The following is a 57,671-nucleotide window of genomic DNA, read 5'->3' as shown; positions in this document are numbered from 1 at the left end:
GGCGGTGGAGATCAGGCCCATCTGGTCGCGCATCCACTGCACCAGGGAGCCGGTGACGGCGATCGAGCCCTCCAGCGCGTACACGGTCGGCTGGTCGCCGATCTTGTAGCCGACCGTGGTCAGCAGGCCCGCGTAGGAGTTGATGATCTTGTCACCGGTGTTCATCACCATGAAGGTGCCGGTGCCGTAGGTCGACTTGGTCTCGCCCTCGGAGAAGCAGGTCTGGCCGAACAGGGCCGCCTGCTGGTCGCCGAGCGCCGAGGCGACCGGGATGCCGCCGAGGACGTCGCCCAGCTTGCCGCCGGTGACCTCGCCGTAGACCTCGGCGGAGGAGCGGATCTCCGGCAGGATCGCCAGCGGGACGCCGATGGACTCGGCGATCTTGTCGTCCCACTCCATGGTGTGCAGGTTCATCAGCAGGGTGCGGGAGGCGTTGGTGACGTCGGTGACGTGCTTGCCGCCGTTGACACCGCCGGTCAGGTTCCAGATGACCCAGGTGTCCATGGTGCCGAAGAGGATGTCGCCGGCCTCGGCGCGCTCGCGCAGGCCCTCGACGTTGTCCAGCAGCCAGCGGGCCTTGGGGCCGGAGAAGTAGGACGCCAGCGGCAGGCCCGTCTCGCGGCGGAAGCGGTCCTGGCCGACGTTGCGGCCGAGCTCCTTGCAGAGCCCGTCGGTGCGGGTGTCCTGCCAGACGAGGGCGTTGTGGACGGGCTCACCGGTGTTCTTGTCCCACAGCACGGTCGTCTCGCGCTGGTTGGTGATGCCGATGGCCTTGATGTCGTCACGGGTGATGCCGGCCTTCTCGATGGCCCCGGCGACCACTTCCTGGACGTTGTTCCAGATCTCGGTGGCGTTGTGCTCGACCCAGCCCGGCTTGGGGAAGATCTGCTCGTGCTCCTTCTGGTCGACGGAGACGATGCGGCCGTCGCGGTCGAAGACGATGCAGCGGGAGGACGTGGTGCCCTGGTCGATCGCGGCGATGAAGGGGCCGGCGGTGTGGGCGTCGGTCACTGTGTGCTCCTGAAGGTCCGTGGATGTAAGAGACGTGTCTACTGGTGCTTCGGGAAAGCAGCGTGCTTGGGGAAGCTGCCCGCTTTAGACGAAAGCGACGTTGTAGAGACCGGCGGCGATCGCCGCGCCGAGCAGCGGGCCGACCACCGGCACCCACGCGTAGCCCCAGTCGGAACCGCCCTTGTTGGGCAGCGGCAGGAGGGCGTGCACGATACGCGGACCGAGGTCACGGGCCGGGTTGATGGCGTACCCGGTCGGGCCGCCCAGGGAGAGGCCGATACCGACCACCACGAGGGCGGTGATGAGACCGCCGAGGATGCCGAGGCCGTCGCCGCCCGCGTTCAGGCCCTGCGTGAGGACGGCAAGGATCAGCACGATGGTGCCGATGACCTCGGTGGCGACGTTCTGCCAGGCGACCCGGATCTCCGGACCGGTGGAGAAGACGCCGAGGACGGGGCCCGCGCCCTTCTCCTGGGCCTCCACGGCCTTGGCGGTGGTGGCCTGGGCGCCCGGACCGCCCACGATCTCCTTGTCGGTGAGGTGGGCGTGGAACTGGCCGTAGTACGCGATCCAGACCAGGGCCGCACCGATCATGGCGCCGAGCAGTTCACCGGCGAAGTAGACGGGGACGTCGCCCCACTCGATGCCGTTGTCCTTGATCGCCAGCGCGAGGGTGACGGCCGGGTTCAGGTGGGCGCCGGACAGCGGCGCCGAGATGTAGACGGCGGTGAGGACCGCGAAGCCCCACCCGAAGGTGATGGCGAGCCAGCCGGCGTTACGGGCCTTGGAAGCCTTCAGTGTGACGGCGGCGCAGACGCCACCGCCCAGCAGGATGAGCATGGCGGTACCGATGGTCTCGCCGAGGAAGATGTCGGAGCTGGACACCCGCGACTCCTTTGTCATTCGTCCAGGGGAAGCCGAACCCCGGGTCCCACCGGTGGTTCGCGCCCTCGGGGGTGAGAGCGTTACCGGCCCTTGGCGTTGCCACACTCTAGCGTGTATTGCCGGTAGGTGTTCGACAATGCCGACCGATGGACGGGAGTCTTGCTCCGGCGTAAGGCGTGCGTCAAGGGTTCTGTTATCGAAAGTGCGATCGTTATTGATCGTCGTCGGTTATCGGTGTGACCAGGGATGTGTTATGGATCATCCCCGTTTGTCCGTCTCAGGGTAGGCCGAAGACCGGAACGCCGTACGGCGTCCCGGTCCCAGTGGTCCGTGTTCAGAAGCGCCCGGCGCCCAGATCCCGCGACACCGCGCGGGCGCAGTCCCGTACCGCGGCGATCACCTCGGGGCGCACCTCCCCGTCCTGGCACAGGCGCTCCACGGCACCCGTGACACCCACCGCGCCGACCGGCATCCGGCGCCGGTCGTGGATGGGGGCCGCCAGCGAGGCCACGCCCTCCCAGGTCTCCTCCACGTCGGCCGCGTAACCGCGGGCCCGCGTGATGTCGAGGATGTGCTCGAAGTCCTCCAGCTCGACCACCGTCCTGTCGGTGAACGGCTTGCGGTCGGCCTCCAGCGCCTCGCTGTGCGCGACCGGGTCGTAGGCGGAGAGCACCTTGCCCAGCGCGGTGGAGTGCAGCGGCTGCATGGCCCCGATCTCCAGCACTTGACGGCTGTCGTCCGGCCGGAAGACGTGGTGCACGATCAGCACGCCCTGCTGATGGAGAACGCCCAGGTAGACGCTCTCCCCGCTGGAGCGGGCCAGGTCGTCGGTCCACACCAGGGCGCGCGCCCGCAGTTCGTGCACGTCCAGATAGGTCGTGCCCAGGCGCAGCAGCTCCGCGCCCAGCTGATAGCGCCCGGAGGCGTCGTCCTGCTCGACGAATCCCTCCTGCTGGAGCGTGCGCAGTATCCCGTGCGCGGTGCCCTTGGCCAGCCCCAGCGAGGAGGCGATGTCGGACAGGCCGAGCCGACGCTCGCCGCCCGCGAGCAGCCGCAGCATCGCGGCCGCCCGTTCGAGCGACTGGATGTTCCGTGCCATCGCCGTCCCTGCCTCCGTCCCCATCGACCGCCGACCTCGACGATGTCGCTGCCGTTGTTCGGCAATGTCGAACACTACCGGTCCATGACGACCAATCGCCAATGGTCCGCAGGGATCCGCGGCGATCTGTTGCGTCACTGGTATCCCGAACGTGGCCCGCCCGTCATCCTCGTCCGCCCCGTGGACGCCCTGACCATCAGGTCCCGGTCCCGGCTACGCTGGCGGCGTGCGCCCACCGCGGGAACCGTCCGCCCGGGCGCAAAGCCGACAGCCGTCGCACCCCAGGGAGCCCTTTCATGGCCTCGTTGCCGCAGACCCCTTCCGCCGACAGCCGGACCCGTGTGTCCGCCCTCCGCGAGGCGCTCGCCACCCGTGTGGTCGTCGCCGACGGAGCCATGGGCACCATGCTCCAGGCCCAGGACCCCACTCTTGAGGACTTCGAGAACCTTGAGGGCTGCAACGAGATCCTGAACCTGACCCGGCCCGATATCGTCCGCTCCGTGCACGAGGCGTACTTCGACGCCGGCGTGGACTGCGTCGAGACGAACACCTTCGGCGCCAACTACGCGGCGATGGCCGAGTACGACATCCCCGAGCGCGTCTTCGAACTGTCCGAGGCAGGCGCCCGTATCGCCCGCGAGACCGCCGACACCTACACCGCCCGCGACGGCCGCACCCGCTGGGTCCTCGGCTCCATCGGCCCCGGCACCAAGCTGCCCACCCTCGGCCACATCGGCTACACCACGATCCGCGACGCCTTCCAGCAGAACGCCGAGGGCCTGATCACCGGCGGCGCCGACGCGCTGATCGTGGAGACCACCCAGGACCTGCTGCAGACCAAGGCCGCCGTGATCGGCGCCCAGCGCGCCCGCGAGCTCTCCGGCCTGGACCTGCCCATCATCGTCTCCGTCACCGTCGAGACCACCGGCACCATGCTGCTGGGCTCCGAGATCGGCGCCGCGCTCACCGCGCTGGAACCGCTCGGCATCGACATGATCGGCATGAACTGCGCCACCGGCCCCGCCGAGATGAGCGAGCACCTGCGCTACCTCTCCAGGCACTCGCGCATCCCGCTGTCCTGCATGCCCAACGCCGGTCTGCCCGTCCTCGGCAAGGACGGCGCCACCTACCCGCTCACCCCCGCCGAGCTGGCCGACGCCCACGAGAACTTCGTCCGCGACTACGGCCTGTCCCTCGTCGGCGGCTGCTGCGGCACCACCCCCGAACACCTGCGCCAACTCGTCGAGCGGGTCCGCGACGTCACCCCCACCGAGCGCGACCCGCGCCCCGAGCCCGGCGCCGCCTCCCTCTACCAGACCGTGCCCTTCCGTCAGGACACCTCCTACCTGGCGATCGGCGAGCGCACCAACGCCAACGGCTCCAAGAAGTTCCGTGAGGCCATGCTGGAGGGCCGCTGGGACGACTGTGTGGAGATGGCCCGCGAGCAGATCCGCGAGGGCGCGCACATGCTCGACCTGTGCGTGGACTACGTGGGCCGCGACGGCGTCGCCGACATGGAGGAGCTGGCCGGCCGGTTCGCCACCGCCTCCACCCTGCCGATCGTGCTGGACTCCACCGAGGTCGACGTCATCCGGGCCGGCCTGGAGAAGCTCGGCGGACGCGCGGTCATCAACTCCGTCAACTACGAGGACGGCGACGGCCCCGAGTCCCGCTTCGCGAAGGTCACCCAGCTGGCGAAGGAGCACGGCGCCGCGCTGATCGCGCTCACCATCGACGAGGAGGGCCAGGCCCGCACCCCGGAGAAGAAGGTCGAGATCGCCGAGCGGCTGATCGCCGATCTGACCGGGAACTGGGGCATCCAGGAGTCCGACATCCTCATCGACACCCTGACCTTCACCATCTGCACCGGCCAGGAGGAGTCCCGCAAGGACGGCATCGCCACCATCGAGGCGATTCGCGAGCTCAAGCGCCGCCACCCCGACGTGCAGACCACGCTCGGCCTGTCCAACATCTCCTTCGGCCTCAACCCGGCCGCGCGCATCCTGCTCAACTCCGTCTTCCTCGACGAATGCGTCAAGGCGGGCCTGGACTCGGCGATCGTGCACGCCAGCAAGATCCTGCCGATCGCCCGCTTCAGCGAGGAAGAGGTGCAGACCGCCCTCGACCTCATTCACGACCGCCGCCGCGAGGGCTACGACCCCCTGCAGAAGCTGATGCAGCTCTTCGAGGGCGCCACCGCCAAGTCCCTCAAGGCAGGCAAGGCCGAGGAACTGGCCGCACTGCCCCTGGAGGAGCGCCTCAAGCGGCGCATCATCGACGGCGAGCGCAACGGCCTGGAGGCCGACCTCGACGAGGCCCTGCAGGACACCCCCGCCCTCGACATCGTCAACAACACCCTGCTCGACGGCATGAAGGTGGTCGGCGAACTGTTCGGCTCCGGCCAGATGCAGCTGCCGTTCGTCCTGCAGTCCGCCGAGGTGATGAAGGCCGCCGTCGCCTACCTCGAACCGCACATGGAGAAGACCGACGCCGACGGCAAGGGCACCATCGTGCTGGCCACCGTCCGCGGCGACGTCCACGACATCGGCAAGAACCTCGTCGACATCATCCTGTCCAACAACGGCTACAACGTCGTCAACCTGGGCATCAAGCAGCCGGTCTCCGCGATCCTGGACGCCGCCGCGGAGCACAAGGCCGACGTCATCGGCATGTCCGGGCTCCTGGTCAAGTCCACGGTGATCATGAAGGAGAACCTGGAGGAGCTCAACCAGCGCGGCCTGGCCGCCGACTACCCGGTCATCCTCGGCGGCGCCGCCCTGACCCGCGCCTACGTCGAGCAGGACCTGCACGAGATCTACGAGGGCGAAGTCCGCTACGCCCGCGACGCGTTCGAGGGCCTGCGTCTGATGGACGCCCTCATCGGCGTCAAGCGCGGCGTGCCCGGCGCCAAGCTGCCCGAGCTCAAGCAGCGCCGGGTCCGCGCCACGGCGGCCACCGTCGTCGAGGAGCGCCCGGAGGAGGGGCACGTCCGCTCCGACGTCGCCACCGACAACCCCGTGCCCACGCCGCCGTTCTGGGGCACCCGCGTCATCAAGGGCATCCAGCTCAAGGAGTACGCCTCCTGGCTGGACGAGGGCGCGCTGTTCAAGGGCCAGTGGGGCCTGAAGCAGGCCCGCACCGGCGACGGCCCCACCTACGAGGAGCTCGTCGAGACCGAGGGCCGCCCCCGGCTGCGCGGACTGCTGGACCGGCTCCAGACGGAGAACCTCCTCGAAGCGGCCGTCGTCTACGGCTACTTCCCCTGCGTCTCCAAGGACGACGACCTGATCATCCTGGACGAGCAGGGCAACGAGCGCACCCGCTTCACCTTCCCGCGCCAGCGCCGCGGCCGCCGCCTGTGCCTCGCGGACTTCTTCCGCCCGGAGGAGTCGGGGGAGACGGACGTCGTCGGTCTCCAGGTCGTCACCGTCGGCTCCCGCATCGGCGAGGAGACCGCGAAGCTGTTCGCCTCCAACGCCTACCGCGACTACCTCGAACTGCACGGACTGTCCGTGCAGTTGGCGGAGGCGCTGGCCGAGTACTGGCACGCGCGCGTGCGTTCGGAGCTGGGCTTCGCCGGGGAGGACCCGAGCGCCATCGAGGACATGTTCGCGCTGAAGTACCGGGGCGCCCGCTTCTCCCTCGGCTACGGCGCCTGCCCCGACCTGGAGGACCGCGCCAAGATCGCCGAACTGCTGCGGCCCGAGCGCATCGGCGTCCACCTCTCCGAGGAGTTCCAGCTGCACCCCGAGCAGTCCACGGACGCCATCGTGATCCACCACCCGGAGGCCAAGTACTTCAACGCCCGCTGAGGCATGGGCCCTCGTCCGGGGCCTTTCCTCAGGTGGGCCGGGCCGTCGACAGGGGCCGTTTCCCCAGGTGGGCCCGGCTTTCGAGGCGTGCCTCGGCGCCCCTCGACCGTGTCTGTGGTGTTCCCCGGGCCACACCGGATAAACAGAGCGCCCCGGCGACGCACGACGTACACTGGTCGGTCCACTGCAGGCCGGTTCCCCGTGTGGGAACCGGCCTGATCGTCCCTCAAGGAGGTGCGCCAGGATGACCACCACGGTCCCCGCGCTCGGAACCCGTTCGGCCGAAGGCTCCGCCCTGCAGGCCGTACTCCTCGACATGGACGGCACCCTCGTGGACACCGAGGGGTTCTGGTGGGACGTGGAGGTCGAGATCTTCGCCCGGCTCGGCCACACCCTCGACGACTCCTGGCGCCATGTCGTGGTCGGCGGCCCGATGAGCCGCAGCGCGGGCTTCCTGATCGAGGCCACCGGCGCCGACATCACCCTGCCCGAGCTGAGCATCCTGCTCAACGAGGGGTTCGAGGAGCGCATCGCCGACGCCCTGCCGCTGATGCCGGGCGCCGGCCGGCTGCTGGCCGAACTCACCGAGTACGAGATCCCCACGGCCCTGGTCTCCGCCTCCCACCGGCGCATCATCGACCGGGTCCTGGCCTCGCTCGGCCCGCAGCACTTCGCGCTCACCGTGGCCGGCGACGAGGTCCCGCGCACCAAGCCGCACCCCGACCCGTATCTGGCCGCGGCCACCGGACTCGGCGTCGACCCGGCCAGATGCGCGGTCGTCGAGGACACCGCGACCGGGGTGGCCGCGGCCGAGGCGGCGGGCTGCCACGTGGTGGCGGTGCCCTCGGTCGCCCCCATCGCCCCGGCCCACCGCAGGACCGTGGTGAACTCCCTGGAAGAAGTGAACCTGACATTTCTGCACGGCCTGATGACGGAAATGCGCTAGCCGCTCACCGAGCGTGCAACCGCGAAACCAAGGAATTCCGACCCTCCGTCAGGACCGCGAGAACGGGGCGCACGGCCGGAATTCCGGCCCCGCGGACCGCCTAATTCCGCTGGTTCTCCACTTGTTCTGAATGTGACGTTCCCCACCTCGGGCGACCTCGACAGGGCGCACGCCATGTGCTGTTCACCCCCTTTGGGGCCCCGCCCGTTCTCCCTTGTGTCCTGATTGGGGGGAGCGTGCACGAATCCTTCCGCTGTCGGTTTTTCGGTGTGTCCACGACCGGTTTCGCTCCGTGATGGCGGCCCGGCTCCGGGGCCCGCGAAAGGTCTCGCGAACGACGACTAATCTCACTACTTGAACCCTCACCCCCTGTCGTCGTGAGCCGCCGTGTCACCCCATGTATGGGGAGTACACGGACTGACCGTTGGAGAAACTCGCCCATGAACCGCAAGTCTTTGGTGCTGCCGGCCGTCATTGGTCTGCTCGCCCCGGTTCTCGCTGCCTGCGGCGGATCCGAGGGCGGCGGTGCCGGCGGGGACGCGATCGTCGTCGGCACCACGGACGTGTTCTCCACCACCGAGGACGACCCGGCACCGCTCGACCCGGCGTCCGCGTACGACGTCGGCACCTGGAACATCCTGCGCCAGACCGTGCAGACCCTGATGATCCAGCCGCGCGGCGAGGGCGACCCGGTCCCCGAGGCCGCCGAGAGCTGCGAGTTCACCGACGCCGGCAACGAGCGCTACGCCTGCACCCTGCGCGAGGGCCTCACCTTCGCCAACGGCGACGCCGTCACCGCCGAGGACGTGAAGTACTCCATCGACCGCGCCATGCGCATCGAGGCGCCCAGCGGCGTGGTCGGCCTCCTCTCCACCATCGACACCGTCGAGACCAAGGGCGAACGCGAGGTGATCTTCCACCTGAAGACCGCCGACGCCACCTTCCCCTACAAGCTGTCCACGCCCGTCGCCGGCATCGTCGACCCCGACGACTACGCCAAGAACGACCTGCGCGACGGCTTCGAGGTCGACGGCTCCGGCCCCTACACCTTCAGCGCCGAGACCGACGACAACAAGCTCGTCAAGGCCGTGTTCACCAAGAACCCCAACTACAAGGGGACCCTCAAGGTGAACAACGACAAGGTCGAGCTGCGCTCCTTCGCCGACGCCGACGCCATGAGCGAGGCAATTGAGGACGGCGACATCGACCTGATGACCCGCACCATGTCGCCCGAGCAGATCCAGCGCCTGTCCACGGCCGCCGACAGCGAGGTCGACCTCGTCGAGAAGTCCGGCCTGGAGATCCGCTACCTCGGCTTCAACACCGACGACCCGACCGTCAAGAGCAAGGCCGTCCGCCAGGCCATGGCCCAGGTCATCAACCGCAGCGAACTGGTCTCCAAGGTCTACGGCACCCAGGCCGAGCCGCTGTACTCGCTCGTCCCGGCGAGCCTGGCCGGCCACTCCAACTCGTTCTTCAACAAGTACGGCGAGCCCAGCGCGGGCAAGGCCCGCAGCCTGCTGGAGAGGGCCGGCATCAGCACCCCGGTGAAGCTGACCCTGCACTACACCACCGACCACTACGGCGCGGCCACCAAGAAGGAGTTCGAGGTGCTCAAGGAGCAGCTCAACGACAGTGGCCTGTTCGACGTCACCACCAAGGGCATCGCCTGGGACACCTTCCGCCCCGCCGAGCAGAAGGGCCAGTACGAGGTCTACGGCATGGGCTGGTTCCCCGACTTCCCCGACGCCGACAACTACGTCGCCCCCTTCCTGGACAAGGACAACTTCCTCGGCTCGCCGTACGCCAACAGCCAGATCCGCAACTCCCTGATCCCGCAGTCCCGGCGCGAGGCCGACCGGCAGTCCGCCGTGGGCAGCCTGGGCGAGATCCAGGACATCGTCGCCGAGGACGTGCCCGTCCTGCCGCTGTGGCAGGGCAAGCAGTACGTGGCGGCGCGCGACACCATCACGGGTACGGCGTACGCGCTGAACTCCTCCTCCACCCTCCAGCTGTGGGAACTCGGCCGTGGCGTGAGCGGCTGATGTCTCCCGTGCCCGGGCCGTCCGGACGGCGGTCCCGCGATTACCGAACCCGAACGACAAGGCACCTGCACGTGAACATGCGCAACCCGTGGCCGGTCCTGCCCATCGTGGCGGGGCTGGCCTCCGGCCTGCTGACCGGCTGCGGCTCGGAGAGCGGCGATCCCGCGAGCGACGGCTCGGCCGTCGTGGTGGGGATGTCCGACGACGTCCTCGCCACCGACCCGGCCTCCGGCTACGACCCCGGGTCGTGGCTGCTGTTCAACAACGTCTTCCAGTCGCTGCTGGCCTTCCCCAAGGGCGGCACCGACCCCGAGCCGGACGCGGCGGAGTCCTGCGCCTTCAGCGACAGCCAGGCCAAGGTCTACAAGTGCACGCTGAAGGACGGACTGAAGTTCAGCAACGGTGAGTCGCTCACCTCGCAGGACGTCAAGTTCTCCTTCGACCGCATGCTGAAGATCAACGACGACGACGGCCCGGCCGTCATGTTCCCGAGCCTGGAGAAGGTCGAGACCCCGGACGAGAAGACAGTCGTCTTCAAGCTGAACACCCCGGACGCCACCTTCCCGAGCAAGATCGCCTCGGGTGCCGGCGCCATCGTCGACCACCGCCAGTACGACGCCGACGGACTGCGCGAGGACGGCAAGGCCGTCGGCTCCGGCCCGTACAAGCTGGAGTCCTTCGGTGAGAACGAGGCCGTCTTCACCGTCAACGAGCACTACAACGGCACCGCCGAGGTCAAGAACTCCGGCGTGACCATGAAGTTCTTCCACGGCGACCGCACCGCCCTGAAGAGCGCGCTGGTCAAGGGCGACATCGACATCGCCTTCCGCGGTCTGAGCGCCGCCGACATCGCCGAGACCGAGAAGGCCGACGACCGCGGCAGCGGCAGCGTCGAACTCGTCGACGGCACCGGCGCCGAGGTACAGCACCTGGTCTTCAACATGGACCACCCGGTCGCCGGACAGCTCGGCGTCCGCAAGGCCATCGCCTACCTGCTCGACCGCGAGGCCCTCGTCGAGGACGTCTACCAGGGCACCGCGACCCCGCTGTACTCGATCATCCCCGCGGGCATCGGCGGCCACAACACCGCCTTCTTCGACACCTACGGCTCGCGGCCCTCCAAGGCCAAGGCCGCGGCGGCCCTCCAGGCCGACGGCATCACCGGCAAGGTGAAGCTGACCCTGTGGTCCACGCCGTCCCGCTACGGCCCGGCCACCGACCAGGAGCTGGAGGCCATAGCCGAGCAGCTCAACGCCAGCGGCCTGTTCGACGCCGACATGAAGTCGGTCGACTTCGAGCAGTACGAGAAGGACATCGCCAAGGGCAAGTACGGCGTCTACGTCAAGGGCTGGGTCCCGGACTACCCGGACGCCGACAACTTCACCTCGCCGTTCTTCGGCAAGGGCAACGTGCTGTCGAACAACTACAGCAACGACACCATCACCGACACCCTGATCCCGCGCACCGCCGCCCAGAGCGACCGCACCGCCACCGACCAGGACTACGGCCGCCTCCAGGACATCGTCGCCGACGAACTGCCCATCCTGCCGATCTGGCAGGCCAAGCAGTACGCCGTCATCCGCGAGAGCGTCTACGGCCTGGAGTACTGCCTCGACGCCTCCACGGTGTTCCGCTTCTGGGAGCTCAGCAAGACCGACGACTGAGCCACCCCGCACACCAGCGGCGCCCGCTTCCCCCAGGAGGGAAGCGGGCGCCGCTGTTTCCCCGCTCGCACGCCCTACTGCGCGCCGGGGCGCACCAGACCGCTCTCGTACGCGTACACCGCCGCCTGCACCCGGTCCCGCAGCCCCAGCTTCGTCAGCACATGCCCCACATGCGTCTTCACCGTGGTCTCACTGACGAACAGATCGGCGGCGATCTCCGCGTTGGACAGGCCACGCGCCACCAGCTTCAGCACCTCCACCTCACGATCGGTGAGCGTGTGCAGGGTGTCCGGGACGGGCTCCTCCCCGGACGGCAGATGCGTGGCGTACTTGTCCAGCAGCCTGCGCGTGATACTCGGCGCCAGCATCGCCTCCCCGGCCGCCACCACCCGGATCGCCTGCACCAGCTCATGGGCGGGCGCGTCCTTCAGCAGAAAGCCGCTGGCCCCCGCCTTCAGCGCCTCCACCACATACTCGTCGAGGTCGAACGTGGTCAGCACCAGCACCTTCGCCGGGCCGTCCCGCCCCGGCCCGGTGATCTGCCGGGTCGCCTCCACGCCGTCCATCCGCGGCATACGGATGTCCATCAGAACCACATCGGGCTGCAGGGCACGCACCTGGTCGAGAGCCTGGAGGCCGTCCCCGGCCTCACCCACGACCGCGATGTCCTGCTCGGCCTCCAGGATCATCCGGAAGCCGGTGCGCAGCAGTGGCTGGTCGTCGACCAGTAGGACGCGGATGGCCACGTAAGTCTCCTTCGCTAGTCCGGGCCCATTCTGCCCTGCGCCCCCGCCTCCGGCTCCGGCGCCCTGACCGGCAGCGGATACGGCGGGGGAGTACCACCGAATTCCGGACAGTGCGCCTGGTGGTCGCACCAGCCGCACAGCTTCGTCGGCCGCGGCCGCCAGTCGCCCGACTCCGTCGCCGTGCGGATCGCCTCCCACAGCGCCAGCAGCTTGCGCTCCACCCGCTCAAGATCCGCGAGCACCGGATCGTAGGTCAGCACCTCACCACTGCCCAGATAGACCAGCTGCAGGCGGCGCGGCACCACGTTCTTCAGCCGCCACACCACCAGCGCGTAGAACTTCATCTGGAACAGCGCGCCCTCGGCGTACTCGGGCCGCGGCGCCTTGCCCGTCTTGTAGTCGACGATCCGCACCTCGCCCGTCGGCGCCACATCCACCCGGTCGATGATCCCGCGCAGCCGCAGCCCCGAGTCCAGCTCGGCCTCCACGAACAGCTCCCGCTCGGCCGGCTCCAGACGCGTCGGGTCCTCCAGCGAGAACCACCGCTCCACCAGCCGCTCCGCCTCCGCCAGCCACCCGGCCAGCCGCTCGCCCTCCGGGTCGTCGGCGAACAGCTCCTGGATCTCCGGCCGGGACTCCCGCAGCCGGTCCCACTGCCCCGGGATCAGCGACTTCGCGCGCGGCGCCGTCCGCTCGGCCGCCGGAGCGTCGAACAGCCGCTCAAGCACCGCGTGCACCAGCGTGCCCCGCGTCGCCGCCTCGCTCGGCTTCTCCGGCAGCCGGTCGATCACCCGGAACCGGTACAGCAAAGGGCACTGCATGAAGTCCGACGCACGCGACGGGGACAGCGAAGCGGGCGGTATGGCCGTGGCCACCACAGGCAGCCCCGCCGCCCGCTCCACCGACCCCGCCGCCACGCCCTCGGCCGTCACCGACGGCTCCACGTCCTCCGCGCTCGTCTCCATGCCCACGACCTTACGGCCCGGCACTGACACCCCACCCCGTCGGCGGTGGGCGAACACAGGGGTGCCGGGGCGGAACCCACGGCCACGGCCGCATACCATCGACCCGAGACCCTTCCGCCCGGCAGGCGCGGAAGACGCTTCGAACGAGGGGACACCGTGGACGAGAGCGGCGGGAGCGGGAAGCCGCGGCCCGGCACCGAGGAGCCGGCCCAGCACCACGCACCACCAACCACCCCGCCCACACAACCGGCACCGCCCGAAGGCCCCGCCGAGCAGGACACCACCGAGAAGCAGGCCAGCGAGAAGAAGGCCGTCGAGGAGCGGGCCGCCGAGGAGCGGGCCGACCGGCCGCGCACCGACAGTGACGAACCCACCACCCGGCCACTGCCCACCCAGCCCGGCGACCGCGCCCACGCCCACTCCGCCACCGGCGCCAACCGCCCGCCCAGGCCCCCGGAGCCACGCGGCGGACTCCTCATGGGCCGCCCCTTCGGCGTGCCCGTCTACGTCGCCCCCAGCTGGTTCCTGGTCGCCGCCCTGATCACCTGGGTCTTCGGCGGCCAACTCGACCGCGTCCTGCCCGAACTCGGCGCCGCCCGCTACCTCGTCTCCCTCTTCTTCGCCGTCGCCTTCTACGCCTCCGTCCTCGTCCACGAACTCGCCCACACCGTCGCCGCCCTCCGCTTCAAACTCCCGGTGCGCCGCATCCAGCTGCAGTTCTTCGGCGGCGTCTCCGAGATCGAGAAGGAGTCCGACACCCCCGGCCGCGAATTCGTCCTCGCCTTCGTCGGCCCCCTGCTCTCCCTGATCCTCGCCGGCGTCTTCTACGGCGCCATGCAGGCCGTCGAACCCGGCACCGTCCCCGGCGTCCTGCTGGCCGGCCTGATGATCTCCAACCTCATCGTCGCCGCCTTCAACCTCCTGCCCGGCCTGCCCCTCGACGGCGGCCGCATGCTCCGCGCCGTCGTCTGGAAGATCACCGGCAAGCCCATGAGCGGCACCGTCGCCGCCGCCTGGGTCGGCCGCGCCCTCGCCGTCTCCGTCCTCATCGGACTCCCGCTGCTCACCCAGTCCGGGGCACTCGGCGCCGAGGCCGAGGACAACGTCGGCATGGACACCGTCATGGACGCCCTGCTCGCCGCCATCCTCGCCGCCATCATCTGGACCGGCGCCGGCAACAGCCTGCGCATGGCACGCCTGCGCGAACACCTCCCCGAACTACGCGCCCGCACCCTCACCCGACGCGCCGTCCCCGTCGAGTCCGACACCCCCCTCTCCGAGGCCCTGCGCCGCGCCAACGCCGCAGGCGCCCGCGCCCTCGTCGTCGTCGACGCCGACGGCACCCCCCTCTCCCTCGTCCGCGAAGCCGCCATCGTCGGCGTCCCCGAGCACCGCCGCCCCTGGGTCGCCGTCAGCGGCCTCGCCCAGGACATCACCGACGGCATGCGCGTCTCCGCCGAACTCTCCGGCGAAGAACTCCTCGACGCCCTGCGCGCCACCCCCGCCACCGAATACCTCGTCGTCGAGGACACCGGCGAAATCTACGGAGTCCTCTCCGCCGCCGACGTGGAACGAGCCTTCGTCAAAGCCATGGCCCGCCCCTCCTGACCCCCGCGGGCGGCCCCCGACCCGTGGTCGGCGGCCCCCGCAAACCCCGGTAGGCTGTTCACATGTCCGAACCGACCGGTGCCGCCCGCAGGCGCGGGCCCTTCAAGGTCGGGGACCAGGTTCAGCTGACCGACCCCAAGGGCCGCCACTACACGTTCACGCTCGAAGAGGGAAAGAACTTCCACACCCACAAGGGTTCCTTCCCGCACGACGAGCTGATCGGCGCACCCGAGGGCAGCGTTGTCCGCACCACCGGTAACGTCGCCTACCTCGCGCTGCGCCCCCTGCTCCCCGACTACGTCCTGTCCATGCCCCGCGGGGCAGCCGTCGTCTACCCCAAGGACGCGGGGCAGATCCTCGCCTTCGCCGACATCTTCCCCGGCGCACGCGTCGTCGAAGCCGGCGTCGGCTCCGGCTCGCTCAGCAGCTTCCTGCTGCGCGCCATCGGCGACCAGGGCATGCTGCACTCCTACGAGCGCCGCGAGGACTTCGCCGAGATCGCCCAGCAGAACGTCGAGCGCTACTTCGGCGGCCCCCACCCCGCCTGGCAGCTCACCGTCGGCGACCTCCAGGACAACCTCTCCGACACCGACGTCGACCGCGTCATCCTCGACATGCTCGCCCCCTGGGAATGCCTGGAGGCCGTCTCCAAGGCCCTCGTCCCCGGCGGCATCCTGTGCTGCTACGTCGCCACCACCACCCAGCTCGCCCGGACCGTCGAGTCCATCCGCGAGATCGGCTGCTTCAACGAGCCGACCGCCTGGGAGACGATGATCCGCAACTGGCACATCGAGGGCCTCGCCGTCCGCCCCGACCACCGCATGATCGGCCACACCGGCTTCCTGCTCACCGCCCGCCGCCTCGCCGACGGAGTCGAGCCCCCCATGCGCCGCCGCCGCCCCGCCAAGGGCGCCTACGGCGAGGACTACGCCGGCCCCAACGCCGACGGAGGCTCCGGCCGCTGAGGCCACCCTCCCACCGCACCCAACGCGAAGGCGCCGCGGTGAAGTTCCCGGCCCCACCGGAGAACTCCGCCGCGGCGCCCCTTTGCTGACAACCCGCCACCCCCGCACCGCCACCAGCACCAAAACCCCACACCCCCGCCGTTCCCAGCGCGTGTGACGTGTGGCACGATGCCCCACACCCCCACCGGCACAGCCCTCACAGGAGACACTCCTCGTGCAGCACCCCGCCGTCCCGGAACTGGCACACACGCACACCCGCCCCATCCACTGGGTCGCGACCGCCACCGCCGTGGCCGGCGTCGTGGCGCTGTCCGCCGTCCTGCAACCCGACGCCGCCACCGCAGCCCAGGCAGCGGGCCCCGAGACCAAGACCGCGCACGCCGCACCCGCACCCGACCCCGAGGACGCCGACTTCCCCCTCGAATGCGGGCCCGTGAAAGCCATCGTCGTCAAAAAGGCCACCGGCGACCTCGACGGCGACGGCAACCCCGAAACAGTCGCCGTCGTCCACTGCGACGCCCCCATGGGCACCCCGCCCGACGGCGTCTACGTCCTCACCCGCGGCACCGGCACCGAACCCGCCCGCGTCGTCGCCACCCTCGTCGACCCCAAGAACCGCCAGACCGCCAAGGAGATCGCGGTAAGCCGCGGCACCGTCACCGCCACCCTGCTCGGCTACTCCACCGACGACGTACCCAGGTGCTGCCCCGACATCACCGACCACGCCAAGTGGACCTGGAAGGACGGCGCCTTCCTGCGCACCAGCCCCGCCGGGGCACGCAGCGTCTGACGACCCCGCGCGCCCGGCACGTCACGGTGCGTCCGGCCCGTACACCTCGACACCGTCCGCGACCCGGCGCACATGAATGCACTCCCCGGGACACTCCTTCGCCGAATCCACCACATCGGTCAGCAACGGCAGCGGCACCGGCGTCGCCGCACCCTTGTCCTGCAGCAGCTCGTCGTCCGCGCTCTTGACGTAGGCGAGCCCGTCGATGTCCAGCTCGAACACCTCCGGCGCGTACTGGGCACAGATGCCGTCGCCGGTACAGAGATCCTGATCGATCCAGACCTCCAGCGCCCCGCCGACCGCGGTCTCCTCCTGCACGCCCATCTCTCCTGCCGTCCTCCCGTACCGCGCGATCTTTCCTCGACCCTACCTCCGCCCGCACTCCGTCCAAGGCCGCCGAGCACTCCCGCCGGACCCGAGAAATGCCCGACCGTGAACACCCACCGTGGGCGCACCTACCCACAGCGTCACCGTCGAACGCCCCCGACGCCCCGGCCCCGGCGCCTCACCCCGACCCGCCCGCACCCCGCCGACAACGGCAACTCCGGCCAAAAGCGACGGTGTTTGACCACTCCGGCCAGGAACAGGCGGCTTCCCCAACGCGTTGAGTGGGTATCCACACCGCGTACGGAAGGCCGCGAGGTGTGGCCGACGACACACCTTGACAGTCTTTGTGATCTAGGGGTTTCAATCGACACCCACCCAGGTAGGGTCTGGAAGCGTCCAGCTCCCCTTGGAGGAGGTGAGGACCGTGGCAGCCCACGACGACGACATGAACCGCGGCATCCGCCCGGGACGAGGGTCCGAAGACCCGGCCGGGCAGATCGCCTACCTTGAGCAGGAGATCGCCGTCCTGCGACGCAAGCTCGCCGACTCTCCGCGACACACGAGGATTCTCGAAGAGCGGATCGTCGAGCTGCAGACCAACCTGGCCGGCGTGTCCGCCCAGAACGAGCGACTCGCGAACACGCTCCGTGAGGCCCGCGACCAGATCGTGGCCCTCAAGGAAGAAGTCGACCGGCTCGCACAGCCACCGGCCGGCTTCGGTGTCTTCCTCCAGGCGAACGAGGACGGCACCGCCGACATCTTCACCGGCGGCCGCAAACTCCGCGTGAACGTCAGCCCCAGCGTCGAACTCGACGACCTGCGCCGCGGCCAGGAAGTCATGCTCAACGAAGCGCTCAACGTGGTCGACGCCATGGAATTCGAGCGCGTCGGCGACATCGTCACCCTCAAGGAAATCCTGGAGGACGGCGAACGCGCCCTGGTGCTCGGGCACACCGACGAAGAACGGGTGGTACGGCTCGCCGAGCCCCTGCTGGACGTCACCATCCGCCCCGGCGACGCCCTCCTGCTCGAACCCCGCTCCGGCTACGTCTACGAAGTCGTCCCCAAGAGCGAGGTCGAGGAACTCGTCCTCGAAGAGGTCCCGGACATCGGCTACGAGCAGATCGGCGGCCTGGGCAACCAGATCGAAATGATCCGCGACGCAGTCGAGCTCCCCTACCTCTACCCCGACCTGTTCAAGGAGCACGAACTGCGCCCGCCCAAGGGCGTCCTGCTCTACGGGCCCCCCGGATGCGGAAAGACCCTCATCGCCAAGGCCGTCGCCAACTCGCTGGCCAAAAAGGTCGCCGAAGTCACCGGACAGGCCGCAGGCAAGAGCTTCTTCCTCAACATCAAGGGCCCCGAGCTCCTCAACAAGTACGTCGGCGAGACCGAGCGGCAGATCCGCCTCGTCTTCCAGCGCGCACGGGAAAAGGCCAGCGAGGGCACACCCGTCATTGTCTTCTTCGACGAGATGGAATCCCTCTTCCGCACCCGCGGCTCCGGCGTCAGCTCGGACGTGGAGAACACCATCGTCCCCCAGCTCCTCGCCGAGATCGACGGCGTGGAAGGCCTGGAGAACGTGGTCGTCATCGGCGCCTCCAACCGCGAGGACATGATCGACCCCGCCATCCTGCGCCCCGGCCGGCTCGACGTGAAGATCAAGATCGAGCGTCCCGACGCCGAGGCCGCCAAGGACATCTTCGCCAAGTACCTCACCGACCGGCTCCCGCTCCACCCCGAGGACGTCGGAGAGCACGGCGGCGACAAGACCTCCACGGTCCAGGGCATGATCCAGACCGCGGTCGAGCAGATGTACGCCGAATCCGAGGAAAACCGCTTCCTGGAAGTCACCTACGCCAACGGAGACAAGGAAGTCCTCTACTTCAAGGACTTCAACTCCGGCGCCATGATCGAGAACATCGTCGGCCGCGCCAAGAAGATGGCGATCAAGGACTTCCTGGAACACAACCAGAAGGGCATCCGCGTCTCCCACCTCCTCCAGGCCTGCGTGGACGAGTTCAAGGAGAACGAGGACCTCCCCAACACCACCAACCCCGACGACTGGGCCCGCATCTCCGGAAAGAAGGGCGAACGGATCGTCTACATCCGCACCCTCATCACCGGAAAGCAGGGCGCCGACACCGGACGCTCCATCGACACGGTGGCGAACACCGGTCAGTACCTGTAAAAGGCAGGGCGGCTGCGGGTGCCCTCACCGGGTACCCGCAGCCAACTGTTTTTACGGCCACGACCGGAGCAACGCAATGACGCAAATGATCTCCCCACCAGCGCAAAGGCGTTCTAGGCTCTTCCCTACCGCCGAGTCGCGCAGTGCGGGGACGGGCACCGCACACGCACCGGAGCGCCAGCGGTACTTGAGCGCCGCCCCCGACCGAGGGCGCCGCCGGGCAAGGAGGGCCGCATGACCGTACGGCGAGTAATGGGCATCGAGACGGAGTACGGGATCTCCGTCCCCGGTCACCCCAACGCCAATGCCATGCTCACCTCATCCCAGATCGTCAACGCCTACGCGGCGGCGATGCACCGGGCCCGCCGGGCCCGCTGGGACTTCGAGGAGGAGAACCCGCTGCGGGACGCGCGAGGCTTCGACCTCGCCCGCGAGGCCGCCGACTCCAGCCAGCTCACCGACGAGGACATCGGCCTGGCCAACGTCATCCTCACCAACGGCGCGAGGCTGTACGTCGACCACGCCCACCCCGAATACAGCGCCCCCGAGGTCACCAACCCCCGCGACGCCGTCCTGTGGGACAAGGCCGGCGAACGCATCATGGCCGAGGCCGCCGAACGCGCCGCACAGCTCCCCGGCGCCCAGCCCATCCACCTCTACAAGAACAACACCGACAACAAGGGCGCCTCCTACGGCACGCACGAGAACTACCTGATGAAGCGGGAAACCGCCTTCTCCGACATCGTGCGCCACCTCACCCCCTTCTTCGTCTCCCGCCAGGTCTTCGCCGGGGCCGGCCGCGTCGGCATCGGCCAGGACGGCCACGAACACGGCTTCCAGCTCAGCCAGCGCGCCGACTACTTCGAGGTCGAGGTCGGCCTGGAGACCACCCTCAAACGCCCCATCATCAACACCCGCGACGAACCCCACGCCGACGCCGAGAAATACCGCCGGCTCCACGTGATCATCGGAGACGCCAACCTCTCCGAGATCTCCACCTACCTCAAACTCGGCACCACGGCGCTCGTGCTGTCGATGATCGAGGACAACTTCATCGCCGTCGACCTCGCCGTCGACCAGCCCGTACGCACCCTCCACCAGGTCTCCCACGACCCGTCCCTCAAGCGCCTGGTCACGCTCCGCAGCGGACGGACACTCACCGCGGTACAGCTCCAGATGGAGTACTACGAGCTGTCCCGCAAATACGTCGAGGAACGCTTCGGCGCCGACGCCGACGAACAGACCAAGGACGTCCTGACCAGGTGGGAGGACACCCTCAACCGCCTGGAGAACGACCCCATGAGCCTCTCCGGCGAACTCGACTGGGTCGCCAAGCGCGAACTCATGGAGGGCTACCGCCGCCGCGACGACCTCGACTGGGACGCCGCCCGGCTGCACCTGGTGGACCTCCAGTACGCCGACGTACGCGCCGAGAAGGGCCTCTACAACCGTCTCGTGGCCCGCGGACGCATGAAACGGCTCCTGGACGAGGCCGACGTCGACAGGGCCCGTACGACGCCCCCGGAGGACACCCGCGCCTACTTCCGCGGCCGCTGCCTGGAGCAGTACGCCGACGACGTCGCGGCCGCCTCCTGGGACTCCGTGATCTTCGATCTCCCCGGCCGGGACTCCCTCCAGCGCGTTCCAACCCTCGAACCGCTTCGCGGAACGCGAAATCACGTCAAGGAGCTCCTGGACCGCTGTCGGACCGCGGAAGACCTGGTCAGGGTGCTTTCCGGCGGCTGAGCGGGCACCCGGGCCGGACAGCCCGGGCAGGGTGGAAAACCCCCCGTCCGGGAATCATCGAGGTGGCCCCCGCACGTTGAGGAAAGTGCGGGGCCGATGTCAGACCCGGCTTGTAGGGTCTGATCATCACCGATCGGCAGGAATGCCGAGCAGGCGACCATGTCGGGCGAACTGAGCGGGGTGAGGGTTATGGCAACCAAGGACACCGGCGGCGGGCAGCAGAAGGCCACGCGTTCCACCGAGGAGGTCGAGGAGCAGGCCACCGAGGCCCAGGCATCGGAGGACCTCAAGGAGCGCCACGAGAAGCTGAGCGACGACGTGGACTCGGTGCTGGACGAAATCGATGACGTACTCGAGGAGAACGCCGAGGATTTCGTGCGGTCCTTCGTGCAAAAAGGTGGGGAGTAGAGGTCGTTTGGCCGCTTTGCCTTCGAAGTGAAAGTGGCGGGGGTTCGAGGTGGTGGACGAGCCGAGTGCGAAGGAGTGCGGGAAATGCAGACGGGAGCTGCCTCCTGCCGCCTTCGCACGTGACAGGAATCGGCGCGATGGCCTCCAGCCGTACTGCCGGCAGTGCGTGGCGGAGTACAGCGCCACGCACTACCGGCGGCGCCGGGAGGCCATGGGCAAGCCGGTCAGGGAGAAGGTGGAGGTGCCGGCCGGGCACAAGCTCTGCCGGACGTGCGGCGAGGTGAAGCCGCACTCGGAGTGGCACCGGAACGCGTCCGCCTCGGACGGGCTGTCCACGCGCTGCAAGGCGTGCCGGGCGATCCGTGGCAGACAGGACCATCTGAAGCGGCAGTACGGCCTCACCGAGGCCGAGCGGGACGGGCTGATCGCCTCTCAAGGAGGCGTCTGCTGCATCTGTTTGGCGGCGGTGCCCGAGCATGTGGATCACTGCCACGAGACGGGTAGGGTCCGTGGCGTACTGTGCTTCAGCTGCAATGCCGCACTGGGGCAGTTCAAGGATCGGCCCGACGTCATGAGGCGGGCTGCTGCTTACGTGGAAGGAATCGCGTGGAAGCCAACACTCGTAGCACCGGGCGTCTACCAGCTGCCTTCCTGACGCCAGGGTCCTCGTCCTTCATGGACTTCCTCTCCGAGCACCAGCCGGAGCTGCTGCCGGGGAATCGTCAACTGCCGCCCACACAGGGTGTGATCGAGGCGCCGCACGGCACGACGATCGTGGCGGTGACGTTCCCCGGGGGCGTGGTGCTCGCCGGTGACCGGCGGGCCACCATGGGCAATGTGATCGCGCAGCGGGACATCGAGAAGGTGTTCCCGGCCGACGAGTACTCGGCCGTCGGTATCGCAGGCACGGCCGGTCTGGCGGTGGAGATGGTGAAGCTGTTCCAGCTGGAGCTGGAGCACTTCGAGAAGGTGGAGGGCGCGCAGCTGTCGCTGGAGGGCAAGGCGAACCGCCTGTCGACCATGATCCGGTCGAATCTGGGCATGGCGATGCAGGGTCTTGCCGTGGTGCCGCTGTTCGCGGGGTACGACCTGGACCGGGAGAAGGGCCGGATCTTCTCCTACGACGTGACGGGTGGCCGTAGCGAGGAGCAGGGCTACGCCGCGACGGGCTCGGGTTCGATCTTCGCGCGCGGTGCGATGAAGAAGCTGTTCCGTGACGATCTGACCGAGGACCAGGCGACCACGCTGGTGGTGCAGGCCCTGTACGACGCGGCTGACGACGACTCGGCGACCGGTGGTCCCGATGTCGCCCGCCGGATCTACCCGATTGTCACCGTGATCACCGAGGACGGTTTCCGTCGGCTGACGGACGACGAGTCCTCCGAGATCGCCCGCTCGATCCTGGAGCGGCGTCTGGAGCAGCCGGACGGCCCGCGGGCCGCGCTGCTCTAGCCGGAGCTGGTTGTTGCAAGGTGATCGCAGTGACTTCCACAGAAAGGGACGGATAACCGGTGTCGACGCCGTTCTATGTCTCCCCGCAGCAGGCCATGGCCGACCGGGCGGAGTACGCCCGCAAGGGCATCGCCCGTGGTCGCAGTCTGGTGGTGCTCCAGTACGCCGACGGCATTGTGTTCGTCGGTGAGAACCCGTCCCGTGCGCTGCACAAGTTCAGTGAGATCTACGACCGGATCGGCTTCGCGGCCGCCGGCAAGTACAACGAGTACGAGAATCTGCGCATCGGCGGCGTCCGGTACGCGGATCTGCGTGGTTACACCTATGACCGTGACGATGTGACGGCGCGCGGTCTGGCGAATGTGTACGCCCAGACGCTGGGCACGATCTTCTCCTCGGCGGCCGAGAAGCCGTACGAGGTGGAGCTGGTGGTCGCGGAGGTGGGTGAGACTCCGGAGGGTGACCAGATCTACCGGCTGCCGCACGACGGTTCGATCGTGGACGAGCACGGTTCGGTGGCGGTGGGTGGTAACGCCGAGTTGATCAGTAACTATCTGGATCAGCGCCATCAGGACGGGATGAGTCTGGCGGAGGCGTTGAAGCTGGCGGTGCAGTCGCTGTCGCGGGAGTCGAACGGTTCGCAGCGGGAGATTCCGGCGGAGCGGCTTGAGGTAGCGGTGCTGGACCGGACGCGTCCGCAGAAGCGGAAGTTCAAGCGGATTGTGGGCCGTCAGCTGGATCGTCTGCTGGCGGAGGACGGTGCGGCCACCGAGGCGGAGAGCGCCGAGGGTGGCGAGGAGAGCGGCGAGGAGTAGTCCGTACCGCGTTTTCGCCTTTGTTGTGCCCCGGCCGGTGTTCCGGTCGGGGCACAGGTGTGTTCAGGAGGCTCTGGGGGGCGCTGTGGAGGCCCGTACGACGAGTTCGACGGGAATGTCCCCTGCTTCGGGCTCACGGCCGTCCAGGACGGCGAGGAGGGCTTGCATGCCGCGTTCGCCGAAGAGTTCGGCGTCGAGGCGGACGGTGGTGAGTTCGGGGTCGATGGCAGTGGCGAGGGCGAGGTCGTCGAAGCCGGTGACGGAGAGGTCGTCGGGGACGGTCAGGCCGAGGCGGCGGGCGGCTTTGTAGGCGCCGGCGGCGAGTTTGTCGTCGTCGCAGATGAGGGCGGTGGGGCGGGGTCCGGGGGCGGAGAGGGCGGTTTCGGCGGCGTGCTGGGCGCCTTCGATGGAGATCGGGGCGTGTGCGGTGGTCAGGGTGGTGCCGGGGGTGGCGGCGAGGCGGGTGCGCAGTTCGCGGGCGCGTACGTCGAAGGTCCAGGAGGGGACGTCGGCGGCGAGGTGCAGGAAGCGGCGGTGGCCGAGGCCGAGGAGGTGGTCGGTGACCTGCTGGATGCCGTCGGTGATGTCGAGGTTGACGGTGGCGGCGCCGAGGCTGCCTGTGGGGTCGCTGTCGAGCATGACGAGGGGGAGTTGGTCGCCGCGGATGGCGCTGAGGGCGTCGGCGGCCATGGAGGAGGCGATGACGCCGTCGAGGGCGGCCTGGGCGGAGGCGAAGGGGTCGCGGGCGGGGCCGATGCCTTCGGGGGAGGGGTAGAGGACGACGCCGAAGCCGTGGGTGGCGGCGACTCGGGCGGCGCCGGTGTAGACGCCGGCGAAGAATTCGGTGGTGAGGGCGGGGACGACGAGGAGGACGGTGCGGGTGCGGCCGAGGCGGAGGTTGCGGGCGGCGAGGTTGGGGCGGTAGCCGAGTTCGCGGGCGGCTTCGCGGACGCGTTCGGCGGTGGCGGCGCTGACGCGGCCGCGCCATTTGTCGCCGAGGACGAGGGAGACCGCGGCCTGGGAGACGCCTGCGGCCTGGGCGACGTCCCGGCTGGTGGGGCGGGTGCTGCCTCGGGCCACCGTGGGTGCCTGCGCTTTCCTGTGGACGCCTGAACAGCGCACATGGTACGTATGACGGAGGAAGTTATACGTAAAACCTAAGGCGTCACGGCGAGGAGATGGCGGACATGGCCGCGGGATACCTGGAGATCCTCAGGGCGAGGCATGCCGCTCGGCTGCTCGCCGGAACGCTGGTGGGACGGCTGCCGAACGCCACGGCCGCCATCGCGATCGTGCTGTTCGTGCGCGCGGAGGGCGGCACGTACAGCCTCGCGGGCGCGCTGGCGGCGGTGTACGGGGTGGCGAACGCGGCGGGGCAGCCGCTGCTGGGGCGGCTGGTGGATCTGCACGGGCAGCCGCGGGTGCAGTTGCCCGCGGCGGTGGTGTCGGCGCTGGCGATGGCCGTCTTCGCGGTGACCGGTATCGGGCCGCTGGTGCTCGCGTATGCGGCCGTGGCGGTGGCCGGGCTGTTCACGCCGCCGCTGGAGGGCGGGCTGCGGGCGCTGTGGCCGTCGGTGCTGGGCCGGGAGGGCCAGGTGCACACGGCGTACGCGATGGACGCCGTGGCGCAGGAAGTGATGTTCACGGTCGGGCCGTTGCTGGTGACGCTGTGCACCTCGCTGTGGTCGGCGCAGGCGGCGCTGCTGGTTCTGAACCTCATAGGCGTGCTCGGCGCGCTGTCGGTGGTGCTGTCGCCGCCGTCGCGCGCGTGGCGTTCGGCGCCCCGGGAGGCGCACTGGCTGGGCGCGCTGCGTTCGCCGGGGCTGCTGGCGCTGCTGGCGGCGTTCCTGTTCGTGGGGGTGGCGCTGGGTTCCATCACGGTGGCGTCGGTGCCGTACGCGGACGACCACGGTGGTGATGCGGTGTACGGCTGGCTGATGGCGGGGATCGGTCTGGGCGCGCTGGTCGGGGGCACGGTGTACGGGGCGCGGCGGTGGTCGGGGGAGCCGGCGCGGCGACTGACGGTGCTGGTGGCGCTTCTGGCGGTGTGTTATCTGCCGCTGATGCTGATGCCGGGTGTAGTGGCGATGGTGGCGCTGATGGTGCTGGCGGGTGTGTTCCTGGCGCCCTGTATCGCTTGTGCGTTTGTGCTCGTGGACCGGCATGCCCCGCGCGGGACGGTGACGGAGGCGTTCTCGTGGTTGGTGACGACGTTCACGGTCGGCGCGTCGGTGGGCACGGGACTCGCGGGTCCGGTCGTGGAGAACGGCGGGGCGCTGTGGGGCTTCGCCGTTCCGGGGGCGGCGGGAGGTGTGTCGCTGCTGGTTTTGCTGGCCACGCGGAGGGTATTGGCGGCGTCCGTGCAGCAAGCGGTGGTTGCGGCTTCATCGGAAAATGATCCAAACCGTGCTGTCGAACCCCGTTTCAGCTCGGGGGATCGGGCGTAATGTTCAGTCATGGACCGCCGCATTTTCGGGCTGGAGAACGAGTACGGCGTCACGTGCACGTTCAGGGGACAGCGCCGTCTGTCGCCTGACGAGGTGGCGCGGTACCTCTTCCGCCGTGTCGTGTCATGGGGCCGCAGCAGCAATGTCTTTCTGCGGAACGGCGCCCGCCTGTATCTCGACGTGGGGTCACATCCGGAATACGCGACACCCGAATGTGACAACGTGATCGAACTGGTCACGCACGACAAGGCAGGCGAGCGCATTCTGGAAGGGCTACTGGTCGACGCCGAACGACGCCTGCACGAGGAGGGAATCGCGGGCGACGTCTACCTCTTCAAGAACAACACCGACTCGGCGGGCAACTCCTACGGTTGCCACGAGAACTATCTGGTGGCGCGGCACGGGGAGTTCTCCCGGCTCGCGGACATCCTGATCCCGTTCCTCGTCACGCGTCAGCTGCTGTGCGGCGCGGGCAAGGTGCTGCAGACCCCGCGCGGGGCGGTGTACTGCGTGAGCCAGCGGGCGGAGCACATCTGGGAGGGCGTCTCGTCGGCGACGACGCGTTCCCGGCCCATCATCAACACCCGTGACGAACCGCACGCGGACGCCGAGCGCTACCGCCGACTGCATGTCATCGTGGGCGACTCCAACATGTCGGAGACGACCATGCTGCTGAAGGTCGGTGCGACCGACCTGGTGCTGCGGATGATCGAGGCGGGCACGGTGATGCGGGACCTGACGCTGGAGAACCCGATCCGGGCGATCCGCGAGGTCAGCCACGACATCACCGGGCGGCGCAAGGTGCGCCTGGCCAGCGGCCGGGAGGCTTCCGCGCTGGAGGTGCAGCGGGAGTACTACGAGAAGGCCGTGGACTTCTGCGAGCGGCGCGGTATCCGCACCGGCACGGTGGAGCAGGTGCTGGAGCTGTGGGGCCGCACGCTGGACGCGATCGAGTCCGAGGACCTGGACCGTATCGGCACCGAGATCGACTGGGTGATGAAGTACAAGCTCATCGAGCGGTACCGGGCCAAGCACAACATGACGATGTCGCATCCGCGGGTGGCGCAGATAGACCTCGCCTACCACGACATCCACCGTCGTCGTGGTCTGTACTACTTGCTGGAGAAGAAGGGTCAAGCGGCGCGGATCTGCAATGACTTGAAGATCTTCGAGGGCAAGTCCGTTCCGCCGCAGACCACTCGGGCCCGACTGCGCGGCGACTTCATCCGCAGGGCCCAGGAGCAGCGGCGGGACTTCACGGTGGACTGGGTCCACCTGAAGCTGAACGACCAGGCACAGCGCACGGTGTTGTGCAAGGACCCGTTCCGTTCGGTGGACGACCGGGTGGAGAAGCTGATCGCCGGTATGTGAGAGTCGAGTTCCGGCCCATGGGCCCGGAACGCAACACGGGCGCCGTACGTTTACCGTACGGCGCTCTTCTCACGCCGTAGAGTTGCGCGCACGCCATCAGACAAGATCGATTGATTACGAGGCCCCCACCGTGCGCCGACGCTCACTGCTCATTGCCGTTCCCGCCGGACTGGCCACGCTCGCCGCGTGCGGCGACGACGACGGAAGCGATTCGGCCGAGTCCGCCGAAACCCCGTCGCCCTCGGCCCCCGAGGCGGCCCCGTCGCCGAAGATCGTGGACGGGCCGCTGCCCAAGATCACCGCGGGTGTGAAGTTCGACGAGAAGCCGACCGTGGCCAAGGGCGACGGGGAGCCGTCGAAGGATCTCGCTGTGCAGACGGTGATCGCGGGCAACGGCGCCACGATCGCGGAGAACGACTACGTCCAGGCCAACTACCTGGGTCAGATCTGGGCCACGGCGAAGGTCTTCGACAACTCCTACGACCGCAAGACGCCGCTGGTCATCCAGCTCGCCCAGGGCAGCATCATCGACGGCTGGCGTTACGCGCTGCCGGGCAAGAAGGTCGGCAGCCGCGTGCTGATGGCCGTCCCTCCGACCTGGGGCTACGGCACCGAGGGCAACAGCCAGGCGGGCATCAAGGGCACCGACACGCTGGTGTTCGTGGTGGATGTGCAGGGCACGTTCAACACCAAGAGCTCCGCCAAGGGCACCGAGGCCGCCCAGGACAACGCGGACCTGCCGAAGGTCGGTACGAACACCGACGGCAAGGCGCCCTCCATCGAGGTCCCGGACACCGACGCGCCGACGAAGCTGGTGGCGAACTACATCCTGGAGGGTGACGGCCCGGAGGTCGGCGCCCAGGACAGCGTGCTGGTGCAGTACAAGGGCGTGCTGTGGGACGGCGGCAAGGAGTTCGACTCCACGTACGCCAACAAGCAGCTCGCCTCGTTCGGGCTGACGCAGGTCGTCAAGGGCTGGGCGCAGGGTTTGACCGGCAAGAAGGTGGGCAGCCGGGTACTCATCGTCATCCCGCCGAAGCTCGGCTACGGCGACAACCCCCCGCAGGGCAGCGAGATCAAGAAGGACTCCACGCTGGTCTTCTCGGTCGACATCCTGGCGAAGATGTGACCCCGCGCGGGATGCGAGACTGTGATCGTTGCCTTTCCACCACAAGCATGGAGCTGAACACGTGAGCATCGACAAGCCCGAGATCGACTTCCCGGGCGGCGAGCCGCCGGCGGACCTGGAGATCAAGGACATCTGGGAGGGCGACGGAGCGGTGGCCGAGGCGGGCCAGACCGTCACGGTGCACTACGTCGGTGTCGCCTTCAGCACCGGCGAGGAGTTCGACGCCAGCTGGAACCGCGGCACCCCGTTCCGCTTCCCGCTGGGCGCCGGCCGTGTCATCAAGGGCTGGGACCAGGGCGTGCAGGGCATGAAGGTCGGCGGCCGCCGCCAGCTGACCATCCCGGCCCACCTCGCCTACGGCAACCAGAGCCCGACGCCGGCGATCCAGCCGGGCGAGACGCTGATCTTCGTCGTCGACCTGCTCGGCGTCTGATCGTTCGCCGCCGATCACTTGGCGTTTGATCACTCGGGATCCGATCGTCGTACGACCGGACTCGATCACCTGGGGCCCATGCCTGTCCGGGCATGGGCCCTCGGCTTTTGCCGCGTGACCCGGGGGCGGTACGGTCATCGGTCGTAAGCACCATAGGGAAGGCGAAGGGCGTCGATGGCCATTGCCAAGGCCGAGCGGCTCATGAATCTGGCGCTGTGTCTGCTCGGGACGCGGCGGCCGCTGAGCAAGCGCGAGCTGCGTGACTCCATCGAGGCGTACGTCGAGGCCTTCGGACCGGGCAACGGGTCGACGGGGAGCGACGACTCCTTCAACCGCATGTTCGAGCGGGACAAGGACGACCTGCGCGAGCTGGGCCTGGTCATCGAGACCGTGGAGAGCCTCGACGGCGAGGTCGGCTATCTCGCGCGCCGCGACAGCAACCGGCTGCCCCCGATCACCCTGGACGCCGAGGAGGCCGCCGCGCTCGGGCTGGCCGCCAAGGTCTGGCAGCAGGCCAGGCTCGCCGGTGCCGCCAGCGGCGCCCTGCAGAAGCTGCGCGCGGCCGGGCTGCCCGAGGAGGTCGACCCCTACGAGGCGCACGGCGCGCTGGAGCCGCGCATCCCCGTCCACGAGGCCGCGTTCGAGCCGCTGATGCTGGCCTGCCGGGACCGCCGGCCCGTCGTCTTCGACTACCGCAAGGCCACCGCCGCGCACCCCGAGCCCCGGCATGTCGAGCCGTGGGCGCTGGAGTGCTGGCGCGGCCACTGGTACCTGGCGGGCTTCGACCGTGACCGGGGCGCCGAGCGGGTCTTCCGGCTCTCCCGGATCACCGGCAAGGTCCGCTCCCGCGGCGGGAAGTTCACCGCCCCGGTGCCCGATGTCGTCACCGTGCGGGAGACCGTCGCGGGCTGGGCGGGGGAGACCGCCGACCGCTCCGCGCTGATCCGGCTGCGCTCGGACGCCGGGTACCCCTTGCGGGCGAAAGCCACCCGGGTCCGGGAACTTGGTGACGGCTGGGACGAGTTGGAGATTCCGTACGGCCACGGCCTGGACGCCTGGCTGGTGGAGTTCGGGCCGGACGTGGTGGTGCTGGAGCCCGCCGAGCTGCGGGCCGATGTGATGGACCGGCTGCGTGCCGTGGCCAAGGGCTGAGGGGGAGCGGACGGAACAGTGGCAGGCAAACCGGTCAGGCCCACGAACGCCATCGACCAGACCCGGCGGATGCTCTCCCTGGTGACCTACCTCAGGGAGCGCCCCGGCGCCCGGATCGAGGACGTCGCGCGCGCCTTCGGCGTCACCGAGGACGAGCTGGTCTCGGACCTCGATGTGCTGCCCATGTGCGGCACCAGCTTCCGCGGCGGCGACCTGCTGGACATCGACACCGACGGCGAGCGGATCTGGTGGCACAACCCGGCCGCGCTGGCCGCGGAGGCGGCCGAGCCGCTGCGGCTGGCCTCCGACGAGGCCACGGCGCTGCTGGTGGCCGCCCGCGCGGTGTCCACGCTGCCCGGACTGCGCGAGAGCGACCGGCAGGCCCTGCTGCGGGCCACCGCCAAGGTGGAGGCCGCGGCCGGTGAGGCCGCCGGGGCCAGCTCCCGGCTGTCGGTGACCTTCGAATCGGAGGGCGGCGTCTTCGCCGATGTCGACCGTGCGATCTCCGAGCGGCGCCGGCTGTGGATCCGCTACTACTCCCCGGCCCGCGACGAGGTCACCGAGCGCGAGATCGACCCCATCCGCCTGGTCAGCGTCGGCCACACCTACGTCGAGGCCTGGTGCCGTCGCTCCGAGGCGCGCCGGACCTTCCGGCTGGACCGGGTCGCCGAGATCAAGATCCTCGACGAGCCGGCCGCGCCGCCGGAGATCGAGCTGCGGGACCTGTCCGAGGGCCTGGTGCAGCCTGCCGCCGAGGACCCCGAGGTGATCATCGAGGTCGGTCCCGGCGGGCGCTGGGTCGCCGAGTACTACCCGCACGACAGTGCGGATGAGCTTCCCGACGGCGGGCTGCGTATCACTCTGCGGACGCCGGACCCGGCGTCCCTGCGGCGGCTCGCGCTCCGGCTCGGCCGCGACGGACGTATCGTCGCGCCACCCGAGCTGGCCGAGAGCGCCCGCAGGGCGGCCCGCGAGGCGCTCGCCGCCTACGACGGGATCGAGGCGCGGGACGCCGACGGGGCGTGAGCCGTGGCTGCGGGGCACGGACCGGGAGCGGGACCGAAGGGCGTTGACCCGGGAGTGAGCCGAGGGGCGCGCCGGTCCGCAGAGCGCGCGCGAGTGCGGGCCCGAAAGGCTGAGCAGGGTCGAGGTCTGCGAAGCGGTACAAGGCGCCCGTGGGTGATCGACCAATAACGAGGGAGTGCGGGGCTTTGAGTGAAGCGGGGTCGGTCGGGATGTCGGTGGCGTCCGCGTTCGCGGGGATGAGACGTGTGTCCCCCGTCGTGTTCAGAGCGGGCTGCCCGGACTGCCGGGGCCGGTTCGAACTCGCGGCGAGCGCGCTGCGGCTGGCCATCGGGGCCAGCAGCCGGACCACGTTCTACTCCTTCACCTGCCCGGAGTGCGGCGCCGCGGTGCGCAAGCCGGCCGGGGAGCGGATCGTGGAGCTGCTCACCGGCGGCGGGGTGCGCACCCTGCGGCTGCACTCGACCCTCTAGGCTCGGCGTCATGTTCTGGCCGATGTTCGCGGTAGCTGTGGGGTTCCTGGGTCTCGCCGTTCTCGGGGTGCTCGCGGTGCGAGTGTTCCTGGAGGCGCAGCGCCTGGGCAGGCAGGTCGCGGAGTCCGCGCGGCGCATCAACCGGGCCGCGGAGGATCTGGAGCGGGCGGCGGTGAGCACGGCGCGGGCCGTGGACTCGCTGTGAGCGATGCTGAGAAGCGGGTGTGAGTCCTGCGTGACGAGCGGTTTGGGTCGCTTCGCCCTGTCATCGAGGTGCCCGTGGCAGGTACGCTGCTGGTCGCGGCCCGGATAACGAGGCCCGGCCGCGGACTGGGAGTACGCACGGGGATTGCCTCGCGTTCACCCCTGAGCGTTACGATCGCTGTCAGCGCGATCGTTCGGACGCTTGTCCGACCGGTCGGACAGTACCCCCACCCAAGCCGCCTCGGTGAGAAGGTAAAGACTTATGTTCGGAAGGCTCGGAGCTCCCGAGATCATTCTCATCCTCGTCGTCATCATCCTGCTGTTCGGCGCGAAGAAGCTTCCGGACATGGCTCGGTCGCTCGGCAAGTCCGCCCGGATCCTCAAGAGCGAGGCGAAGGCGATGAAGGACGACGGCAAGACCACCGCCCCCGCCGACCCGCCCAACAACGACGAGCAGCCCCCGGCCCAGCGCATCATCCAGGCCGCGCCCGGCGACGTGACCAGCTCGCGCCCGGTCAACGAGCCGACGGACACGACCAAGCGCTGACGCAGGGCCGGTGACCTCCGGCCCACTGCACGAGATGGGAACGTGGGTTGCTGAAGTCTGCCCGCAAACAGGAGAAGGATCCCGAGGGGCGGATGCCCCTTGCGGAGCACCTCCGCGAGCTCCGCAACCGGCTCGCGAAGGGGTTGCTGGCCATCGTCGCCGTGACGATCGTCGCCGCCTTCTTCTACATGGACATCATCAGCTTCTTCACCGAGCCGATCCTTGACGCGGTCGGCTGCGGGAAGAGCTTCGAGGAGCTGGCCAAGTCCACGACCGAGCAGCGGTGCGCCCAGATCACGATCAACGGTCTGCTGACGCCCTTCACGCTGGCTCTGAAGGTGTCGCTGATGGCCGGTGTCGTACTGGCCTCACCGGTCTGGTTGTACCAGTTGTGGGCCTTCGTCGCCCCGGGCCTGCACAAGCATGAGAAGCGGTACGCCTACGCGTTCGTCGCCACGGGTTTCCCGCTCTTCCTCCTCGGTGCCCTCTTCGCGTACAAGGTGCTGCCGACCACCGCGAAGGTGCTGATCGAGTTCACCCCGTTCGGTGTGGACAATCTGCTGCCGCTGGACGATCTGCTCGACCTCGTGACCCGCATGGTCGTCGTCTTCGGCCTCTCCTTCGAGCTGCCGCTTCTGCTGGTCATGCTGAACTTCTCCGGGATCATCACCGGCAAGCGCATGCTCGGCTGGTGGCGCGGCATGATCATGGGCATCACCGTGTTCGCGGCGATCGCCACGCCGAGCACCGACCCGCTGACCATGCTGGCGCTCGCCGGACCGATCTGGGTGCTCTACTTCGGTGCGGTCGTGATCTCCCTCGTCAACGACAAGCGCCGCGCCCGCCGCGACGCGATGGGCCCCGCCGACGACGAGGCATCCGACCTGGACCTCACGCCTGAGGACATCGGCGAGGTCGAGACGGTTTCCGCCAGCCGCGCGCTGCCCGAGCAGGCGTCCACGGACCGGATCAACGGTTATGACGACGTGACCTGAGGATGAGTGCGCAGCTCATAGGGTCTGAGCCGTGAGCAGCGAGATCACTCTTTTCGTCAATCCCACCGCGGGCCGCGGCCGGGGCGCCCAAGCGGCGCAGCCGGCCGCTTCCGCGTTGCGGGCGGCCGGGTTCAGTGTGCGGACCGTCATCGGTGAGGACGCGGGGGATGCCCTGGCACGCGCGCGTGCCGCCGTCGCGGAGGGCACCGGCGCCCTGGTCGCCGTCGGCGGGGACGGCATGGCGAACCTCGCCCTGCAGGCCGTGGCCGGCACCCGTACCCCGCTCGGTCTGGTCGCCGTAGGCACCGGCAACGACTTCGCCCGCGCCCTCGGTCTGCCGGTGCGGGACCCGGCCGCCGCGGGACGGACGATCGCCGACGCCCTCAAGGGCGCCCGGATCCGCGACATCGACCTCGGACAGGTCGGCGACCGCTGGTTCGGCACCGTCCTCGCCTCCGGCTTCGACTCCCGCGTCAACGACCGCGGCAACCGCATGCGCTGGCCCACCGGCCGCCTGAAGTACGACCTCGCGATGCTCGCCGAACTGGCCGCCTTCCGCCCCTTCCCGTACCGCATCACCCTCGACGACGGCGACGTCCGCGAGGTCGAGGCGACGCTCGTCGCGGTCGGCAACGGCTCCTCCTACGGCGGCGGCATGCGCATCTGCCCCGACGCCGACCCCACCGACGGCCTGTTCGACATCACGATCGTCGGTGACTGCTCCCGGGCCACCCTGCTGCGGGTGTTCCCGAGCGTCTACAAAGGCGGTCACGTCGGCCATCCCAAGGTCACCGTGGTGCGGGCCGCGCGCGTCGAGATCGCCGCCGACAACATCACCGGCTACGCCGACGGCGAGCGGCTGGGCGCCCTGCCGCTGGCCGCACGCTGTGTGCCCGGGGCGGTACGCGTAGTAGGCCCGTGAGCTGCGCGGATCCAGGGTTTACGGGACCTGGATCCGGATAATGATCGTCCTGTTGTCAGTGGGGCCCGGTACGCTCGAAAGCACGATGACAGAGGACCTCTCACCGGCCGAGCGCTATGCGGCTGCCCGGGCACGGGCTGCCGAGCAGGCCACCGCGCTCGCCGGCTTCCGCGAGATGTACGACTTCGGCCTCGATCCCTTCCAGATCGCGGCCTGCAAGGCACTCGAAGCGGGCAAGGGCGTGCTGGTGGCCGCCCCCACCGGCTCCGGCAAGACGATCGTGGGCGAGTTCGCCGTCCACCTCGCCCTTCAGCAGGGCAAGAAGTGCTTCTACACGACGCCCATCAAGGCGCTGTCGAACCAGAAGTACAACGACCTGTGCCGCCGCTACGGCGCGGAAAAGGTCGGCCTGCTCACCGGCGACAACAGCGTCAACTCCGACGCCCCGGTGGTCGTGATGACCACCGAGGTGCTGCGGAACATGCTGTACGCGGGCTCGCAGACCCTCCTCGGCCTGGGCTATGTGGTCATGGACGAGGTGCACTACCTCTCCGACCGCTTCCGCGGCGCCGTGTGGGAGGAAGTGATCATCCACCTCCCCGAGTCGGTGACCCTGGTGTCCCTGTCGGCCACCGTGTCCAACGCGGAGGAGTTCGGCGACTGGCTGGACACCGTGCGCGGCGACACCGAGGTGATCGTCTCCGAGCACCGCCCGGTGCCGCTGTTCCAGCACGTGCTGGCCGGACGGCGGATGTACGACCTGTTCGAGGAGGGCGAGGGCCACAAGAAGGCCGTCAACCCCGACTTGACGCGACTGGCGCGGATGGAGGCCACCCGGCCCTCGTACCAGGACCGCAGACGCGGGCGCGCCATGCGCGAGGCCGACCGCGAGCGGGAGCGCAGACAGCGCTCGCGGGTGTGGACGCCGGGCCGCCCCGAGGTCATCGAACGGCTCGACGCCGAGGGGCTGCTGCCCGCCATCACCTTCATCTTCAGCCGCGCCGCCTGCGAGGCCGCCGTCCAGCAGTGCCTGTACGCCGGACTGCGGCTCAACGACGACGAGGCGCGGCACAAGGTGCGCTCCCTGGTGGAGGAGCGCACCGCCTCCATCCCCACCGAGGACCTGCACGTCCTCGGGTACTACGAGTGGCTGGAGGGCCTGGAGCGCGGTATCGCCGCCCATCACGCGGGCATGCTGCCGACGTTCAAGGAGGTCGTCGAGGAACTGTTCGTACGCGGCCTGGTCAAGGCCGTGTTCGCCACCGAGACCCTCGCGCTCGGCATCAACATGCCCGCCCGCTCGGTGGTGCTGGAGAAGCTCGTCAAGTGGAACGGCGAGCAGCACGCCGACATCACCCCGGGCGAGTACACCCAGCTCACCGGACGCGCGGGCCGCCGCGGCATCGACGTCGAGGGCCACGCGGTGGTGCTGTGGCAGCGGGGGATGAGCCCGGAGCACCTCGCGGGCCTCGCGGGCACCCGTACGTATCCGCTGCGCTCCAGCTTCAAGCCGTCGTACAACATGGCGGTCAACCTCGTCGAGCAGTTCGGGCGGCACCGCTCGCGCGAGCTGCTGGAGACCTCCTTCGCGCAGTTCCAGGCCGACAAGTCGGTCGTCGGGATCTCCCGGCAGGTGCAGCGCAACGAGGAGGGGCTTGAGGGCTACAAGGCGTCCATGACCTGCCACCTCGGCGACTTCGAGGAGTACGCGCGGCTGCGCCGCGAGCTGAAGGACCGGGAGACCGAACTGGCCCGCCAGGGCGCCGCCCAGCGGCGCGCGGAGGCCGCGGTCGCGCTGGAGAAGCTCAAGCCGGGCGATGTCATCCATGTGCCGACCGGCAAGTACGCCGGTCTCGCGCTGGTACTGGATCCGGGGCTGCCCGCCGGGCGGTCCAACGGGCACCGCGGCTTCGACCACCACGACGGGCCGCGCCCGCTGGTGCTCACCGCCGAGCGGCAGGTCAAGCGGCTCGCCTCGATGGACTTCCCGGTGCCGGTGGAGGCGCTGGAGCGGATGCGCATCCCGAAGTCCTTCAACCCGCGCTCCCCGCAGTCCCGTCGGGACCTCGCCTCCGCGCTGCGCACCAAGGCCGGGCACATCCCGCCGGAGCGGGCGCGGAAGAAGCGCTCGCAGGCCGCCGACGACCGGGAGATCGCCCGGCTGCGCACCGCGATCCGCGCGCATCCCTGCCACGGCTGCAACGACCGCGAGGACCACGCCCGTTGGGCCGAGCGCTACCACCGGCTGCTGCGCGACACCTCGCAGCTGGAGCGGCGCATCGAGGGGCGTACGAACACCATCGCGCGGACCTTCGACCGGATCGTGGCGCTGCTGACCGAGCTGGACTATCTGCGCGCCGACGAGGTCACCGAACACGGCAAGCGGCTGGCGCGGCTGTACGGCGAGCTGGACCTGCTGGCCAGCGAGTGCCTGCGGGCCGGTGTCTGGGAGGGGCTGGGGCCCGCAGAACTCGCGGCGTGCGTCTCGGCGTTGGTGTACGAGGCGCGGGTCGGGGACGACGCGCTGGCGCCGAAGCTGCCGAGCGGCAAGGCCAAGGCGGCGCTCGGTGAGATGGTCCGGATCTGGGGGCGCCTGGACGCCCTGGAGGAGGACTTCCGGATCAACCAGACCGAGGGCGTGGGCCAGCGCGAGCCCGATCTGGGCTTCGCCTGGGCCGCGTACATGTGGGCCTCCGGCAAGGGCCTGGACGAGGTGCTGCGCGAGGCGGACATGCCGGCCGGTGACTTCGTGCGCTGGTGCAAGCAGGTCATCGACGTGCTCGGGCAGATCTCCGCGGCGGCGCCCGCGCGGGAGGGTTCGACGGTGGCGAAGGCCGCGCGCAAGGCGGTCGACCAGCTGCTGCGGGGAGTGGTGGCCTACTCCTCGGTGGGCTGAGGCGCCGGGCCGGTTCACCCTCCGGCCGGTGAAACGGGGTTCCGCGTGGTTGATGTCCACGCGGGACCCCGAAGTCGTTTCCGGGGGTGGTTTCCTCACTCGTCACGGTGAGTGTTCTCGCACGCGCGTACCCCGTGACACGGAGTGTGCGAATGATTCCGCAGCGTGCAAATGGAGACGAGGGTACTCCTGTCCCGGGTGTGATTTCAGGTGCTTGCTGAATATGACACGGCGATGATCCGGTCGGACTAAGCTCGCCCGCGACGCACCGAGTTGAGGCGTATTCGTGCGCTTGTTCCAAAACCTCCCGAAGACGCAGAACGTTCCATGACGTACCCCCCTGCAAGTCCCCCGACTCCCAGCCGATTCCTTTCAGAGGGCCCACATGGTGAGTGTTCAACCTCCTCCCGCCTCCCAGCCCCAGCGCCGCGAACTGCCGTACGCGCGTGTGCTGTTGCCCCCCGCCATACTGATGGCCGCGGCGACCGGAGCCGCCGCCGCCCTGGTCTCGGGGCCGGTGCGGGCCGCCGTCGGCTGGTGCGGCGCCGTCGCCACGGTTCTGGTGATCGCGACGGCCTCCCAGGTCGTGCGCCGCGGCCGTGCCCTGCGCAGCGCCCGTGAGGAGCACGCCCGTCACACCGCGTATCTGGAGCGGCGGATCGCCTCCCACGACTACGAGATGGACCGGCTCGCCCGGGAGATCGTGCCCGTCGCGATCGATTACATGCACCGCGGCAATTCCCCCGCCGAGGTGATTCGCCACCTCGGCGAGCTCAACCCGGACTACCGCGAACTCAAGGCGCCCGAGCTGGCGTTGATCGAGCGCGTGCTCCTGATCATCGACGAGGAAGAGGCGCTGCGGGACTCCGCCCAGCGCTCCTTCGTCAACATCGCCCGCCGGGTGCAGGCCATCGTCCACCAGCAGAACAAGGAACTCCTCGAAATGGAGGAGGACCACGGGCGCAACCCCGAGGTCTTCGACGACCTGCTGCGCATCGACCACGGCACCGCGCTGATCGGCCGGCTCGCCGACTCCATCGCCGTGCTCGGCGGCGGCCGGCCGGGCCGCCAGTGGCCCGAGCCCGTCGCGCTCTACAGCGTGCTGCGCGGCGCCATGTCGCGCATCCTGGAGTACCGGCGCATCTCGCTCGACAACATCGCCAAGGTCAACATCCGCGGTATCTCCGTCGAGCCGGTCATCCACGCCGCCGCCGAACTCCTCGACAACGCCACCCGCTACTCGCCGCCGCAGACCAAGGTGCACGTCACCGCCACCGAGGTGCAGACCGGCGTCGCCATCGAGATCGAGGACGCCGGCGTCAGTCTCAGCGAGGAGGCCCGCGCCAAGGTCGAGGGCATGCTGGAGGCCGCCAAGGCCGGTGTCGACCTGCAGGAGCTCGGCGACACCCCGCGTCTGGGCCTCGCCGTCGTGGGCCGCCTGTGCACCGCCTTCGACATGCAGGTCAGCCTGCGCACCTCGGCGTACGGCGGGGTCCGCGCGGTGCTGATCGTGCCGCGCGAGATGATCACCAGCGACCCCGCGCCCGGCTACGCCCACGGCATCGGCGCCGCGGCCGCCCCGCTGCCCGAACTCGGCGGCGTCGAGGGCCCCAAGCGCAAGCCCAAGAAGCGCCGCCCCACCAACCCCAAGATCCCGGCGAACCTCTCCCTGGAGGACGACGTCCCGGTCGTCACCGAGTGGACCGCCAACGGTCTGCCGCAGCGCCGCAGCCGCGTCAAGACCCCGCTCAGCGAGCGCATCGCCCAGCAGGCCAAGCACGAACGCGAGGACCAGGAACGCATCGCCCGCGGCGAGCAGCCCCTGTGGGGCACCGTCAAGGCAGACCCCGAGCCCGCACCCGAGGACGACACCCCGCCCGGACTGTGGGTGGAGGCCTTCTGGGAGGGCCTCAAGCGCGACCCCGATCCCAACGCATTCCGCCAGCCGACCAACGAACCGGCCCACGCCCCGGCCGATGACGAGGGGGACCTCAAGTGATCCAGCAGCGAGCCAACTTCGACTGGATGCTCAAGGATCTGGCCGACGGCGTACCAGGCATCGAGATGATCGTCGTACTGTCCGCCGACGGCCTGCGCATCGCCCGGCACGGCGGCGACCCCGACGCCGCCGACCGTGTCGCCGCCGCCTGCGCCGGACTGCAGAGCCTGGCCGGAGCCGTCGCGCACGAGATCCCGGACAGCGACGGCAAGATGAAGCTGGTCATCATCGAGATCAACCGCGGCTACTTCTACCTGATGGCCGCCGGGCCCAACGCCTATCTCGCGGTGCTGTCCGACACGTTCGCCGAGCCCGGCCTGATGAGCAACCGCATGCGGGACCTGGTGGACCGGATCGGTCCGCACCTGACCAGTCCGCCCCGGCGCAACGGGCAGACCGTATGACTCCTCCGCAACGCCAGAGGCGGTACCCCAGCAGGCCGCCCGCCCCCGAGCCGGCCGCGGGCGAGCGCAGGAACCCCGAGCGGATGTTCGTGGTCGGCGGAGACGGCGGGGACCGGGCCAACCTCGACCTGGTCACCTTAATCGTGGCGCGCGCCGATCCACCGCCCTCCGCCACGCCCGAGCAGACGGCGCTGCTCCGGCTCTGCACGGCCCCGCTGTCCGTGGCCGAGCTGTCCGCATATCTCAGTCTCCCGTTCAGCGTGGTGACGGTCGTGCTCACCCAGATGCTGGCGGACGAACTGGTCGAGGCGCACAAGCCGCTGGTGCGGCAGTCGGTCGCCGACCGTTCCCTCCTCGAAGCGGTGATGCATGGACTTCAAAAACTCTGACACCATCCCGGGACCACGCACCGAGGACCGACTGCCGCAGACCGTCCAGGCCGCGGTGAAGATCGTCATCGTGGGCGGTTTCGGCGTCGGCAAGACGACCATGGTCGGCTCGGTCAGCGAGATCAAACCGCTGACCACCGAGGAGACCATGACCCAGGCGGGCATCGGGATCGACGACAACTTCGGTTCCGACACCAAGACCGCCACCACCGTGGCCATGGACTTCGGCCGGATCAGCATCACCGAGAAGCTCGTGCTGTACCTCTTCGGCACCCCCGGCCAGGAGCGCTTCTGGTTCCTGTGGAACGGCCTGTTCGAGGGGGCGCTCGGCGCGGTGGTGCTGATCGACACCCGACGCCTGGAGGTCAGCTTCGACGTCATAGGACGGCTGGAGGAGCGTGGGGTGCCCTTCGTGGTCGCCGTCAACTCCTTCCCGGACGCGCCCCGTTACCCGGTCGAGGAGCTGCGCGAGGCGCTCGACCTGGCACCGGAGATCCCCATCGTGGAGTGCGACGCCCGCCGCCGCGCCTCCAGCCGGGACACCCTGATGACCCTGATGCGCTTCCTGCACTCGCTCGCCATGACGGGCGCGCTCACCTGACCGACGCTCACCCGACCGACGTATCCGACCGAACTCCCCCGACACCGGATCCACTTCGGAGCGACCACGTGACGCCTGAATCCCACTCCCTGACCGGCACGGACGACCCGCGCTCGGGCCCGCCGCCGGGCTGCCCCGCCCACAGCCCCGGGCCGGGAGGGCTGCGCCGGCTCTACGGCCCGGAGGCGGAGGACCTGGAGGAGCTGTACGAGGAACTGCGCGACGAGCACGGACCGGTGGCGCCGGTGCTGCTCCACGACGACGTACCGATGTGGGTGGTGCTCGGCCACGCCGAGAACATGCACATGGTGCGCAGCCCCTCGCAGTTCTGCCGGGACAGCCGTATCTGGACCCCGCTGCTGGAGGGCATGGTCAAGCCCGACCACCCGCTGATGCCGCACATCGCCTGGGAGCCGATCTGCTCCTACGCCGAGGGCGACGAGCACCTGAGGCTGCGCGGCGCGGTCACCGGCGCCATGTCCACCATCGACCACCGCGGCATCCGCCGCTACATCAACCGCTCCACACAGCGCCTGGTCAACCAGTTCTGCGAGCAGGGCCGGGCCGATCTGGTCGGCCAGTTCGCCGAGCACCTGCCGATGGCGGTGATGTGCGAGATCCTCGGCATGCCCGACGAGTACAACGACCGGATGGTGCAGGCCACCCGGGACATGCTGCGCGGCTCGGAGACCGCCATCTCCAGCCACGGCTATGTGATGGGCGCCCTGCAACGGCTCACCGAGCGCCGCCGGGCCGAACCGGCGGACGACTTCACCAGCCAGCTCATGGCCCACCCCGCCCGGCTGACCGACGACGAGATCACCAAGCACCTGTGGGTGGTGCTGATGGCGGCCTACGAGGCGACGGCCAACCTGATCGCCAACGTGCTGCGCATGGTCCTCACCGACCCGCGCTTCCGCGCCCAGCTCAAGGGCGGCCAGATGACGGTGCCGGAGGCGGTGGAGCAGTCCCTGTGGGACGAGCCGCCGTTCAGCACCGTCTTCGCCTACTACGCCAAGCAGGACACCGAGCTGGGCGGCAAGCGCATCCGCAAGGGCGACGGGCTGCTGTTCGGGATCGCGCCCGGCAATGTCGACCCGCGGGTGCGGCCGGACCTGTCCGCGAACATGCAGGGCAACCGTTCGCACCTCGCCTTCGGCGGCGGCCCGCACGAGTGTCCCGGTCAGGACATCGCGCGTGGCATCGCCGACGTCGGTGTGGACGCGCTGCTGGCACGGCTGCCGGACGTCCGGCTCGACTGCGCCGAGGAGGACCTGACCTGGCGTCAGTCCATCGCCTCCCGGCACCTGGTGGCGCTCCCGGTCCGCTTCGAGCCGAAGCCGACGCAGGACGTGACCGTCAAGCCCGGCCTGAACATGGTGCCGACCCAGCGGCCCTCCTGGCACGTCACCTCGGCCCCGCGGACCCCGGCACCGCAGCCCGCGCAGCCGCAGCCCCATCCGATGCCTGCCGCGGCCCCGCAGGCACCGGCGCAGCCGGTGCAGGCCGCGCAGCCCGAGCGCAGGCCGGGTGCCCTGCGCCGCCTCGTGCGCTGGTGGCGGGGTTACTGACCGGCCCAGTCGGCGTACGACTCCCAGGCGCCGAGCGTCCGCGCGCTGCGGAAGCGGTGCTCGACCCCCGTGACCGGATCGGTGAACTCCAGTGCCCGCGCCAGCAGTTGCAGCGGGCGCCGGAAGTCACCGGCCGGCACGGGGTCGGCGACGTGGGGGTAGAGCGGATCGCCGAGGATCGGCACGCCCAGGGCGTTCATGTGGACCCGCAGTTGATGGGTCTGTCCGGTCGACGGCAGCAGTCGGTACCGCCCGAGACCGTCGGCCCGGTGTCCGACGAGCTCGATCCGGCTCACGGCGTTCGGTTCGCCCGGCACCTCGCGGGCGGCCATCTCCCCGCGCTCCTTGACGATCCGGCTGCGTACGGTCGTCGGCAGGGTCAGCGCGGGATCGTACGGCGCGACCGCCTCGTACTCCTTGCGCACCCGCTTGTCGCGGAACAGTGTCTGGTAGGCGCCGCGTTCCTCGGGGCGGACGGTGAACAGCACCAGTCCGGCGGTGAGCCGGTCCAGACGGTGTGCGGCGCCGAGCGTGGGCAGGTCCAGCTCACGGCGCAGCCGGGCCAGCGCGGTCTGGGTGATGTGGCTGCCGCGCGGGGTGGTGGCCAGGAAGTGCGGCTTGTCGGCGACGACGATGTGCTCGTCGCGGTGCACGATCTCCAGCTCGAACGGGACGGGGACCTCGTCGGCCCGTTCCCGGTGGAACCACACGAACATGCCCGGCTCGTAGGCCGTATCGCCGGTGAGGGGCCGTCCGTCGGCCCCGACGAACAACCCCTCCTCGAACATCTGCTCAACGACCCCGTCCCCCGCGGAGAGCCGCTCGACCAGATGCTCCCGTACGGTCGCCCACCGGCCCCCGCCGGGCAGCCGGACCCGTACCGGGTCGACGCCGTCGCGCTGGGGGAGCGGGGCGGGCGGGGGAGGGGTCCTGCGTCTCACGCGGCGGGCGCGCCTTCCTGTTCCGCCTCGATGAGGGCGTTCCACTCCGGCTTGGACGCCTGCCAGCCGTCCTCGTTGTGGCCGAGGCGCCAGTAGCCGGAGACGGACAGGTCCTCGCGCGGGATCTGGCGCTCCACGCGCAGCAGCCGGCGCAGGTCCTTCACGAAGGCGGCCTCGCCGTGCACGAAGGCGTGCAGCCGGCCGTCGGGGAAGTCGAAGGAGCGCACGGCTTCGACGACGGCCTGGCCGACCGGGCGGTCGCCGCGGTGCAGCCAGGTCACCTCGACGTCGGAGTCGATCTTCTGCTCCTCCTCCGGGCCCGCGATCTCCACGAAGGCGTACGCGCGCGCACCGGCGGGCAGCGCCTCCAGGGAGCGGGCGATCGCGGGCAGCGCGCTCTCGTCGCCGACCAGGAGATGCCAGTCGGCGGTGGGGTCGGGGGCGTAGGCGCCGCCGGGGCCCATGAAACGCACCGTCTCGCCCGGCTGGGCCCGCATCGCCCAGGGGCCCGCGAGGCCCTCGTCGCCGTGGATGACGAAGTCCAGGGTCAGCTCCCGGTGACGGGCGTCCCAGGAGCGCACGGTGTAGGTCCGGGTCACCGGCCACTGGTCCCGCGGGAACTGGTCCCTGATCCGGTCCAGGTCGAACGGCTCGGGGTAGGTGACGCCGGCGGGGCCGAAGAGGAGCTTCACATAGTGGTCGGTGCAGGTGTCCGCGGCGAAGGCGGCCAGGCCTTCGCCGCCGAGGACGACGCGCTGCATGTGCGGGGTCAGCCGTTCGGTGCGGACGACCTGCGCGGTGTGGAGCCTGCGCGGCTTGCGGGCAGGGCGTGCTGCCATGACGGCCTCCCTCGAATAAGCTTAGGGTTACCTAAGTTAGCACCTTCGCGGGGAAATGACCTCTACGACAAGGCTAATGACCCGTGCGGCAAAGGGCACGAAGGAGAATTTAAGGGACGAATTCCCGGTCCGCCGCACCTCATTCACTCGATGGGGAACGTTCCTTCACGGCTCTTCACACCTCTCCGCGCCCGCACGCCCGTTCACGGCGCGAGCGTCGTCAGCAGCCGTTGCAGGGAGCCCCCGAGACCCCAGCGCTCCGCCAGCTCCTTCAGCGCGCCCGGGTCGCGCGGGGCGCGCGGCAGCGTGGTGTCCACGTCCGGCAGCGGTACGTCGTCCGCGACCCGTACGACCTTCGGCGCCACCGCCACATACGGCCGCGACTCCTCCAGCCGCTTGCGCTGCGACGGAGTGAGCTTGGCCCGCGGATCGTCCAGGGCCGCCATGATCCCGGCCAGGTCGCCGAACTCCGCCAGCAGCTTCGCCGCCGTCTTCTCGCCGATGCCCGGCACGCCCGGCAGGCCGTCGCTCGGGTCGCCCCGCAGCAGTGCCAGATCCGCGTACCCCCGGCCGTCCACGCCGTACTTCTCGCGCAGCCACGCCTCGTCGGTCAGCTGCAGGGTGCCCACGCCCTTGAGCGGGTACAGCACCCGCACCCCGCGCGCGTCGTCCACCAGCTGGTACAGGTCCCGGTCGCCGGTGACGATGTCCACCGGGCCCTTCGCCCGCGCGGTGAACGTGCCGATCACATCGTCCGCCTCGTACCCCTCGACGCCCACGCGCGCGATGCCCAGCGCGTCCAGCACCGCCTCGATGACCGGCACCTGCGGCGAGAGGGTGTCCGGCACCTCCTCCTCGTCCGGCCCGACCTCGCGCTCCTCGGCGACCCGGTGCGCCTTGTAGGAGGGGATCAGGTCCACCCGCCACTGCGGGCGCCAGTCGGCGTCCATGCACGCCACCAGGGAGTCCGGGTGGTGGTCCTTGACCAGGCGGTCGATGAAGTCCAGCAGCCCGCGCACGGCGTTCACCGGAGTGCCGTCCGGGGCCTTCACGGAGTCCGGCACGCCGAAGTAGGCGCGGAAGTACAGCGAGGCGGTGTCGAGGAGCATCAGTCGTCCGGTCACGCCTCGCATCATGCCGTACGTCACTGACAGCGGGCCCCCGACGCAACGCCGACGCAACGGGTTGTGTCATACGCAAAGTTTTGTGGCCTGGACCACTTGTCCGTTTGGCCTTGGGGATCAAGGGCAGGCGCGCCATCGGAGCGATGTCGTCTCGGTGTGCAACCGTCGCCGGCACGCTCCGCTGTCTTTGTCGTCGAAGCAAGAGGTATCCGTGTCAGCGAGACTAGAGGCCGAACATCTCTACAAGGTGTTCGGCAGGCGGGAACAGCAGGCGGTGGAGCGGCTCCGGGCCGGAGCCGACCGGGAGGAACTGCGCGCCGAGGGCACCACCGCGGCCGTCATCGACGCCTCCTTCACCGTGGAACCCGGCCAGATCTTCGTCGTCATGGGCCTGTCCGGCTCGGGCAAGTCCACGCTGCTGCGCATGCTCAACGGCCTGCTGGAGCCCACCGCCGGACACGTCCGCTTCGACGGCCAGGACCTCACCGCGCTCGGCGCGCGCGAACTGCGCGAGGTCCGCGCCCACAAGATCAGCATGGTCTTCCAGCACTTCGCGCTCTTCCCGCACCGCAGTGTCCTGGAGAACGCCGCCTACGGCCTTGAGGTCCAGGGCGTCCCCAGGGCCGAGCGGCTCGCCCGCGCCACCGAGGCGCTGGAGCTGTGCGGCCTGAAGGGCTGGGAGAAGTCCTGGCCCGACGAGCTGTCCGGCGGCATGCAGCAGCGCGTGGGCCTGGCCCGCGCGCTGGCCACCGACGCCGACCTGCTGCTGATGGACGAGTCCTTCAGCGCGCTGGACCCGCTGATCCGCCGGGACATGCAGGACCAGCTCCTGGAACTGCAGACGAAGCTGAAGAAGACCATCGTCTTCATCACCCACGACCTCAACGAGGCCATGCGCCTCGGCGACCGGGTCGCCGTCATGCGCGACGGCCGGATCGTCCAGATCGGCACCGCCGAGGACATCCTGGTCCGCCCCGCCGACGACTACGTCGCCTCCTTCACCCAGGACGTCGACCGCTCCCGCGTGCTCACCGCCGCCGCCGTCATGGACCGCGACGTGCGCGGCGACGAGGCCGACTGCGGCTGCGAGAGCGGCTGCGAGACCGCGACCCCGGACACGCCGTTCACCGAGCTGTGCGCGATCAGCGCCCGGCTGACGCACCCGGTGGCCGTACTGGACGCCGAGCGCAAGGTCGTCGGAGTCGTCCCGGGCAGCCGTCTGATCGGCTTCCTCGGCGAGGGCACCCCGGAGGTGGCCCGTGCCTAGGATCGAGTTCGGTTCGTGGGTCAACGACGGCGTCGAGTGGCTCACCACCCACATGGGCTGGCTTTTCGACTTCTTCGAGCAGGTCTTCCGCGGCGCCTACGACGGCGTCGACGCCGTCCTCCAGGCGCCCGAACCCCTGCTGCTGGTGGGCATCTTCGCGGTGCTCGCGTGCTGGCTGCGCGGCACCCTCGCCGGTGTCCTCACCTTCGTCGGCTTCGGCTTCGTCATCTCCCTCGACCTGTGGGAGAACGCGATGGTCACCCTGTCGCTGGTGCTCGTCGCCACGGTCATCGCGCTGGTGATCTCGGTGCCGCTCGGCATCTGGGCGGCGCGCTCCAACCGGGTCAGCGCGATCGTGCGACCCGGCCTGGACCTGATGCAGACGCTGCCCGCGATGGTCTACCTGATCCCGGCGATCCTCTTCTTCGGCAGCGGCGCCGCCGCCGGCATCGTCGCCACCCTGGTCTTCGCGCTCGCCCCCGGCGTCCGCATGACCGAGCTGGGCATCCGCCAGGTCGACAAGGAACTCGTCGAGGCCGCCGAGGCGTTCGGCACCACCCCGCGCAACACCCTGCTGCGCGTCCAGCTCCCGCTCGCCCTGCCCACCGTGATGGCCGGCGTCAACCAGGTCATCATGCTCGGCCTGTCCATGGCGGCCATCGCCGGCATGGTCGGCACCGGCGGCCTCGGCGGCGACGTCAACGAGGCCATCGGCCAGCTCAACATCGGCCTCGGCGCCGAGGCGGGCATCGCCATCGTGATCCTCGCGATCTACCTGGACCGGATGACCAGCGCGCTGGGCACCCAGGTCTCCCCGCTCGGCCGCCGCGCCGCCGCCCGGGCGCGTGCCGCACAGGGCCTGAAGATCTGGTCGTACCGCCCCCGCGCCTCCGTCGCCGTCATCGGCGTCGTCGTGCTCGCGCTCGTCGCGGGCGGCATGGGCGTCTTCGGCGGCGGCGACCAGGCCGAGCCGGTCGCGGGCGGCAAGAACGTGGGCCAGGGCAAGAAGATCAGCATCGGCTACATCCCCTGGGACGAGGGCGTCGCCTCCACCTTCCTGTGGAAGGAGATCCTGGAGCAGCGCGGATACGACGTCGAGACCGAGCAGTTCGACGCCGGACCCCTCTACACCTCCCTTGCACAGGGCGACATCGACTTCCAGACCGACTCCTGGCTGCCCGTCACGCACGAGCAGTACTGGAAGAAGTACGGAGACCGCCTCGACGACCTGGGCTCCTGGTACGGGCCGACCTCCCTCGAACTGAGCGTGCCCGCCTACATGAAGGACATCGACTCCCTCGACGACCTCAAGGGCAAGGCCGGGCAGTTCGACGGGAAGATCACCGGCATCGAGTCCAGCGCCGGAATGATGAGCCTGCTCAAGAGCAAGGTCCTCAAGGAGTACGGCCTGGACAAGGAGTTCAAGGTCGTCGACAGCTCCACCCCCGCCATGCTGGCCGAGCTCAAGCGCGCGTACGACAAGAAGGAACCGGTCGTCGTCACGCTGTGGTCGCCGCACTGGGCGTACAGCGACTACGACTTGAAGAAGCTCAAGGACCCCAGGAAGGCCTGGGGCGCGGGCGACGAGGTGCACACGCTGGCCCGCAAGGGCTTCGCCAAGGAGAACCCGGTCGTCGGTGAGTGGCTGAAGAACTTCACGCTCACCGAGGAGCAGCTCACCGGCCTGGAGTCGCAGATCAACAAGGCGGGCAAGGGCAGGCAGCAGGACGCCGTACGCGCCTGGCTGAAGGACAACCCCGGGCTCGTCGACAAGCTCGCCCCCGTCCAGGACACCGGCACCCCGGCCGAGGCGAAGCGTGCGCTGGACGTGGCCTGGTTCCCGTGGGACGAGGACGTCGCGATCACCTACCTGTGGAAGAACGTCCTGGAACGGCGCGGCTACAAGCTGAACCTCAAGCAGATGGACGTCGGCCCCGTCTACACCGGCCTCGCCTCGGGCGACCTGGACCTCAACTTCGACGCCTGGCTGCCGCACGCCCAGAAGAACTACTGGGACCGGCACAAGGACAAGCTGCGTGACCTGGGGACCTGGTACGAGCCGACCTCACTGGAGATCGCGGTGCCCTCCTACGTCAAGGGCGTCGACTCCCTGGCCGACCTCAAGGGCAAGTCCGACCTCTTCGACGGGAGGATCATCGGTATCGAGCCCGGCACCGGCGAGATGGACCTGCTCAAGAACAGGGTGCTGCCCGGCTACGGACTGAAGGACGAGTACAAGGTCGTCGACGGCTCCACCCCCGCCATGCTCGCCGAGCTGAAGCGGGCCTACGCCAAGAAGGAGCCCGTCGCCGTCACGCTCTGGTCCCCGCACTGGGCGTACAGCGAGTACGAGCTGACCAAGCTGAAGGACCCCGAGAAGCACTTCGGTGAGGGCAACACCATCCGGACGATCTCCAACCAGGAGTTCCCCGAGCGGTACCCGCGGCTCACCGAGTGGATCAAGAACTTCCGGATGAGCGAGGCGGAGCTGGGCACCCTGGAGCGGGAGATCAAGGACCGCGGGCAGGGCCATGAGGAAGAGGCCGTCGCCGCCTGGGTCCAGGAGCACCCCGGCATCGTCGAGCGGATGACTCCGGCCGCCTAGCGCGCGCTTCGAGCCCCGATTCCGGCGGGCGCCCGGCACATCTGACGGTGCCGGGCGCCCGCCCCTTTTCCGTGCCGATTTCGCGCCGCTCCCCTACCGCTTCCATGCCGCCGAAATCCGGCCAACTAGGGCCAGTGGGCCCTTACCGCCGGTCCCACCAGGTACTTCCGCCGTCGCCGCGGCACCTGGTACAGGTTGAATCGCACACAGTCCGCGGGCGTCCGCGCCCCCGCGGTGGCGCGAAGTATGAGGTCGCGGGCACGGGCGTATGACGTGGTTGTGACGGCCGCATGAAACGGTTTGCCGAACATGCGTAGGGTGCAAGGAACTCTTCAGAGGACTCGGCGCGGGACACACGGGTGAAGGAGGGAGCCGGAGCCATGGGCGACCACAAGGAGCAGCCCCTGCGCGTGGGCGCGGCCGTGCGCCGGCGCCGTCGTGCCCTGGAACTCACCCTCGCCGTCGTGGCCGAGCGCAGCGGACTGTCGGTGCCCTTCCTCAGCCAGGTCGAGAACGACAGGGCCCGCCCCTCCCGCAGCTCCCTGGAGAAGCTCGCCGACGCCCTGCGCACCACGGCCGTCGAGCTCCTCGCCGCCGCCGACCCGGCGTGCAGCGTGGATGTCGTACGCGCCGAAGCGGCCGAGTCCACGCCCGAGCCCCGCACCCGCTCCCTGGTGCGCGGCCACCACCAGATGCACGCCTCCGAGTTCACCGGCGACCACGAGGCGGGCCGCGAGATCCAGTACCGCAACGACCAGCTGCTCTACGTCGCCGACGGCGCCGTAGAGATCGAGGCCGAGGGCCGCGCGTACCGCCTGGGCCGTGGGGACACCCTGTACCTGACCGGCGGGGTCCGCCACCGCTGGCGGGCCACGGTGCCGGAGACCCGGGTGGTGGTCGTGGCGGTGGCCGAGCACATCGAGGCGGTCCAGGACCGGCCGCGCTGATGCGGGTCGTCTCCCTGGTGCCGTCCCTGACGGAGGCCGTCGCGGTCTCGGCGCCCAGCGTGCTGGTCGGCGCCACCGACTGGTGCACACACCCGGCGGACCTGGACGTGGCCCGGATCGGCGGCACCAAGAACCCAAAGGTCGAGCGCATTCTCGACCTCGCCCCCGACCTGGTGATCGCCAATGAGGAGGAGAACCGCGCCCCCGACCTCGACGCCCTGCGCACAGCGGGCGTGGAGGTGCTGGTGACCGAGGTCCGCGAGGTGCCGCAGGCCTTCGCCGAGCTGGAGCGGGTGCTGGCCGCCTGCGGGACCGCGAGCCGCCCGCGCTGGCTGGACGAGGCCGAGCGGGCGTGGGCGGAGCTGCCCGCCCCGGAGGAGCGCCGTACCGCCGTGGTGCCGATCTGGCGGCGCCCCTGGATGGTCCTGGGCCGCGACACCTTCGCCGGTGACGTGCTGTCCCGGCTCGGCGTGAACCACCTGTACGCGGCCCACGAGGACCGCTACCCGCGCGTCCCGCCGGCGGAGCTGCGGGCGGCCGCCCCGGACGTGGTCGTCCTCCCGGACGAGCCCTACCGCTTCACCGCCGACGACGGCCCCGAGGCCTTCCCCGGCCTGCCCTGCGCCCTGGTCAGCGGACGGCACCTGACCTGGTACGGACCGTCACTGGCCGAGGCGCCGGAAGTGCTGGGCGCGGCCCTGCGAGCAGCGCACCGCTGACCAGCCCGCGCGCGGTGTGCGCGGCGGCGGTCAGCCAGGCGCCGACCAGCAGGGCGTACAGGGCGACGGCGAGGGCGTCGTACACCACGAGCCCGGTGTGCCGGGCCAGGGCCTCGGCGCCGGTGACGCAGGTGCCGACCGGGAAGGTGAACGCCCACCAGGTCATCGCGAACCCCATGCCCCGGCGCCGGGCGCGCACCACGTGCGCGGTGGCCAGGACCAGCCACAGCAGCGCGAACCCCATCACCGGCACCCCGTACAGCACGGTCAGGATGTCGAAGCCCTCGGCGTACGGGTCGGGCACGGCTCCCGGCGCGTACCGCGCGAACTGCCCGACGGCGGTCGTCGACTGGCCGAGCGGGCCCAGCACCAGGAACAGGGTCGGGGTCAGCGCGAGCGGCAGCGGTCCCGCGGTGATCAGCCGGGCGAAGACCAGCGGCAGCATCAGGAGGGTCGCCAGCAGGCTCAGCCCGAACATCGCGACGCAGGCCAGCAGCAGCGTCTCGCGCGCCTGTCCGGGCGGCAGGTACGGCACCAGTTGCGGGCCGAGGGCCGCCGACACCATGGGGGCGACGAGCGGCAGCAGCCATACGGGGGTGGCCTGGCCCGGCTCCACGCGGTGGCGTACGGCCATCAGGTACGGGACGGCGACCGCGGCCGCGAGTCCCACGGCCGTACCGGCGCCGAACAGCACGAAGTCGAGAGTGGCCGCGGCCTCGGTGCCGATCCAGTCCCGGCCGACGGAGAGGGCGCCGCCGCCGACCGCGAGCAGGGCCATGGACAGGCAGCCGTAGAAGGGCGCCGTGGCGGGGTCGAGGAGGTGGGCGCGGGCCTGGTCGAGGTGGTGGGTCCAGTGCAGGGCGCGGGCGGCCAGGAGGGCGAGCAGCAGGGCCAGGGACAGGGCCCACACGGCGGTGAGCGCGGCGCGGGGGAGGGGCAGCGGGAGCGCGGCGCCGGCGGTGGCGACGATCGCGGTTCCCATGACGCAGGCGTACCAGTTCGGTCCGAGGTGACGGACGGCCCGGGCACGGCGGTGGGGCTGGGCGGCGGTGACCATGGGATCACGGTCGCGCCGGAAGGGGGGCCACCACCAGGGAGTACGTTCCTATGAGGGCATAAGCTGGACTTATGAGCAGTGCGGTGACTTCCTCCCTGGCCCACCGCGTGCCGGACCTCGGCGCGCTGGAGCTGCTGCTGGCGGTGGCCAGGCTCGGCAGCCTCGGCGGGGCGGCCCGGGAGCTGGGCATCACCCAGCCCGCGGCCAGCAGCCGGATCCGGTCGATGGAGCGGCAGCTCGGGGTGGCGCTGGTGGACCGGTCCCCGCGTGGCTCACGGCTGACCGACGCCGGGGCGCTGGTGACCGACTGGGCGCGGCGCATCGTGGAGGCGGCGGAGGCCTTCGACGCGGGCGCGCAGGCGCTGCGGGACCAGCGGGACTCACGGCTGCGGGTGGCGGCGAGCATGACGATCGCCGAGTACCTGCTGCCCGGCTGGCTGCTGGCGCTGCGCGCGGGACGCCCGGACACGGCGGTGTCGCTGCTGGCCGGGAACTCCGCCGCGGTCGCCGATCGGCTGCTCGCGGACGAGGCGGACCTGGGGTTCGTGGAGGGGCTGACCGTGCCGACGGGCCTGGACTCGGTGGTGATCGCCCACGACCGGCTCATCGTCGTCACGGCCCCCGGCCATCCCTGGTCACGCCGTCGTCGCCCGCTGACCTCCGAGGAGCTGGCCGCCACGCCGCTCATCCTGCGCGAGCAGGGCTCGGGCACCCGGCAAGTCCTCGACACCGCCCTCGGCGGCCTGGCGCGCCCGCTGATCGAGCTTTCGTCCACGACGGCCGTGAAGGCGGCGGCCGTCGGCGGCGCGGGCCCCGCCGTACTGAGCGAACTCGCCGTCCGCGAGGAACTGGCCATGCGCCGCCTGGTGAGCATCCCCGTGGCCGATGTGTCCCTGGCCCGGGACCTCAGGGCGGTCTGGCCGACCGGACACCGCCCGGTGGGCCCGGCCCGCGACCTGCTGCACCTCACGCGGGCGTAGGCCGTCCCTCCCCTGCGCGCCTGAGGCCGGCGCAGGCGTTCCCCGCCCTATCGCCCCTCGCGCGCGTGGTGGCACTCCTCCACCATCGCCCGCATCACGCGTACGTCCTCGCCCATCTCCGGGTGCCACTGCACCCCGAGCACCCAGCCCGCGTCGGCGGGCAGTTCGACCGCCTCCACCGTGCCGTCCGCCGCGTGCGCCGAGGGGACCAGACCGGCGCCGAGACGGTCCACGCACTGGTGGTGGAACGTCGGTACCGAGGTCTCCTCCGGGACGATCGCGGCGTACCGCGTGCCCGGGACCGGCTTCACGGGGTGCCGGCCGAAGACGCCGACCTCTTCGGCGTGCCCCTCCAGATGCTGGACCAGGGTGCCGCCGAGGGCGACGTTCAGCAGCTGCATGCCCCGGCAGATCCCGAGCACGGGCTTGCGCGCCGCCAACGCGGCCTCGATCAGGGCCAGTTCCCACGCGTCCCGCTCCCGCGCCGGGGGACCGGTGCGCGGATCGGGCTCGGCGCCGTAGCGCACCGGCTCCACATCGGGCCCGCCCGCGACGACCAGGCCGTCCAGGCGGGCGACCGTCGCCGCCGCGTGCTCGGGCGCGTCCGGCGGGAGCATCGCGGCCAGGCCGCCCGCCCGCTGGACGAGCCGCGGGTAGCCGGAGGGCAGCAGCGCCGCCTCCAATTCCCACCCCCTCCAGCGCGCCTCGGCCTCCAGATAGGTGCTGACGCCGATCAGCGGCCTGGCCTTCGTGCTCAAGACTCCTCCAGTTCTCTCGGCCCGGCGCTCCGGGCTCCGCTCCCGGTCAGTCCCGGGACAACTCTGCCTCGGCCGCGGCCAGCGCCGCGAACTCCTCCTCCGGCGCCTTGGCCACCAGGTGCTTCCTGCTGTACAGGCCGAAGTAGGCGAGGGCCACCAGGTACACCGCCAGCGCGATGAACGCGGCCGTCACGTCCACCAGGAACGTGGCGACCAGCGCCGCGCAGGCCAGCACCAGCGCCACCGAGGACGTGGCGATGCCGCCCGGCGTCCGGTACGGCCGCGGCAGCTCCGGCTCGCGGCGGCGCAGCACGATGTGGGACAGCGACATCAGGGCGTAGGAGATGGTCGCTCCGAACACCGCGATGTTGAGCATGCGCGCGCCGTTGCCGGTGCCCGCGGCGAGCGCGAAGCCGATCGCGCCCGGCACCAGCAGGCCCAGGTACGGCGCCCTGCGGCGGCTGGTCAGGGACAGGAACTTGGGCAGGTACCCGGCGCGGGACAGGGCGAACAGCTGCCGTGAACCGGCGTAGATCAGTGAGAAGAACGACGCCACCAGGCCCGCGAGACCGGCGTAGTTGACGATCCGGCTGAGCGTGGTCGGCTCGCCGTCCGGCTGGAGCGCCTCCACCAGCGGGTTGCCCGCGTCCATGACCGCCGAGGAGCCGCGCGCCCCGGCCGCCGTGAAGAAGGTGATCAGGGCCAGCGCCACCAGGATGCCCATGGACCAGCGGATCGCGCGGGGCAGGGTGCGGGCCGGTTCCTTGGTCTCCTCGGCGGCCAGCGGCACGCCCTCCACGCCCAGGAAGAACCACATGCCGAAGGGGAACGCGGCCCAGATGCCCAGCAGGCCCATCGGCAGCCAGGAGCTCGCGCCGAACGCCTCGGAGTCGACGGGGATGTCGTCCAGGCCGGAGGCGTCGAAGTCGGGCAGCGCGCCGAGCGCGAAGACCAGCAGCGCGGCCACGGCGATGCCGGTGACGACGAAGCTGAAGCGCAGCGCCTCGCCGACGCCCCACAGGTGGATGCCGATGAAGATGATGAAGCACGCCAGGTACACCGGCCAGCCGGACTCCAGGCCGAACAGGCCGAGGGACTCGACGTAGTCGCCGATGAAGATGGCGATCGCGGCGGGCGCGAGGACGTACTCGATGAGGATGGCCGTGCCGGTGAGGAACCCGCCCCAGGGGCCGAGCGCCCGGCGGGCGAAGCCGTAGCCGCCGCCGGCGGTGGGCAGGATCGACGACAGCTCGGCCAGGGCGAGGACCATGCAGGCGTACATGGCGCCCATGAGGACCATGGCGATGGCCAGGCCGCCGAAGCCGCCCTCGGCGAGGCCGAAGTTCCAGCCGGAGTAGTCGCCGGAGACGACGTAGGCGACGCCGAGGCCGGTCAGCAGCAGCCAGCCGGCGCTGCCCCGGCGCAGCTTCCTGCGTTCGAGGTAGTCGTCCGGTTCGGTGGTGGTCTCGGAGGAGGTGGACGGAAGGGTCATGGGGCGTCTCCCCAGGGGGCGGTGGGATGGGGACGGCAATGGCATGGATCCAGACCTTTGTGGGGCCATACCTTCGCGGGGTGGGCCGCCCGAGCGCAAGACCCGTGCGTATCGCCTCCGTAAACTCTCACCGTTCGGACACGGATCCCGGGCAACGCCGCACGGGAGCCCCCGGCTCAGGTCAGGAATCCCCGCAGCAGGGCCGCCGTCCCCGCGCAGTGCTCGCGCATGACCTCGCGGGCGCCGTCGGTGTCGCCCTCCAGGACCGCCTCGACCAGGGCGGTGTGCTGCTGCTGGGAGTGTTCGAGGTTGCGCACCAGCAGCGGGATGCAGTCCAGCAGGTCGTTGACGCCGGCCCGGACCGCCGCGTACTGCGCGGTCAGTGTGGGGGAGCCGGACAGCTCGGCCAGCGTGAGGTGGAACAGGGTGTCCTGCCGCCGGTACTCGGCGAGCGGGGCGTCGCGCGTGCCGGCGAGGGCCTCGCGCAGCCGGTCCGCCTGCTCGTCGGTCAGGCCGTGCGCCGCGCACAGCTCCGCCGCCCCCACCTCCAGCACCTCCCGGAAGCGCAGCACGTCCTCGATGTCCACCTCGGCGATCCGGCGCCGCAGTTCGTCACTGCCGGTCTCGGTGGGGCGGGGCAGGACGAAGGTGCCGCCGTAGCGGCCGCGCCGGGACTCCACCAGCCCCTGGTCCTGGAGCACCTTCAGCACCTCGCGCAGGGTGACGCGGCTGATGCCGAGCCGTTCGGCCAGCTCGCGTTCGGCCGGGAGCCGCTCACCGGCCGGCACCAGTCCGAGCCGCACCACCTGGAGGATCTGCTCCAGTGCCTCCTCGAACCCGCTGCCCGCCCGCACCGGCCGCAGTACCGGCGCCAGCCGGTCCCCGATTCCCTCGGCGACTTCCCCGGTCATCTGGCCGCGTCCCCTTCCCAAACAATGGTTCTCAGCAATACCTTATGGCTCGCGACCGGTCCTCGGACGACCGGGACCCCCGCTCACCGCAGCCCGAGGAGGCCCTCCCGTGGCAGACCGCACACCACCACTCGGCGTCGAGGAACTGCGCAGCCTCGTCGCGAGCGGTGAGATCGACACTGTCGTCCTGGCCTTTCCCGATATGCAAGGGCGGCTGCAGGGCAAACGCTTCGCCGCCCGCTTCTTCCTCGACGAGGTCCTCGACCACGGCACCGAGGGCTGCAACTACCTGCTCGCCGTCGACACCGAGATGAACACCGTCGACGGCTACGCGATGTCGTCCTGGGAGAACGGCTACGGCGACTTCGCCATGCACCCCGATCTCGCCACCCTGCGCCGCGTCCCCTGGAACGAGGGCACCGCGCTCGTCATCGCCGACCTCGCCTGGGCCGACGGCGCCCCGGTGGTCGCCGCGCCCCGCCAGATCCTGCGCCGCCAGCTGGAGCGGCTCGCCGAGCACGGGCTGACCGCACAGGTCGGCACCGAGCTGGAGTTCATCGTCTTCAAGGACACCTACGAACAGGCCTGGGACGCGAACTACCGGGGGCTGACCCCGGCCAACCAGTACAACATCGACTACTCCGTCCTCGGCACCGGCCGCATCGAGCCCCTGCTGCGCCGCATCCGCAACGAGATGGCGGGCGCCGGACTCACCGTCGAGTCCGCCAAGGGCGAGTGCAACCCCGGCCAGCACGAGATCGCCTTCCGCTACGACGAGGCCCTGGTCACCTGCGACCAGCACGCCGTCTACAAGACCGGCGCCAAGGAGATCGCCGCCCAGGAGGGCATGTCGCTGACCTTCATGGCCAAGTTCAACGAGCGCGAGGGCAACTCCTGCCACATCCACCTCTCGCTCGCCGACGCGGACGGCGCCAACGCCATGGCAGGGCCGGACGGCATGACCGACCTCATGCGGCACTTCCTGGCCGGACAGCTCGCGGCGCTGCGGGACTTCTCCCTGCTGTACGCGCCCAACATCAACTCCTACAAGCGGTTCCAGCCGGGCTCCTTCGCCCCGACCGCGGTCGCCTGGGGCCACGACAACCGCACCTGCGCACTGCGCGTGGTCGGCCACGGCCGCTCCCTGCGCTTCGAGAACCGCCTCCCCGGCGGCGACGTCAACCCGCACCTCGCGGTCGCCGGGATGGTCGCCGCGGGCCTGTACGGCATCGAACAGCGCCTCCCGCTGCCCGAGGCGTGCCCCGGCAACGCCTACACCGCCGATTACGAACACGTCCCCACCACCCTGCGCGAGGCCGCCGAGCTGTGGGAGAACAGCCCGCTCGCCAAGGCCGCCTTCGGCGACGAAGTCGTCGCGCACTACCGGAACATGGCGCGCGTCGAACTCGACGCCTACGACGCCGCGGTCACCGACTGGGAGCTGCGCCGCTCCTTCGAACGCATGTGAGGCCCCACGTGTCCGACCAGCTCCACGTACTGAACCCGGCCACCGAGGAGGTCGTCGCCACCGTCCCGGCCACCAGCGCCGAGGAGGTGGACGCGGCGGTCGTACGGGCCGCCCGCGCCCAGGCCCGGTGGGCGGCCCTGGCCCCCGGCGACCGGGCCCGGCTGCTGCGGCGGTTCGCCGTCGTCGTCGACGAACACCTGGAGGAACTGGCCCGGTTGGAGGTCCGCGAGGCCGGGCACACCCTCGGCAACGCCCGCTGGGAGGCGGGCAACGTCCGCGACCTGCTGGACTACGCGGCGGGCGGTGTGGAACGGCTCACCGGGCGGCAGATCCCGGTCGCGGGCGGCCTCGACATCACCGTCCTGGAACCCCTCGGCGTGGTCGGCGTGATCGCGCCCTGGAACTTCCCCATGCCCATCGCGGCCTGGGGCACCGCCCCCGCGCTCGCCGCGGGCAACGCCGTCCTGCTCAAGCCCGCCGAGACGACCCCGCTGACCGCCCTGCGCCTCGCGGAACTCGCCCTGGAGGCGGG

51 protein-coding genes (2 of these 51 running past the window's edge) are annotated in these 57,671 nt (G+C 70.1%); 37 read left to right on the top strand and 14 right to left on the bottom strand.

The features are described from left to right. The 3 genes from glpK to ACZ7L7_RS21705 form a co-directional block, all read right to left on the bottom strand. Nucleotides 1-1,011 carry the 5' portion of a glycerol kinase GlpK gene (gene glpK / locus ACZ7L7_RS21715; protein ID WP_285511535.1) on the bottom strand. 531 nt of this gene lie to the left of the window's left edge, so 1,011 of the gene's 1,542 nt are visible here — the first part of the coding sequence; its start codon is at nt 1,009-1,011; its stop codon lies beyond the left edge, outside the window. Nucleotides 1,012-1,095: 84 nt separating this feature from the next. After that, nucleotides 1,096-1,896 carry an MIP/aquaporin family protein gene (locus tag ACZ7L7_RS21710; protein ID WP_093722642.1) on the bottom strand — a complete coding sequence of 267 codons (801 nt, stop codon included), beginning with the start codon at nt 1,894-1,896 and terminating at the stop codon, nt 1,096-1,098. A gap of 334 nt (nt 1,897-2,230) precedes the next feature. Beyond that, entirely contained in the window at nt 2,231-2,995 is a 765-nt protein-coding gene (locus ACZ7L7_RS21705) for an IclR family transcriptional regulator (RefSeq protein ID WP_471591694.1), read from the bottom strand. Nucleotides 2,996-3,291: 296 nt separating this feature from the next. Here ACZ7L7_RS21705 and metH point away from each other — a divergent pair, with 296 nt between their 5' ends. From metH to ACZ7L7_RS21685, 4 genes are all read left to right on the top strand, one after another. After that, complete coding sequence (gene metH, locus ACZ7L7_RS21700; RefSeq protein WP_471430403.1) at nt 3,292-6,807, top strand: methionine synthase; 3,516 nt, start codon at nt 3,292-3,294, stop codon at nt 6,805-6,807. 244 nt (nt 6,808-7,051) lie between these two features. Beyond that, nucleotides 7,052-7,753: an HAD family hydrolase gene (locus ACZ7L7_RS21695; RefSeq protein WP_285511533.1), complete on the top strand. Its 702-nt coding sequence runs from the start codon at nt 7,052-7,054 to the stop codon at nt 7,751-7,753. Nucleotides 7,754-8,193: 440 nt separating this feature from the next. Then, nucleotides 8,194-9,798: an ABC transporter substrate-binding protein gene (locus tag ACZ7L7_RS21690; protein ID WP_453604451.1), complete on the top strand. Its 1,605-nt coding sequence runs from the start codon at nt 8,194-8,196 to the stop codon at nt 9,796-9,798. A 71-nt stretch (nt 9,799-9,869) separates the two neighbouring features. Next, entirely contained in the window at nt 9,870-11,462 is a 1,593-nt protein-coding gene (locus ACZ7L7_RS21685; RefSeq protein ID WP_285511531.1) for an ABC transporter substrate-binding protein, read from the top strand. Nucleotides 11,463-11,536: 74 nt separating this feature from the next. Here ACZ7L7_RS21685 and ACZ7L7_RS21680 read toward each other — a convergent pair whose 3' ends face one another. Next, nucleotides 11,537-12,208 carry a response regulator gene (locus tag ACZ7L7_RS21680; RefSeq protein WP_285511530.1) on the bottom strand — a complete coding sequence of 224 codons (672 nt, stop codon included), beginning with the start codon at nt 12,206-12,208 and terminating at the stop codon, nt 11,537-11,539. Between the two features lie 14 nt (nt 12,209-12,222). Beyond that, complete coding sequence (locus ACZ7L7_RS21675) at nt 12,223-13,173, bottom strand: RecB family exonuclease (protein ID WP_285511529.1); 951 nt, start codon at nt 13,171-13,173, stop codon at nt 12,223-12,225. A 156-nt stretch (nt 13,174-13,329) separates the two neighbouring features. Here ACZ7L7_RS21675 and ACZ7L7_RS21670 point away from each other — a divergent pair, with 156 nt between their 5' ends. From ACZ7L7_RS21670 to ACZ7L7_RS21660, 3 genes are all read left to right on the top strand, one after another. Beyond that, nucleotides 13,330-14,781, top strand: a complete 1,452-nt coding sequence (locus tag ACZ7L7_RS21670) for a site-2 protease family protein (protein WP_472076834.1) — start codon at nt 13,330-13,332, stop codon at nt 14,779-14,781. Nucleotides 14,782-14,843: 62 nt separating this feature from the next. Beyond that, nucleotides 14,844-15,746, top strand: a complete 903-nt coding sequence (locus tag ACZ7L7_RS21665; protein ID WP_109500002.1) for a tRNA (adenine-N1)-methyltransferase — start codon at nt 14,844-14,846, stop codon at nt 15,744-15,746. 214 nt (nt 15,747-15,960) lie between these two features. Continuing rightward, entirely contained in the window at nt 15,961-16,536 is a 576-nt protein-coding gene (locus ACZ7L7_RS21660; RefSeq protein WP_285511526.1) for a hypothetical protein, read from the top strand. A 21-nt stretch (nt 16,537-16,557) separates the two neighbouring features. Here the strand turns inward: ACZ7L7_RS21660 and ACZ7L7_RS21655 are convergent, their stop codons facing one another. Next, nucleotides 16,558-16,860, bottom strand: coding sequence for a ferredoxin (locus ACZ7L7_RS21655; RefSeq protein WP_285511525.1), 303 nt, complete (start codon nt 16,858-16,860; stop codon nt 16,558-16,560). A 427-nt stretch (nt 16,861-17,287) separates the two neighbouring features. On the opposite strand from ACZ7L7_RS21655, the gene arc reads away from it, so the two are divergent. The 6 genes from arc (at nt 17,288) to prcA (ending at nt 23,475) form a co-directional block, all read left to right on the top strand. After that, the gene (gene arc / locus ACZ7L7_RS21650; protein ID WP_285511524.1) at nt 17,288-19,054 is read left to right on the top strand and encodes a proteasome ATPase; all 1,767 of its coding nucleotides are present in this window, start codon (nt 17,288-17,290) and stop codon (nt 19,052-19,054) included. 234 nt (nt 19,055-19,288) lie between these two features. Continuing rightward, nucleotides 19,289-20,800: a depupylase/deamidase Dop gene (gene dop / locus ACZ7L7_RS21645; protein ID WP_352230197.1), complete on the top strand. Its 1,512-nt coding sequence runs from the start codon at nt 19,289-19,291 to the stop codon at nt 20,798-20,800. 189 nt (nt 20,801-20,989) lie between these two features. Beyond that, on the top strand, nt 20,990-21,208 hold the full coding sequence (locus ACZ7L7_RS21640) for a ubiquitin-like protein Pup (protein ID WP_285511523.1): 219 nt from the start codon (nt 20,990-20,992) through the stop codon (nt 21,206-21,208). A 49-nt stretch (nt 21,209-21,257) separates the two neighbouring features. Further along, nucleotides 21,258-21,863, top strand: coding sequence for an endonuclease VII domain-containing protein (locus ACZ7L7_RS21635; RefSeq protein ID WP_285511522.1), 606 nt, complete (start codon nt 21,258-21,260; stop codon nt 21,861-21,863). Further along, a complete protein-coding gene (prcB, locus tag ACZ7L7_RS21630) occupies nt 21,815-22,660 on the top strand; it encodes a proteasome subunit beta (protein ID WP_093722628.1) in 846 nt (281 codons plus the stop codon). The genes ACZ7L7_RS21635 and prcB overlap by 49 nt, the downstream gene beginning before the upstream one ends. Nucleotides 22,661-22,719: 59 nt before the next feature. Next, nucleotides 22,720-23,475, top strand: coding sequence for a proteasome subunit alpha (gene prcA / locus ACZ7L7_RS21625; RefSeq protein ID WP_285511521.1), 756 nt, complete (start codon nt 22,720-22,722; stop codon nt 23,473-23,475). 63 nt (nt 23,476-23,538) lie between these two features. Here prcA and ACZ7L7_RS21620 read toward each other — a convergent pair whose 3' ends face one another. Then, nucleotides 23,539-24,555, bottom strand: a complete 1,017-nt coding sequence (locus tag ACZ7L7_RS21620) for a LacI family DNA-binding transcriptional regulator (RefSeq protein WP_285511520.1) — start codon at nt 24,553-24,555, stop codon at nt 23,539-23,541. A gap of 107 nt (nt 24,556-24,662) precedes the next feature. Between ACZ7L7_RS21620 and ACZ7L7_RS21615 the strand changes: the two genes are divergently transcribed. The 17 genes from ACZ7L7_RS21615 (at nt 24,663) to ACZ7L7_RS21535 (ending at nt 42,031) form a co-directional block, all read left to right on the top strand. Next, nucleotides 24,663-25,922 (top strand): MFS transporter, encoded by a 1,260-nt coding sequence (locus ACZ7L7_RS21615; protein ID WP_285511519.1) that lies wholly within the window; start codon nt 24,663-24,665, stop codon nt 25,920-25,922. A gap of 9 nt (nt 25,923-25,931) precedes the next feature. After that, a complete protein-coding gene (gene pafA, locus ACZ7L7_RS21610) occupies nt 25,932-27,293 on the top strand; it encodes a Pup--protein ligase (protein WP_019754142.1) in 1,362 nt (453 codons plus the stop codon). A gap of 130 nt (nt 27,294-27,423) precedes the next feature. Then, on the top strand, nt 27,424-28,422 hold the full coding sequence (locus ACZ7L7_RS21605) for an FKBP-type peptidyl-prolyl cis-trans isomerase (RefSeq protein WP_453604442.1): 999 nt from the start codon (nt 27,424-27,426) through the stop codon (nt 28,420-28,422). Nucleotides 28,423-28,483: 61 nt separating this feature from the next. Beyond that, entirely contained in the window at nt 28,484-28,855 is a 372-nt protein-coding gene (locus ACZ7L7_RS21600) for an FKBP-type peptidyl-prolyl cis-trans isomerase (RefSeq protein WP_285511517.1), read from the top strand. A 174-nt stretch (nt 28,856-29,029) separates the two neighbouring features. Continuing rightward, the gene (locus ACZ7L7_RS21595; protein ID WP_093722622.1) at nt 29,030-30,007 is read left to right on the top strand and encodes a helix-turn-helix transcriptional regulator; all 978 of its coding nucleotides are present in this window, start codon (nt 29,030-29,032) and stop codon (nt 30,005-30,007) included. An 18-nt stretch (nt 30,008-30,025) separates the two neighbouring features. Beyond that, nucleotides 30,026-31,033: a helix-turn-helix transcriptional regulator gene (locus ACZ7L7_RS21590; protein WP_472076829.1), complete on the top strand. Its 1,008-nt coding sequence runs from the start codon at nt 30,026-30,028 to the stop codon at nt 31,031-31,033. A 209-nt stretch (nt 31,034-31,242) separates the two neighbouring features. After that, nucleotides 31,243-31,503: a hypothetical protein gene (locus ACZ7L7_RS21585; RefSeq protein WP_093722620.1), complete on the top strand. Its 261-nt coding sequence runs from the start codon at nt 31,243-31,245 to the stop codon at nt 31,501-31,503. A 10-nt stretch (nt 31,504-31,513) separates the two neighbouring features. Then, complete coding sequence (locus tag ACZ7L7_RS21580; protein ID WP_093722619.1) at nt 31,514-31,708, top strand: hypothetical protein; 195 nt, start codon at nt 31,514-31,516, stop codon at nt 31,706-31,708. A 261-nt stretch (nt 31,709-31,969) separates the two neighbouring features. Beyond that, the gene (gene tatA / locus ACZ7L7_RS21575; RefSeq protein ID WP_093722618.1) at nt 31,970-32,254 is read left to right on the top strand and encodes a Sec-independent protein translocase subunit TatA; all 285 of its coding nucleotides are present in this window, start codon (nt 31,970-31,972) and stop codon (nt 32,252-32,254) included. Nucleotides 32,255-32,301: 47 nt separating this feature from the next. Further along, nucleotides 32,302-33,249, top strand: a complete 948-nt coding sequence (gene tatC / locus ACZ7L7_RS21570) for a twin-arginine translocase subunit TatC (RefSeq protein ID WP_285511515.1) — start codon at nt 32,302-32,304, stop codon at nt 33,247-33,249. A gap of 31 nt (nt 33,250-33,280) precedes the next feature. Next, complete coding sequence (locus ACZ7L7_RS21565) at nt 33,281-34,171, top strand: diacylglycerol kinase (RefSeq protein WP_285511514.1); 891 nt, start codon at nt 33,281-33,283, stop codon at nt 34,169-34,171. Nucleotides 34,172-34,211: 40 nt separating this feature from the next. Then, entirely contained in the window at nt 34,212-37,067 is a 2,856-nt protein-coding gene (locus tag ACZ7L7_RS21560) for a DEAD/DEAH box helicase (protein WP_285511513.1), read from the top strand. 385 nt (nt 37,068-37,452) lie between these two features. After that, entirely contained in the window at nt 37,453-39,066 is a 1,614-nt protein-coding gene (locus tag ACZ7L7_RS21555; protein WP_285511512.1) for a sensor histidine kinase, read from the top strand. Continuing rightward, nucleotides 39,063-39,470, top strand: coding sequence for a roadblock/LC7 domain-containing protein (locus ACZ7L7_RS21550; protein ID WP_015661667.1), 408 nt, complete (start codon nt 39,063-39,065; stop codon nt 39,468-39,470). Before ACZ7L7_RS21555 ends, ACZ7L7_RS21550 begins: the two co-directional genes overlap by 4 nt. Further along, complete coding sequence (locus ACZ7L7_RS21545) at nt 39,467-39,859, top strand: DUF742 domain-containing protein (protein WP_250751148.1); 393 nt, start codon at nt 39,467-39,469, stop codon at nt 39,857-39,859. The genes ACZ7L7_RS21550 and ACZ7L7_RS21545 overlap by 4 nt, the downstream gene beginning before the upstream one ends. Continuing rightward, entirely contained in the window at nt 39,840-40,460 is a 621-nt protein-coding gene (locus ACZ7L7_RS21540) for a GTP-binding protein (protein WP_285511511.1), read from the top strand. Before ACZ7L7_RS21545 ends, ACZ7L7_RS21540 begins: the two co-directional genes overlap by 20 nt. 68 nt (nt 40,461-40,528) lie before the next feature. Continuing rightward, nucleotides 40,529-42,031, top strand: a complete 1,503-nt coding sequence (locus tag ACZ7L7_RS21535; protein ID WP_453604434.1) for a cytochrome P450 — start codon at nt 40,529-40,531, stop codon at nt 42,029-42,031. On the opposite strand, the gene ACZ7L7_RS21530 is transcribed toward ACZ7L7_RS21535, so the two are convergent. From ACZ7L7_RS21530 to ACZ7L7_RS21520, 3 genes are all read right to left on the bottom strand, one after another. Further along, a complete protein-coding gene (locus tag ACZ7L7_RS21530) occupies nt 42,025-42,972 on the bottom strand; it encodes an RluA family pseudouridine synthase (RefSeq protein WP_285511509.1) in 948 nt (315 codons plus the stop codon). The genes ACZ7L7_RS21535 and ACZ7L7_RS21530 overlap by 7 nt on opposite strands. Then, nucleotides 42,969-43,811, bottom strand: a complete 843-nt coding sequence (locus tag ACZ7L7_RS21525; RefSeq protein WP_285511508.1) for a siderophore-interacting protein — start codon at nt 43,809-43,811, stop codon at nt 42,969-42,971. Before ACZ7L7_RS21525 ends, ACZ7L7_RS21530 begins: the two co-directional genes overlap by 4 nt. Before the next feature lie 203 nt (nt 43,812-44,014). Further along, entirely contained in the window at nt 44,015-44,944 is a 930-nt protein-coding gene (locus ACZ7L7_RS21520; protein WP_285511692.1) for a 5'-3' exonuclease, read from the bottom strand. A gap of 202 nt (nt 44,945-45,146) precedes the next feature. On the opposite strand from ACZ7L7_RS21520, the gene ACZ7L7_RS21515 reads away from it, so the two are divergent. The 4 genes from ACZ7L7_RS21515 (at nt 45,147) to ACZ7L7_RS21500 (ending at nt 50,473) form a co-directional block, all read left to right on the top strand. Continuing rightward, a complete protein-coding gene (locus ACZ7L7_RS21515; RefSeq protein WP_285511507.1) occupies nt 45,147-46,202 on the top strand; it encodes a quaternary amine ABC transporter ATP-binding protein in 1,056 nt (351 codons plus the stop codon). Further along, nucleotides 46,195-48,807, top strand: coding sequence for an ABC transporter permease/substrate binding protein (locus ACZ7L7_RS21510; protein ID WP_472076826.1), 2,613 nt, complete (start codon nt 46,195-46,197; stop codon nt 48,805-48,807). Before ACZ7L7_RS21515 ends, ACZ7L7_RS21510 begins: the two co-directional genes overlap by 8 nt. A 380-nt stretch (nt 48,808-49,187) precedes the next feature. Next, a complete protein-coding gene (locus ACZ7L7_RS21505; RefSeq protein WP_472076824.1) occupies nt 49,188-49,754 on the top strand; it encodes a helix-turn-helix domain-containing protein in 567 nt (188 codons plus the stop codon). Beyond that, nucleotides 49,754-50,473, top strand: coding sequence for a helical backbone metal receptor (locus ACZ7L7_RS21500; RefSeq protein ID WP_472076822.1), 720 nt, complete (start codon nt 49,754-49,756; stop codon nt 50,471-50,473). The genes ACZ7L7_RS21505 and ACZ7L7_RS21500 overlap by 1 nt, the downstream gene beginning before the upstream one ends. On the opposite strand, the gene ACZ7L7_RS21495 is transcribed toward ACZ7L7_RS21500, so the two are convergent. After that, nucleotides 50,385-51,530, bottom strand: a complete 1,146-nt coding sequence (locus ACZ7L7_RS21495; protein ID WP_472076820.1) for a TDT family transporter — start codon at nt 51,528-51,530, stop codon at nt 50,385-50,387. The genes ACZ7L7_RS21500 and ACZ7L7_RS21495 overlap by 89 nt on opposite strands. Before the next feature lie 71 nt (nt 51,531-51,601). Here ACZ7L7_RS21495 and ACZ7L7_RS21490 point away from each other — a divergent pair, with 71 nt between their 5' ends. Next, a complete protein-coding gene (locus tag ACZ7L7_RS21490; protein WP_285511502.1) occupies nt 51,602-52,510 on the top strand; it encodes a LysR family transcriptional regulator in 909 nt (302 codons plus the stop codon). 47 nt (nt 52,511-52,557) lie between these two features. Here ACZ7L7_RS21490 and ACZ7L7_RS21485 read toward each other — a convergent pair whose 3' ends face one another. The 3 genes from ACZ7L7_RS21485 to ACZ7L7_RS21475 all read right to left on the bottom strand — a co-directional run bounded on the left by ACZ7L7_RS21485 (nt 52,558) and on the right by ACZ7L7_RS21475 (nt 55,671). Then, a complete protein-coding gene (locus tag ACZ7L7_RS21485; RefSeq protein WP_285511501.1) occupies nt 52,558-53,268 on the bottom strand; it encodes a gamma-glutamyl-gamma-aminobutyrate hydrolase family protein in 711 nt (236 codons plus the stop codon). Nucleotides 53,269-53,314: 46 nt separating this feature from the next. Beyond that, the gene (gene eat, locus ACZ7L7_RS21480; protein WP_285511500.1) at nt 53,315-54,760 is read right to left on the bottom strand and encodes an ethanolamine permease; all 1,446 of its coding nucleotides are present in this window, start codon (nt 54,758-54,760) and stop codon (nt 53,315-53,317) included. 176 nt (nt 54,761-54,936) lie between these two features. After that, the gene (locus tag ACZ7L7_RS21475; protein ID WP_453604418.1) at nt 54,937-55,671 is read right to left on the bottom strand and encodes a FadR/GntR family transcriptional regulator; all 735 of its coding nucleotides are present in this window, start codon (nt 55,669-55,671) and stop codon (nt 54,937-54,939) included. A gap of 109 nt (nt 55,672-55,780) precedes the next feature. Between ACZ7L7_RS21475 and ACZ7L7_RS21470 the strand changes: the two genes are divergently transcribed. After that, nucleotides 55,781-57,139 carry a glutamine synthetase family protein gene (locus ACZ7L7_RS21470; protein ID WP_285511498.1) on the top strand — a complete coding sequence of 453 codons (1,359 nt, stop codon included), beginning with the start codon at nt 55,781-55,783 and terminating at the stop codon, nt 57,137-57,139. An 8-nt stretch (nt 57,140-57,147) separates the two neighbouring features. Then, nucleotides 57,148-57,671: the 5' end (the start) of an aldehyde dehydrogenase family protein gene (locus ACZ7L7_RS21465; protein ID WP_285511497.1), read on the top strand. It continues 850 nt past the right edge of the window; 524 of the gene's 1,374 nt are visible here — the first part of the coding sequence; it begins with the start codon at nt 57,148-57,150; its stop codon lies beyond the right edge, outside the window.

Source organism: Streptomyces sp. NPDC110618 (assembly GCF_055657065.1).
This window is presented reverse-complemented; position numbering and strand designations above follow the sequence as displayed.

Coding starts and splice junctions, on each gene's coding strand:
- ACZ7L7_RS21545 (WP_250751148.1), top strand. CDS start 39,467: ATGACTCCTCCGCAACGCCAGAGGCGGTACCCCAGCAGGCCGCCCGCC.
- metH (WP_471430403.1), top strand. CDS start 3,292: ATGGCCTCGTTGCCGCAGACCCCTTCCGCCGACAGCCGGACCCGTGTG.
- ACZ7L7_RS21580 (WP_093722619.1), top strand. CDS start 31,514: ATGTTCTGGCCGATGTTCGCGGTAGCTGTGGGGTTCCTGGGTCTCGCC.
- ACZ7L7_RS21690 (WP_453604451.1), top strand. CDS start 8,194: ATGAACCGCAAGTCTTTGGTGCTGCCGGCCGTCATTGGTCTGCTCGCC.
- ACZ7L7_RS21475 (WP_453604418.1), bottom strand. CDS start 55,671: ATGACCGGGGAAGTCGCCGAGGGAATCGGGGACCGGCTGGCGCCGGTA.
- ACZ7L7_RS21675 (WP_285511529.1), bottom strand. CDS start 13,173: ATGGAGACGAGCGCGGAGGACGTGGAGCCGTCGGTGACGGCCGAGGGC.
- ACZ7L7_RS21615 (WP_285511519.1), top strand. CDS start 24,663: ATGGCCGCGGGATACCTGGAGATCCTCAGGGCGAGGCATGCCGCTCGG.
- tatA (WP_093722618.1), top strand. CDS start 31,970: ATGTTCGGAAGGCTCGGAGCTCCCGAGATCATTCTCATCCTCGTCGTC.
- ACZ7L7_RS21505 (WP_472076824.1), top strand. CDS start 49,188: ATGGGCGACCACAAGGAGCAGCCCCTGCGCGTGGGCGCGGCCGTGCGC.
- ACZ7L7_RS21705 (WP_471591694.1), bottom strand. CDS start 2,995: ATGGCACGGAACATCCAGTCGCTCGAACGGGCGGCCGCGATGCTGCGG.
- ACZ7L7_RS21640 (WP_285511523.1), top strand. CDS start 20,990: ATGGCAACCAAGGACACCGGCGGCGGGCAGCAGAAGGCCACGCGTTCC.
- ACZ7L7_RS21595 (WP_093722622.1), top strand. CDS start 29,030: ATGGCCATTGCCAAGGCCGAGCGGCTCATGAATCTGGCGCTGTGTCTG.
- ACZ7L7_RS21520 (WP_285511692.1), bottom strand. CDS start 44,944: ATGCGAGGCGTGACCGGACGACTGATGCTCCTCGACACCGCCTCGCTG.
- ACZ7L7_RS21490 (WP_285511502.1), top strand. CDS start 51,602: ATGAGCAGTGCGGTGACTTCCTCCCTGGCCCACCGCGTGCCGGACCTC.
- eat (WP_285511500.1), bottom strand. CDS start 54,760: ATGACCCTTCCGTCCACCTCCTCCGAGACCACCACCGAACCGGACGAC.
- ACZ7L7_RS21495 (WP_472076820.1), bottom strand. CDS start 51,530: ATGGTCACCGCCGCCCAGCCCCACCGCCGTGCCCGGGCCGTCCGTCAC.
- ACZ7L7_RS21555 (WP_285511512.1), top strand. CDS start 37,453: ATGGTGAGTGTTCAACCTCCTCCCGCCTCCCAGCCCCAGCGCCGCGAA.
- dop (WP_352230197.1), top strand. CDS start 19,289: ATGACCGTACGGCGAGTAATGGGCATCGAGACGGAGTACGGGATCTCC.
- pafA (WP_019754142.1), top strand. CDS start 25,932: ATGGACCGCCGCATTTTCGGGCTGGAGAACGAGTACGGCGTCACGTGC.
- ACZ7L7_RS21665 (WP_109500002.1), top strand. CDS start 14,844: ATGTCCGAACCGACCGGTGCCGCCCGCAGGCGCGGGCCCTTCAAGGTC.
- ACZ7L7_RS21695 (WP_285511533.1), top strand. CDS start 7,052: ATGACCACCACGGTCCCCGCGCTCGGAACCCGTTCGGCCGAAGGCTCC.
- ACZ7L7_RS21525 (WP_285511508.1), bottom strand. CDS start 43,811: ATGGCAGCACGCCCTGCCCGCAAGCCGCGCAGGCTCCACACCGCGCAG.
- ACZ7L7_RS21540 (WP_285511511.1), top strand. CDS start 39,840: ATGGACTTCAAAAACTCTGACACCATCCCGGGACCACGCACCGAGGAC.
- ACZ7L7_RS21560 (WP_285511513.1), top strand. CDS start 34,212: ATGATCGTCCTGTTGTCAGTGGGGCCCGGTACGCTCGAAAGCACGATG.
- ACZ7L7_RS21585 (WP_093722620.1), top strand. CDS start 31,243: ATGTCGGTGGCGTCCGCGTTCGCGGGGATGAGACGTGTGTCCCCCGTC.
- ACZ7L7_RS21655 (WP_285511525.1), bottom strand. CDS start 16,860: ATGGGCGTGCAGGAGGAGACCGCGGTCGGCGGGGCGCTGGAGGTCTGG.
- ACZ7L7_RS21500 (WP_472076822.1), top strand. CDS start 49,754: ATGCGGGTCGTCTCCCTGGTGCCGTCCCTGACGGAGGCCGTCGCGGTC.